49 protein-coding genes (2 of these 49 running past the window's edge) are annotated in these 57,671 nt (G+C 58.8%); 22 read left to right on the forward strand and 27 right to left on the reverse strand.

Going from position 1 to position 57,671, the window contains the following annotated elements:
• The 3 genes from QSJ80_RS04475 to QSJ80_RS04485 form a co-directional block, all read right to left on the reverse strand.
• On the reverse strand, window positions 1–788 hold the 5' portion of the coding sequence (locus tag QSJ80_RS04475; RefSeq protein WP_285763104.1) for an SPFH domain-containing protein. It extends 130 nt beyond the left edge of the window; 788 of the gene's 918 nt are visible here — the first part of the coding sequence; it begins with the start codon at window positions 786–788; its stop codon lies off the left edge, out of view.
• Between the two features lie 228 nt (window positions 789–1,016).
• Window positions 1,017–1,274: a hypothetical protein gene (locus tag QSJ80_RS04480; protein WP_285763105.1), complete on the reverse strand. Its 258-nt coding sequence runs from the start codon at window positions 1,272–1,274 to the stop codon at window positions 1,017–1,019.
• Between the two features lie 230 nt (window positions 1,275–1,504).
• Window positions 1,505–2,242, reverse strand: a complete 738-nt coding sequence (locus QSJ80_RS04485; RefSeq protein WP_285763107.1) for an O-antigen ligase family protein — start codon at window positions 2,240–2,242, stop codon at window positions 1,505–1,507.
• 502 nt (window positions 2,243–2,744) lie between these two features.
• Here QSJ80_RS04485 and galU point away from each other — a divergent pair.
• The 3 genes from galU (at window position 2,745) to QSJ80_RS04500 (ending at window position 6,001) form a co-directional block, all read left to right on the forward strand.
• The gene (gene galU, locus QSJ80_RS04490; RefSeq protein WP_285763108.1) at window positions 2,745–3,656 is read left to right on the forward strand and encodes a UTP--glucose-1-phosphate uridylyltransferase GalU; all 912 of its coding nucleotides are present in this window, start codon (window positions 2,745–2,747) and stop codon (window positions 3,654–3,656) included.
• A 205-nt stretch (window positions 3,657–3,861) separates the two neighbouring features.
• On the forward strand, window positions 3,862–5,325 hold the full coding sequence (locus QSJ80_RS04495; RefSeq protein WP_285763109.1) for a mannose-1-phosphate guanylyltransferase/mannose-6-phosphate isomerase: 1,464 nt from the start codon (window positions 3,862–3,864) through the stop codon (window positions 5,323–5,325).
• Between the two features lie 355 nt (window positions 5,326–5,680).
• On the forward strand, window positions 5,681–6,001 hold the full coding sequence (locus tag QSJ80_RS04500; RefSeq protein WP_285763110.1) for a hypothetical protein: 321 nt from the start codon (window positions 5,681–5,683) through the stop codon (window positions 5,999–6,001).
• Between the two features lie 42 nt (window positions 6,002–6,043).
• On the opposite strand, the gene QSJ80_RS04505 is transcribed toward QSJ80_RS04500, so the two are convergent.
• Both QSJ80_RS04505 and QSJ80_RS04510 read right to left on the reverse strand, forming a co-directional pair.
• Window positions 6,044–9,130, reverse strand: coding sequence for a hypothetical protein (locus QSJ80_RS04505; RefSeq protein ID WP_285763111.1), 3,087 nt, complete (start codon window positions 9,128–9,130; stop codon window positions 6,044–6,046).
• Between the two features lie 208 nt (window positions 9,131–9,338).
• Window positions 9,339–12,431, reverse strand: coding sequence for a hypothetical protein (locus tag QSJ80_RS04510; protein WP_285763112.1), 3,093 nt, complete (start codon window positions 12,429–12,431; stop codon window positions 9,339–9,341).
• Window positions 12,432–12,780: 349 nt separating this feature from the next.
• Between QSJ80_RS04510 and QSJ80_RS04515 the strand changes: the two genes are divergently transcribed.
• Complete coding sequence (locus QSJ80_RS04515; protein ID WP_285763114.1) at window positions 12,781–13,497, forward strand: YebC/PmpR family DNA-binding transcriptional regulator; 717 nt, start codon at window positions 12,781–12,783, stop codon at window positions 13,495–13,497.
• 58 nt (window positions 13,498–13,555) lie between these two features.
• Here QSJ80_RS04515 and QSJ80_RS04520 read toward each other — a convergent pair whose 3' ends face one another.
• Both QSJ80_RS04520 and QSJ80_RS04525 read right to left on the reverse strand, forming a co-directional pair.
• Complete coding sequence (locus QSJ80_RS04520) at window positions 13,556–14,890, reverse strand: type II toxin-antitoxin system HipA family toxin (protein ID WP_285763116.1); 1,335 nt, start codon at window positions 14,888–14,890, stop codon at window positions 13,556–13,558.
• Window positions 14,890–15,213 carry a helix-turn-helix transcriptional regulator gene (locus tag QSJ80_RS04525; protein WP_285763117.1) on the reverse strand — a complete coding sequence of 108 codons (324 nt, stop codon included), beginning with the start codon at window positions 15,211–15,213 and terminating at the stop codon, window positions 14,890–14,892. Before QSJ80_RS04525 ends, QSJ80_RS04520 begins: the two co-directional genes overlap by 1 nt.
• A 325-nt stretch (window positions 15,214–15,538) precedes the next feature.
• On the opposite strand from QSJ80_RS04525, the gene QSJ80_RS04530 reads away from it, so the two are divergent.
• Window positions 15,539–16,906 (forward strand): mechanosensitive ion channel family protein, encoded by a 1,368-nt coding sequence (locus tag QSJ80_RS04530; protein WP_285763118.1) that lies wholly within the window; start codon window positions 15,539–15,541, stop codon window positions 16,904–16,906.
• 409 nt (window positions 16,907–17,315) lie between these two features.
• Window positions 17,316–19,820 carry a TonB-dependent receptor gene (locus QSJ80_RS04535; RefSeq protein WP_285763119.1) on the forward strand — a complete coding sequence of 835 codons (2,505 nt, stop codon included), beginning with the start codon at window positions 17,316–17,318 and terminating at the stop codon, window positions 19,818–19,820.
• A 244-nt stretch (window positions 19,821–20,064) separates the two neighbouring features.
• Here the strand turns inward: QSJ80_RS04535 and QSJ80_RS04540 are convergent, their stop codons facing one another.
• Window positions 20,065–21,423, reverse strand: coding sequence for an MATE family efflux transporter (locus tag QSJ80_RS04540; RefSeq protein WP_285763120.1), 1,359 nt, complete (start codon window positions 21,421–21,423; stop codon window positions 20,065–20,067).
• A 125-nt stretch (window positions 21,424–21,548) separates the two neighbouring features.
• Between QSJ80_RS04540 and QSJ80_RS04545 the strand changes: the two genes are divergently transcribed.
• Together QSJ80_RS04545 and rhlB are read left to right on the forward strand one after the other, a co-directional pair.
• Window positions 21,549–22,172, forward strand: coding sequence for an HvfX family Cu-binding RiPP maturation protein (locus QSJ80_RS04545; protein WP_285763121.1), 624 nt, complete (start codon window positions 21,549–21,551; stop codon window positions 22,170–22,172).
• 68 nt (window positions 22,173–22,240) lie between these two features.
• A complete protein-coding gene (gene rhlB / locus QSJ80_RS04550; protein WP_434219166.1) occupies window positions 22,241–23,746 on the forward strand; it encodes an ATP-dependent RNA helicase RhlB in 1,506 nt (501 codons plus the stop codon).
• 118 nt (window positions 23,747–23,864) lie between these two features.
• Here rhlB and cysZ read toward each other — a convergent pair whose 3' ends face one another.
• The 4 genes from cysZ to gatC all read right to left on the reverse strand — a co-directional run bounded on the left by cysZ (window position 23,865) and on the right by gatC (window position 28,198).
• A complete protein-coding gene (gene cysZ / locus QSJ80_RS04555; RefSeq protein ID WP_285763122.1) occupies window positions 23,865–24,716 on the reverse strand; it encodes a sulfate transporter CysZ in 852 nt (283 codons plus the stop codon).
• 145 nt (window positions 24,717–24,861) lie between these two features.
• Window positions 24,862–26,325 carry an Asp-tRNA(Asn)/Glu-tRNA(Gln) amidotransferase subunit GatB gene (gatB, locus tag QSJ80_RS04560; protein ID WP_285763123.1) on the reverse strand — a complete coding sequence of 488 codons (1,464 nt, stop codon included), beginning with the start codon at window positions 26,323–26,325 and terminating at the stop codon, window positions 24,862–24,864.
• A 14-nt stretch (window positions 26,326–26,339) separates the two neighbouring features.
• A complete protein-coding gene (gene gatA / locus QSJ80_RS04565) occupies window positions 26,340–27,794 on the reverse strand; it encodes an Asp-tRNA(Asn)/Glu-tRNA(Gln) amidotransferase subunit GatA (RefSeq protein WP_285763124.1) in 1,455 nt (484 codons plus the stop codon).
• Window positions 27,795–27,910: 116 nt separating this feature from the next.
• The gene (gatC, locus tag QSJ80_RS04570) at window positions 27,911–28,198 is read right to left on the reverse strand and encodes an Asp-tRNA(Asn)/Glu-tRNA(Gln) amidotransferase subunit GatC (protein ID WP_285763125.1); all 288 of its coding nucleotides are present in this window, start codon (window positions 28,196–28,198) and stop codon (window positions 27,911–27,913) included.
• Window positions 28,199–28,572: 374 nt separating this feature from the next.
• On the opposite strand from gatC, the gene QSJ80_RS04575 reads away from it, so the two are divergent.
• The 7 genes from QSJ80_RS04575 (at window position 28,573) to QSJ80_RS04605 (ending at window position 38,697) form a co-directional block, all read left to right on the forward strand.
• Entirely contained in the window at window positions 28,573–29,607 is a 1,035-nt protein-coding gene (locus tag QSJ80_RS04575; RefSeq protein ID WP_285763127.1) for a rod shape-determining protein, read from the forward strand.
• 225 nt (window positions 29,608–29,832) lie between these two features.
• Window positions 29,833–30,705, forward strand: coding sequence for a rod shape-determining protein MreC (gene mreC, locus QSJ80_RS04580; RefSeq protein WP_285763651.1), 873 nt, complete (start codon window positions 29,833–29,835; stop codon window positions 30,703–30,705).
• The gene (gene mreD / locus QSJ80_RS04585) at window positions 30,692–31,171 is read left to right on the forward strand and encodes a rod shape-determining protein MreD (RefSeq protein ID WP_285763128.1); all 480 of its coding nucleotides are present in this window, start codon (window positions 30,692–30,694) and stop codon (window positions 31,169–31,171) included. The genes mreC and mreD overlap by 14 nt, the downstream gene beginning before the upstream one ends.
• Before the next feature lie 2 nt (window positions 31,172–31,173).
• On the forward strand, window positions 31,174–31,791 hold the full coding sequence (locus QSJ80_RS04590; RefSeq protein WP_285763130.1) for a Maf family protein: 618 nt from the start codon (window positions 31,174–31,176) through the stop codon (window positions 31,789–31,791).
• Between the two features lie 2 nt (window positions 31,792–31,793).
• Entirely contained in the window at window positions 31,794–33,287 is a 1,494-nt protein-coding gene (rng, locus tag QSJ80_RS04595) for a ribonuclease G (protein ID WP_285763132.1), read from the forward strand.
• A gap of 33 nt (window positions 33,288–33,320) precedes the next feature.
• Window positions 33,321–37,751, forward strand: coding sequence for a YhdP family phospholipid transporter (locus QSJ80_RS04600; protein WP_285763133.1), 4,431 nt, complete (start codon window positions 33,321–33,323; stop codon window positions 37,749–37,751).
• A gap of 100 nt (window positions 37,752–37,851) precedes the next feature.
• Complete coding sequence (locus QSJ80_RS04605) at window positions 37,852–38,697, forward strand: hypothetical protein (RefSeq protein ID WP_285763134.1); 846 nt, start codon at window positions 37,852–37,854, stop codon at window positions 38,695–38,697.
• A gap of 147 nt (window positions 38,698–38,844) precedes the next feature.
• Here the strand turns inward: QSJ80_RS04605 and yjgA are convergent, their stop codons facing one another.
• From yjgA to QSJ80_RS04670, 13 genes are all read right to left on the reverse strand, one after another.
• Window positions 38,845–39,369 carry a ribosome biogenesis factor YjgA gene (gene yjgA / locus QSJ80_RS04610; RefSeq protein WP_285763136.1) on the reverse strand — a complete coding sequence of 175 codons (525 nt, stop codon included), beginning with the start codon at window positions 39,367–39,369 and terminating at the stop codon, window positions 38,845–38,847.
• 80 nt (window positions 39,370–39,449) lie between these two features.
• Window positions 39,450–40,817, reverse strand: coding sequence for a magnesium transporter (gene mgtE, locus QSJ80_RS04615; protein WP_434219167.1), 1,368 nt, complete (start codon window positions 40,815–40,817; stop codon window positions 39,450–39,452).
• 82 nt (window positions 40,818–40,899) lie between these two features.
• Entirely contained in the window at window positions 40,900–41,169 is a 270-nt protein-coding gene (locus QSJ80_RS04620; RefSeq protein WP_285763137.1) for an HPr family phosphocarrier protein, read from the reverse strand.
• Between the two features lie 28 nt (window positions 41,170–41,197).
• A complete protein-coding gene (gene rapZ / locus QSJ80_RS04625) occupies window positions 41,198–42,067 on the reverse strand; it encodes an RNase adapter RapZ (RefSeq protein WP_285763138.1) in 870 nt (289 codons plus the stop codon).
• 107 nt (window positions 42,068–42,174) lie between these two features.
• Complete coding sequence (locus tag QSJ80_RS04630) at window positions 42,175–42,636, reverse strand: PTS sugar transporter subunit IIA (protein ID WP_285763139.1); 462 nt, start codon at window positions 42,634–42,636, stop codon at window positions 42,175–42,177.
• 54 nt (window positions 42,637–42,690) lie between these two features.
• Window positions 42,691–42,981 (reverse strand): ribosome hibernation-promoting factor, HPF/YfiA family, encoded by a 291-nt coding sequence (gene hpf / locus QSJ80_RS04635; protein WP_285763141.1) that lies wholly within the window; start codon window positions 42,979–42,981, stop codon window positions 42,691–42,693.
• Between the two features lie 222 nt (window positions 42,982–43,203).
• Window positions 43,204–44,691: an RNA polymerase factor sigma-54 gene (locus QSJ80_RS04640; protein ID WP_285763142.1), complete on the reverse strand. Its 1,488-nt coding sequence runs from the start codon at window positions 44,689–44,691 to the stop codon at window positions 43,204–43,206.
• 214 nt (window positions 44,692–44,905) lie between these two features.
• Window positions 44,906–45,631 (reverse strand): LPS export ABC transporter ATP-binding protein, encoded by a 726-nt coding sequence (gene lptB / locus QSJ80_RS04645; RefSeq protein WP_285763143.1) that lies wholly within the window; start codon window positions 45,629–45,631, stop codon window positions 44,906–44,908.
• Window positions 45,632–45,655: 24 nt separating this feature from the next.
• Window positions 45,656–46,219 carry a lipopolysaccharide transport periplasmic protein LptA gene (gene lptA, locus QSJ80_RS04650; RefSeq protein ID WP_285763144.1) on the reverse strand — a complete coding sequence of 188 codons (564 nt, stop codon included), beginning with the start codon at window positions 46,217–46,219 and terminating at the stop codon, window positions 45,656–45,658.
• A complete protein-coding gene (lptC, locus tag QSJ80_RS04655) occupies window positions 46,191–46,769 on the reverse strand; it encodes an LPS export ABC transporter periplasmic protein LptC (RefSeq protein ID WP_285763145.1) in 579 nt (192 codons plus the stop codon). The genes lptA and lptC overlap by 29 nt, the downstream gene beginning before the upstream one ends.
• 1 nt (window position 46,770) lies before the next feature.
• On the reverse strand, window positions 46,771–47,283 hold the full coding sequence (locus tag QSJ80_RS04660) for a KdsC family phosphatase (RefSeq protein ID WP_285763653.1): 513 nt from the start codon (window positions 47,281–47,283) through the stop codon (window positions 46,771–46,773).
• 47 nt (window positions 47,284–47,330) lie between these two features.
• Window positions 47,331–48,329 carry a KpsF/GutQ family sugar-phosphate isomerase gene (locus tag QSJ80_RS04665; protein ID WP_285763146.1) on the reverse strand — a complete coding sequence of 333 codons (999 nt, stop codon included), beginning with the start codon at window positions 48,327–48,329 and terminating at the stop codon, window positions 47,331–47,333.
• A gap of 23 nt (window positions 48,330–48,352) precedes the next feature.
• Complete coding sequence (locus tag QSJ80_RS04670) at window positions 48,353–49,312, reverse strand: calcium/sodium antiporter (protein WP_285763147.1); 960 nt, start codon at window positions 49,310–49,312, stop codon at window positions 48,353–48,355.
• 289 nt (window positions 49,313–49,601) lie between these two features.
• Between QSJ80_RS04670 and QSJ80_RS04675 the strand changes: the two genes are divergently transcribed.
• From QSJ80_RS04675 to hisD, 5 genes are all read left to right on the forward strand, one after another.
• A complete protein-coding gene (locus tag QSJ80_RS04675; protein ID WP_285763148.1) occupies window positions 49,602–50,324 on the forward strand; it encodes an MlaC/ttg2D family ABC transporter substrate-binding protein in 723 nt (240 codons plus the stop codon).
• Between the two features lie 157 nt (window positions 50,325–50,481).
• Window positions 50,482–50,718 carry a BolA family protein gene (locus tag QSJ80_RS04680; protein ID WP_285763149.1) on the forward strand — a complete coding sequence of 79 codons (237 nt, stop codon included), beginning with the start codon at window positions 50,482–50,484 and terminating at the stop codon, window positions 50,716–50,718.
• Window positions 50,719–50,786: 68 nt separating this feature from the next.
• Window positions 50,787–52,049, forward strand: coding sequence for a UDP-N-acetylglucosamine 1-carboxyvinyltransferase (gene murA, locus QSJ80_RS04685; RefSeq protein ID WP_285763151.1), 1,263 nt, complete (start codon window positions 50,787–50,789; stop codon window positions 52,047–52,049).
• A gap of 207 nt (window positions 52,050–52,256) precedes the next feature.
• On the forward strand, window positions 52,257–52,886 hold the full coding sequence (gene hisG, locus QSJ80_RS04690) for an ATP phosphoribosyltransferase (RefSeq protein WP_285763153.1): 630 nt from the start codon (window positions 52,257–52,259) through the stop codon (window positions 52,884–52,886).
• 52 nt (window positions 52,887–52,938) lie between these two features.
• Window positions 52,939–54,273 carry a histidinol dehydrogenase gene (gene hisD, locus QSJ80_RS04695; RefSeq protein ID WP_285763161.1) on the forward strand — a complete coding sequence of 445 codons (1,335 nt, stop codon included), beginning with the start codon at window positions 52,939–52,941 and terminating at the stop codon, window positions 54,271–54,273.
• Window positions 54,274–54,275: 2 nt separating this feature from the next.
• Here hisD and QSJ80_RS04700 read toward each other — a convergent pair whose 3' ends face one another.
• Window positions 54,276–55,373 carry a S1C family serine protease gene (locus QSJ80_RS04700; RefSeq protein WP_285763162.1) on the reverse strand — a complete coding sequence of 366 codons (1,098 nt, stop codon included), beginning with the start codon at window positions 55,371–55,373 and terminating at the stop codon, window positions 54,276–54,278.
• 203 nt (window positions 55,374–55,576) lie between these two features.
• Between QSJ80_RS04700 and sat the strand changes: the two genes are divergently transcribed.
• Complete coding sequence (sat, locus tag QSJ80_RS04705) at window positions 55,577–56,779, forward strand: sulfate adenylyltransferase (RefSeq protein ID WP_285763163.1); 1,203 nt, start codon at window positions 55,577–55,579, stop codon at window positions 56,777–56,779.
• A 115-nt stretch (window positions 56,780–56,894) separates the two neighbouring features.
• On the opposite strand, the gene QSJ80_RS04710 is transcribed toward sat, so the two are convergent.
• On the reverse strand, window positions 56,895–57,371 hold the full coding sequence (locus QSJ80_RS04710) for a Z-ring associated ZapG family protein (protein ID WP_285763164.1): 477 nt from the start codon (window positions 57,369–57,371) through the stop codon (window positions 56,895–56,897).
• A 162-nt stretch (window positions 57,372–57,533) separates the two neighbouring features.
• Here QSJ80_RS04710 and QSJ80_RS04715 point away from each other — a divergent pair, with 162 nt between their 5' ends.
• Window positions 57,534–57,671, forward strand: partial view of an alpha/beta hydrolase gene (locus tag QSJ80_RS04715; RefSeq protein ID WP_285763166.1) — the 5' portion only. Its footprint extends 558 nt past the window's final position; the window shows 138 of its 696 coding nt (coding positions 1–138); the start codon lies at window positions 57,534–57,536; its stop codon lies beyond the right edge, outside the window.

Below are 57,671 nucleotides of genomic sequence, written 5' to 3' on the forward strand. Positions count from 1 at the left end.
GCGCCAACGTACTTCTGCGCAACAAAGTAATTGATCGCCTGCGGATCACCTTCGGCAATCGCTTTGGAGACCACCGCCGTCGCCTTCGCTTCTGCCAGCGCTTCCCGCTCACGCGCTTCCGCTTCCAGGAACGCGGCCTGACGCTGACCCTCGGCCCGCAGGATCTCTGCCTGCTTCTCACCTTCGGCCACCTGAATGTCAGACTGGCGCTGGCCCTCGGCCGCGAGGATGGTCGCACGCTTGTCGCGCTCGGCCTTCATCTGACGTGCCATGGCGTCCACCAGATCCTGCGGCGGGGCGATATCACGGATCTCCACGCGGGTTACCTTCACGCCCCACGGGTTAGTGGCTTCGTCCACCTTCTTCAGCAGTTCGCCGTTGATGCGGTCGCGGTTGGACAGCATCTCATCCAGCGCCATGGAACCCAGCACCGCACGGATATTGGTCATCACCAGGTTCTGCATTGCGCGCGGCAGGTCGTTTACTTCATAGGAAGCGCGCACCGGGTCCAGCACCTGGAAGAAGCACACCGCATCGGTGGTCACCATGGCGTTATCGGAACTGATCACTTCCTGCGGCTGGATATCCAGCACCTGCTCCATCATGTTCTGCTTGCGGCCGATCTGGTCGATAAACGGCACGATAAAGTGCAGGCCCGGCTGCAGGGTGCGGGTGTACTTGCCGAAGCGCTCCACCGTCCAGTTAAAACCCTGATTCACGGACTTGATGCCCATGTAAATGATGACGGCGGCAAACAGTAGAAAGACAAGTACGGTTGCGTCGATCATGAAACTCTCCCCAAAATGATTTATGGGGTCAGAGCGTCAGCTCTGACCCCTTTTTTTTATTTATACGAGGGGTCAGAACTTTGGTTCTGACCCCATTAATCCTATGTCTGGGTTCTGAGCACTGGCTCTGACCCTTTTCATTCGTTAGCGGGAGATTTGGCGGGTTTCTGGCTGGAAAGTCAAGGTGCGGTCAGAGCGTTGGCTCTGACCGCACTTATTCCGATCAGGTCACTCTTCCTGGGAACTATCATCCCCCTCCTGCTTGCTGAGATCCTCTTCCTTTTCACTCCGCTCTTGCTTGGCTTTTTTTGCTTTTTCAGCGACGAGTTCCTTGAGTCTTTGCTGTGATTCAGAGGTGTGCCCTTTGAGAAGTGGGCGCTGCTTGGCGGCTTCTTCTTTCAGGTTTGGTGGGGCTTTATCGGCCTGAGCGTAAGTCGTAGCGCTAAAAGCAACTAAGAATATGAGAGCAATGGTTTTCTTGAGCACGGCAAGTTCCCTCCTTGGGTAGAGGGAAATATCTTAGGTTCTGTCGATGCCAGTGATCGTGCGCTGCCGCACATTTTTTGTACGGCGAAATAACATTTGCTATAGGGGGGGCTCAGGGGGTAGAGCTTTCGCTCTGATCCAATCTGTCACCGATTCTATTTATGGGGTCAGAACTTTGGTTCTGACCCCATAAATCTAACTACCCAAGCCAACCCCAAGCACAACATAAATTACACCGTCGTCGCCGGCGCCTGCAGGTGAAAATCCGTCAGCAGCATAATCAGCTCGGCCAATATCGCCATCGCCGCCGCAAACCCCATGCCCTGCAACAAACTGTTGCGCCGCGTGCGCAGCGCCACCAGTGCATGCCAGAGGCTCCACAGCACCAGCACACCAAGTAACAGCGTCATGGGCAGACCGAACTCAAGGGCAAACTGCAGGTAGTCATTGTGGGCAAAGTCGTAATAGCCAGTTACATCCGGGCCATTCACGCTCTGATAAGAAGAATAGAAAGTGCCATTACCGGTACCGGCCAGCGGGTGCTGCCTGATCAGCTCCTGGCCGTATTGCACCACTTCATCGCGGGTTTCCTGGGTGAGGGCGGTTTCCTCCAGCTGGGTCTTCACCTTCTCCAGCCCAAAACAGCTGCTCACAATCATCAGGTCAATCACCAGCAGGCTCGCCAGCAACACCGTCAGGCTGCGGCTCTTGTGCCGCATGATCAGCAGGCCCAGCAGGCCCAGCACACCCACAATCGTCAGGCTCGCAATCAGCAGGCCGATGCCAATGCACAGGCATGGCGCCAGGAAATTACCAAAGTGGTTCTTGTACACAAAACCGCCGGTGGCGATGCGCGAATTCGGCATGCCCAGTATCCAGCTCGTGTCGGAGCCAGACAGCGCCTGCGGCACCCCGTAAAACGCCTGGAAAGTACCGGCGATCACAATGGCGAGGGCAAGCGTTTTCACGCGCTGGGTCGAACCCAACAGTGTCAATGTCAGATTCAGGAAGGGCGCGATAACTGATCTCCCAGATACGCTCGCGCGAGCATGGCCCGGGTCAATGGGTAGGCTTGTGAAGGTAACGTCCGTGTTGACGCTTAGCCAGAATGCTACTGTGGTCGGCACCACTGCCCCGCAAAGCCGCGGCACGTTTCACGTCATTTTCCTGCCACGGAATTACACTGGATTACATACATACGAAACAATCGGCGCTGGCGCCTAAGTGGTCGCTAACATGCAGCGAAATTGCAGTTGCACGGGCGCCCGCTTTTCCATAAATTGTGATGCCAGTCACATGGAGCGGGTGGTCGTTCAAAACTTGATCCATGTGCGCACAAAACAGTCAGATTGACGCCGCGACTTTGGCACTAAGGGGTGCGCCAACATCGCGGTGTTTGTGTTTAGGGTTGGCCTGTCGCTTGCAGTGTTACTCCAGAGACGAAAAAAGCTCCAATAAGGAACTAATAAGATGAACAAGGTAAAGAAAGCCGTTATCCCGGTCGCGGGCCTGGGTACCCGCATGCTCCCCGCCACCAAGGCCATCCCCAAGGAAATGCTGCCCATCGTAGACAAGCCGTTGATCCAGTACGTGGTCAATGAAGCGGTCGCGGCCGGCATCAAGGAAATCGTACTGGTGACCCACGCCAGTAAGAACGCCATTGAAAACCACTTCGACACCTCCTATGAGCTGGAGTCCCAGCTGGACAAGCGCCAGAAGCGCCAGCTGCTGGATGAGGTGCGCGGCATTGTACCCAAGGATGTGACCGTGATCTCCGTACGCCAAGCCGAGGCCAAGGGCCTGGGCCACGCTATCAGCTGTGCGCGCCCGATTGTGGGAGATAACCCCTTTGCAGTTTTGCTGCCGGATGTCCTCATCGACCAATACGCTTCCAATCCGCAGGCTAACAACCTGGCGGCCATGGTGCGCAACTTCGAAGGTACGCAGCGCTCCCAGATCATGGTGGAAGCCGTGAAGTGGGCCGATGTCAGCAAATACGGCGTGGTGGACTGCCTGGGCGCAGACCTGCAAGTGGGCGACGTAGCCAAGATCGACGGCATGGTGGAAAAGCCGGAAGTGGACGCCGCCCCTTCTAATATGGCGGTAGTGGGCCGCTACGTACTGCCGGCGCAGATCTGGAACCTGCTGGAGCAGACCCAGCCGGGTGCCGGTGGCGAGATTCAGCTGACCGATGCCATCGATGCGCTGCTCAAGTCGCAGATTGTGGAAGCCTACCGCATTGTTGGCCACAGCCATGACTGCGGGAATAAGCTGGGTTATATGAAGGCGCAACTGGCGTATGCACTGAACCATAAAGAAATCGGTGCAGATCTGCAAAAGGTACTTGCCGGTTCTAAACTGGCTGAAACAGAGCTAGCGTAATTGCGTCATGATTCAGTCCGTCGTAGGCGGGATACATATTTGTGGAATACTTTTGACGGTGGGTAGGGCTTTGTTTTTTTAAGGCCCGATAATTCTAGCTGTATGCTTCACTAACGGTCCATGCTTCCGCTTTTTTTGTTGCGTCGCCTATGATGGCTTCTTTTGTTTGGTAAACCTCTAATTAATCTTAGTGGGTAATTCCCAGATGCTTCAACCCGTAATAATGGCCGGCGGATCCGGCTCGCGCCTGTGGCCACTGTCCCGCCAGTTGCACCCGAAACAGTTCCTCCCCCTTGCAGGAGAGCAATCCATGCTGCAGGAAACCTGCGCGCGTCTGGCGGGCATTGAGCATGCCGCACCGCTGCTGATTTGTGGTGAAGACCACCGCTTTACCGTGGCGGAGCAGCTGCGCCTGGGCGGCTTTGCTTCTGGTGGAATCCTGCTGGAGCCGGCTGGCCGTAATACCGCGCCGGCAGTGGCACTGGCTGCGATGCATGCAGTGAGCGCTGCAGCTCAGGGAGTAGACGGGCAGGACCTGCTGCTGATCTTGGCGGCGGACCACGTGATCAACGATGTGAAAGCGTTTCAAAAAGCAGTTGGAGCTGCCGCGCCGCTTGCTTCCGACGGCAAATTGGTAACCTTCGGCATTGTGCCGGCTGGCCCGGAAACCGGCTACGGTTATATCCGCCGCTCTTATGATGATGAGTTTGGTGGTGTGGCCTATGCAATTGCAGAGTTTGTCGAAAAGCCGAATCAGGAGCTGGCAGAGGAGTATTTGCGTACTGGCGGAGGATCCCTCAGCGGTGCGCCCAGCGCACACCCTGAATGGTACTGGAACAGCGGTATGTTCCTGATCAAGGCCAGCCGCTACTTGGATGAGCTGAAGTCGTTTCGCCCCGATATCTACGCAGCCTGTGAGCAGGCCATGGGTGGTGCCACCGTGGATGCAGATTTCATCCGTCCACAAAAAGATGCGTTCCTGGCTTGCCCGGACGATTCCATCGACTACGCCGTGATGGAAAAAACCCGGGATGCGGTGGTGGTACCCATGGATTGCGGCTGGAGCGACGTGGGCTCTTGGTCTGCACTGTGGGAAGTCTCCGAGCAGTGTGAGGACGGCAACCGCCTGGAAGGCGACGTGATCGCACACGATACCACCAATACCTATGTGCATGCCGGCAGCAAGCTGGTGGCCACCGTTGGCCTTGATGACATGGTGGTGGTGGATACCCCGGATGCCATTCTGGTGGCGAAGAAAGAGCGGGTGCAGGACGTCAAGAAAATCGTGGAGCAGCTCAAGCACGATGAGCGTCCGGAAGCGGTCAATCACCGCCAGGTGTATCGCCCCTGGGGTTCTTATGACTCCATCGATATGGGCGAGCGCTTCCAGGTCAAGCGTATTGTGGTCAATCCCGGTGCGCAGCTGAGCCTGCAGATGCACCATCACCGTGCGGAGCACTGGATTGTGGTATCCGGTACCGCCATGGTCACCTGTGGTGAAAAGGAATACATGGTGACGGAAAACCAGTCTACCTATATCCCGCTGGGTGAGGTGCACCGTCTCAAGAACCCGGGCAAGGTGCCTCTGGAGATGATTGAAGTGCAGTCTGGCTCTTACTTAGGCGAAGACGATATTGTGCGCTTCGAGGATATGTATTCGCGCGATTGAAAGTCTGGGGATGCAGTTGCTCCGTATCGAGAGGCTTTGGAGCTGCTTCGCAGGCCAGTCTATCAATATTGGTTTTTGAATATTTGGCTTCCCGCCTATTAAAATGGACTATCGCGCCATTAATAACGTATGGTTGCGTAGCGTTGTGTAATTAACGTCTCCTCAGTTGGTTCCTTAGTAATAGGCAGTGCATTTTTGTGCGCATGTCGGTGCATTTTTGTGGACTAGTTCAAACTCTCCACGTGGGCTGGCAAAATGGGCCTCGCCCACCTGCAGGTGCTGCGGGTAGAGAACCACATGAAGGCCTGGCAAACCCTAGGCGAAGTACGCTCCCCCCCGCGACCTGCGCGATGCGATGCAAGCCATCGAACGCGCCAACCGTCTGCATCCGGATAACCCCTACCAGCTCACCCTGCAGGGACGCCTGCACGAGTGGCGTGCCATCGACAACCCCTTCGGTGCGGAAGCGGATAATCGTGAAGCGCTGAAAATCTACAAGCAGGCCATCGCGCTACGCCCAATGTGGCCGGAAACCAGGGCGGATGCGATTCGCCTCAAGGTGACGCTCGGTGAGCGGGATGCTGAGCTGGAGCATATGGTTGCGCAGGCGAAGAAGGCGGGGCCGTATAACGCTGCCGTTCAGTCCGCGATTGAACTGACGGGGTCAGAGCGCTAGCTCTGACCCCATATGTCCCGCTCTGACCCCTTACATCGCCCGCTAGCGGGTGCTATGCATACCCTGAGAGGTGCTGTAGCTCAGCTCGGTGTAGCCGTCATCTTCTACATCAATAAAGGAGAGCCCGCCCTTTGCTATGATGCCAAGAACTTCCGGAGAGCGAGAGATTTCCTTTCCTGTTATTGGGTCTAGGGTGTATAGCGTAGAGTGAGTATGGTAGCGGAGGTCCTCTGAGCGCGTTGCTACTACCAGGTTTTTGTTGTGGCTCCCGTAACCTTCTACAGCAAGCGCGGAAACTTCTCCCGGTGCTTCGTAGTGGGAGATCATCTCAAGGTCTTCGTTGAATACAAGAATCCAATAGCCGATGGCCGCTTCTGTCGCAACGGCTATTTCGAGGCTTCCATCACCATCCACATCGTCAACAACCATATCCAGGATGAGCATGCCCGGGAAATACTGCGCTTCATCGCCGACATCCGGAGAGTCGGCAAGGTCTGCGATTACCACGCTGCGTAGTACCTCTGCACCCGTGTCTCCCTGGCTGAGGGTGCGGATATCAAGCCGGGAGGCGACGATGTATTCGAGGCCCTCATTGTCTTCCACGTCCTGGATCGAAAAGCCCATCGGGAACACTTCTGTATCAAAACCACCGAGGATAGTTTGGTTAAACGCATCGAAGGCATATAGCTGGCCAGACTCAGAAATGACGGCAAAGTCCAGATAGGTGTCGTCATTTATAAACCCGTGGGCCATGGCTGCACCGTTGCTTGGTAAAGCCGGTGCCGGCCAGATAATCGAGTCTGTAACCAGGCTATAGCTACCAATGGTTTCCCCAAGGAAATAGAAGAACTCACTGAATCCGTCCTGATCGATGTCTGCGACTCTGGTGCCAATTTGTATCCCGCGCCCCTCATCGAGTGTGCCATTCCAGGAAATTGCCCCCGTGTTGGGGTCTAATTGCACGCCTCTGTAGGGGCCTAAGGGGCTGAGTTGATCCGTGGCTTCGGTAAAGAAAAGCAACCTTTTCGTGCCATCCCCGGTAATAACCTGTTCGCCACCCGAGAATGTGGCGTTTTCCTTGATCGCTAATGGGGTTTCCCATTCTTGCATCGCTGGGTCAGCAAAGCTCACCACATAAAACTTCTCGCCCCAGCCTGCCGACCAGGCAATCTCAACCTCTCCATCGTTGTCGATGTCCGCAAATAGAGGATTGGCGCGCTCCCGTCCGGTGGCAAACTCGCTCCAGTTGACAATGAGTTCACTGCCTAAGTCTGTTGAGAGTGAAATGGACTTTAAGCTCATGTCCCAGTCCGAAAGTGCGAGGATTTCTTTGCCGGCACCCGTGTCCAGGTCTTCGATGGTAAAGTCGTCAATGTAAAGCACATCGTCCGCTACGATAAGGCTCTTTTCGGTCGGGCTGAATACTCGCAGGCGGTAGTCATTGACCGCGACCAGTTCGTCTACACCATCGGCGTCCAGGTCACCGGCTTCTAATAGCTCTCCGAACCCCGCTCCGTAGGCCCACAGGTTCCTGTATTCACCATCTGCATAGCCATAGAGATAGCCGCCACTCAATGCGATCTCCGGTGAAGGATCGTTGTCGAATTGCCCGATTGCTAGTGAATTGCCGAGCTTCAGGCTCGGGGAGCGCCATTCCGTTTCAAGTGTAGTGGCATCGAGGATGGCGAGATGTTTCTCGTCAAATGCATTATGCCCGTAGACAAGTGCGGCAAATTCAATTTTACCATCGCCGTCGAAGTCGCCGGACCCTATTGCGTCGACCGCTTTGCCATCCATTACGACGCGTCTGGAGATTTCCCGGGTCTCCGCATCAATAACGATCAACTCGCCCTTGGAGGTGTCTCTGTATCGGCCGGTACCGATAATGAAGTCGACCTGGGTGTTATCACTGTTGGATGCTGTGTGGAGCGAGAGAATCCAGTCTCCATTTTGTGTGAGGCCGAAAGGATACAGCCAGGATTGTTCATAGTCAGTGCCGTTGTAGACAAGCGTATACAGGCGTTGTTTGCCATCGCTAGCAAGAATCTCGTTTTCGCCATCAAGATTGAAGTCCCCGGCTATCATCATGTCGGGGTGATCTTGCGTGGGCGTAACTACCCCTGTTCGGCTAATTGGGGGCCTGCGTTGTTGATCAACTACACGGATGGTACCTGATACGGCTTCGGAAGCACCCGCCTGATCAACCGCCAGTGCCCAGGAGAAACCTGTTTCCCGGCGAAAAAGAGGGCTGCGGGGGTGCCAGGTAACGACGCCGCTGTTGTCGATGGTCATGCCGTTTGGACGAGCCAAGAATCGGTACTCGAACGGGTCATTATCGGGATCGTTTACATCTACCGAAAAACTGGCGGTGGTACCAAACGCGAGAGAGTCAGGCGCCCCGGAAACAGTAACTTCGGGTGGGGTGTCAGCTATGGTGACTGAAAGTGAAGCTGTCGCGTCATCAGTACCGTCAGATGCGATGACCGTAACGGTGACGTTATCGTCTTTCTCGAAATGCTCCGGTCCGAGCCTGTCAGTATCTGCGCCGGGAACAGGGGATTCATTGACACTCCATGAATAGCGCGTATCCAGGGCGTCTCCGTCGTTGTCGGCAACCGTTGCCGTTACCGTGATCTGGTCTGCCGTCTTTGGTGTGGAGGGTGAAAATATCAGCTCGGCAATCGTCGGCGCAGAGTTGGCAATCGTTACGGAAAGTGAGGCGCTTGTCTGGTCGGTGCCATCAGAAGCAGTGACCGTAACAGTGACATTATCGCCTTTCTTGAAATACTCCGGTCCGAGGCTGTCAGTATCTGCACCGGAAACAGGGATGTCATTGACGCTCCATGAATAACGCGTATCCAGAGAGTCTCCGTCACTGTCGGCAACAGTGGCTGTTACCGCGATCTGGTCTGTGGTTTTCGGCGTGGCTGGAGAAAATGACAGCCCGGAAACCGTCGGTGCAGAATTTGATGAGGCGTTGCTGTTCGCGGTCTTGTCTGAGGATCCGCTGCCGCCCCCGCCACCACAAGCAGCGAGTGCGAGAGTCAGGGGCAGAATGAAAAAACGTGGGAGGTTGAGATTTCGGGTCGAGCTCAAATATGGGACGAAGGCAGGTGATCTTTCATGCATGGTTTGACTTCCACTGTCAGTTTATTTTTTTCTTACAGGATGTTGTCAATTGGGTAAATACACGACAACCAGCCAAGGTGAAAAATAAGACAAATGCCCAAATTTGGCGCAGTAATCGACAATCTTGTTCATGAAAACAATGAGTGGCAGGGCGGATAGATGGTTGGGTCAGAGCGTCAGCTCTGACCCCTTATATTTCGCCAGACTTTTAGCGTGTAGTGTGCATGCCTTGAATCGTGCTATAGCTGAATTCGATATAGCCATCATTTGCCACGTCAACAAAGAACAGGTTGCCTCTTTCGATGGTGCCAAGAAGTTCTGGTGACCGGGTAACTTCATTGCCTGTGATTGGGTCGAGTGTGTACAAGGTCGAGTCAGCATAGTACCCGATGTCATCGTCGTTAAGTGCAACTACAAGATTGCGATTTTTGTCTCCGTAATTTTGAACCGCCAGTGTGGTTAACTCGCCTTCGACCGGATAATAGGAAAGCAGCTCCAGTTCTGAATTAAAAGCTAGAATCCAGTAGTCAAAGACTATTTCGGCGGCTACGAATATTTCTTGACGTCCATCCGCGTCGATATCTCCGATCGCCAAGTCGACAATGTCCATGTCTGTGAAGTCAGGTTGCGTACCGACTTGGGCGGGAGAGGTGGCTAGACTCGCAATTTCCATGCTGCGCAGTAATTTTCCTTCGTTTCCAGCCTCACCGCTCAGAACTCGAATTTCACTTTGGGACGCGACGATAAATTCCTTGCCCGCAGTGTCGTCCACGTCCTGCACCGAAAAACCTAGCGGGAACATTTCCGTATCAAATTGATCCAAAACAGTCTGATTTAAGGCATCTAGGGTGTAAACCAGACCGGTTTCGGTAATCACAGAAAAGTCGATATAGTCATCTTCATTTATGTAGCCGCGATCAAGTAGTTTACCGTCGCTTAATAGCGCGGGGGGCTTCCAAGAAATGGAGTCTGACGCGAGGCTATAGCTCCCTAGTGATTTTCCGAGGAAATATAAGAATTCACTGCTTCCGTCCAAATCGATATCGGCAACCTTAGCATTTACCGTCAGAAGGCGGCCTTCCTCAATAGGATTGCTCCAGGAAATTGACCCCGTCGCTGGATCTAGCTGGAATGCGCGATGAGCGCCGAATGGCCCAAGCTGGTCTGTGGACTCGGCAAAAAACAATAGTCGCTTGCTATTATCGTTTCTGGTTATTTGCTCCCCACCGGTAAAGATACCATCGTAGGTAGTAGTCATCGCGGTTTCCCACTCCAATACTGAAGGGGTTGCGAGACTTGCGACATAGAACTTCTCGCCCCATCCTGAAGCCCAGGCAACTTCTTGCTCTCCATCACTGTCAAGGTCGTCGAGTAGAAGATTGCTGCGTTCTCCGCCAGCTGCATCTTCACTCCAGTTGACGAGCAGTGCGTGCTCCGGTTGAGTGACGAGTGAAATAGACTGAAATGTGGTATCCCAATCAGAAATCAGTAAAATTTCTTCACCTGAGCCGGGCTCAAGATCCTTGATTATGAAGTCAGCGGTGTAGCGCGTTTCGTCAGCAATAAGAAGGCTCTTTGTTTTAGGACTCAATATACGCAGTTGGTTTCTTGGAGAAAGGGCTACCAGTTCGTCCACCCCATCGCCATCCAGATCGCCAGCCTCTAGTTGGTTGCCAAATCCAGCTCCGAAAGCCCAAAGGTTCCGGTATTCCCCTTCGAAGAATTCATAGATGTATCCCCCCGAAAGCGCGATCTCTGGGTCTGCATCATTGTCGAATTGCCCTATTGCGATTGATTGGCCTAAGCCCAATTTCGGCGATCGCCACTCCGTGGTAAGTGTTTTGGAGTCGAGAATTGCCAGGTGCAGACCTTGTTCTTGACTATCCTCCTCGACAAGTATTGCCAGTTCAATCTCGCCGTCGTTATCCAGGTCGGCAGAATCAATGGCAATGACAGACTTTCCATCTACTTCAGTCCGTTGAGATACTTCTCTTGTCTTTTCGTTGATAGCAATTAGCTCGCCTTCGGATCCGGATGTCCAGTACCCGGTTCCGACAAAGAATTTGCTGGGGGAGCCATCCTGATAACGTACGGCATGGATGGAGAGAATAGTATTAACGTCTCTTGTAATAGAGAACGGGTGCATCCAGTTTTGTTCATAAGCACTACCGTTGAAAGCCAATGTGAAAAGGCGTTGCTTGCCATCACTAGCCAGGATTTCAGTGCTTCCATCACCATCAAAATCTCCGGCAATCATCATGTCGGGGTATTCTTGCCGTGGCGTAACAACGCCGCTTCGGCTGAGTGGAGGGTTTCGCAGCTCATCCACTACACGTATTGTGCCGGATAGGGGAATTGAAAAGTCATTCTGGGTAACTTCGATCTCCCAGTGAAAATCTGTTTCCTTTTTGAACAATGGGCTGCGGGGGTGCCATGTAACGAGTCCGCGGTTATCGATGGTCATGCCGTTTGGTCGAGCCAAGAATCGGTACTCGAACGGGTCATTATCGGGATCGTTTACATCTACCGAAAAACTGGCGGTGGTACCAAACGCGAGAGAGTCAGGCGCCCCGGAAACAGTAACTTCGGGTGGGGTGTCAGCTATGGTGACTGAGAGTGAAGCTGTCGCGTCATCAGTACCGTCAGATGCGATGACCGTAACGGTGACGTTATCGTCTTTCTCGAAATGCTCCGGTCCGAGCCTGTCAGTATCTGCGCCGGGAACAGGGGATTCATTGACACTCCATGAATAGCGCGTATCCAGGGCGTCTCCGTCGCTGTCGACAACCGTTGCCGTTACCGTGATCTGGTCCGCCGTCTTCGGTGTGGAGGGTGAAAATATCAGCTCGGCAATCGTCGGCGCAGAGTTGGCAATCGTTACGGAAAGTGAGGCGCTTGTCTGTTCGGTGCCGTCAGAAGCAGTGACCGTAACAGTGACGTTATCGCCTTTCTTGAAATACTCCGGTCCGAGGCTGTCAGTATCTGCACCGGAAACAGGGATGTCATTGACGCTCCATGAATAACGCGTATCCAGAGAGTCTCCGTCACTGTCGGCAACAGTGGCTGTTACCGCGATCTGGTCTGTGGTTTTCGGCGTGGCTGGAGAAAATGACAGCCCCGAAACCGTCGGTGCAGAATTGGCCGGCGCGCTGCTATTCGCGGTCTTGTCTGAGGATCCGCTGCCGCCCCCGCCACCGCAAGCCGTTAGCGCAAGTGTGAGAGCGAGTGTCAGATAGTGCTGAAAGTACAGGGTTGGGCGCTGGCTCCCGCAGGGGGCCGTGGTTGGGGACTGTTTAGGCATGGCATGACTTCCGTTGTCAGTTCATTCTTCTAGTTCTTCAGATATTGTCAATTGTTTAAATATGCGACAAGCGGTCCGGAGGGAAACTATGAAAAAGGCCCATGTTTGACGCGTAAACCTACATTTTGGCAAGAGTGGTCAGAGCCAACTGAAGGGGGCAGAGTGAAAACACTGACCCCACATAAAAAGACTGCTCGGGTCAGAGCCAAGGCTCTGACCCCTCAAATCCGGAGACCCTCGGGGTCAGAGCTTGCGCTCTGACCCCATCAATTGCTCTGACCCCATTTATCCCGATTCAGTGGTAAAATCCGCCCCAAAATTCTGACCAATTGATCACAGAGAGTTACTCATGGGCCGCGCCTTCCAAAACCGCAAAGAATCAATGGCGAAGACGTCGAACGCGAACGCCAGACTGTACAGTCGCTATAGCCGTGAAATCTATGTTTGCGCCAAATCTGGCGGTATCGACCCGGACGGCAACCTGGCGTTACGCAGCCTGATGGAGCGCGCCAAGCGCGACCAAGTACCGACGCATGTGATTGAAAAGGCGATTGATAAAGCCAAGGGCGGCGCAGGCGAAGACTTCAAACCGGCGCGCTACGAGGGTTTTGGTCCGGGCAACTGCATGGTGATTGTGGACTGTCTTACCGACAACCCGAATCGCACGTTCGGTGATGTACGCCTGGCCTTCACCAAGACCAAGTGCAAAATCGGCGCCCAGGGCAGTGTGGTGCATATGTTCGATCACCTGGCGATCTTCGTATTCGCTGGCGATGACGAGGAAGCGGTCCTGGAAGCGCTGATGATGGCGGACGTGGATGTCACCGACATCGAGTGCGAAGACGGAAAGATCACCGTGTTTGCCCCGCACAATGAATACTTCAAGGCCAAGCAGGCGCTGCTGGATGGTCTGGGTGAAATCGAGTTTGAGGTCGACGAGATGCAGTGGCTGCCGCAGACCGAGACCGAGATTTCCGAAGACGACAAGCCCATGTTCGACAAGTTCATGGCGATGCTGGATGACCTCGACGACGTGCAGAACGTTTATCACAACGCGGTGGTTTGATAGCTAGACTTATGGGGTCAGAGTGAACACTCTGACCCCTTTAAATCGATTTATGGGGTCAGAGCTTTCGCTCTGACCCCAGGCATCCAAAAAGCCGCAGGTTATCTTCTATCTCTTCCGCGAGAGAGGCGGGCACCCCATGCTCCACCGCGAGGGCGGGCCACCGTGCAACGCTCGTTGTGACCTCTTCAATAATCCCATCAATTTTTTTGCGGCTGAAAAGCGGACTCAGCTTTTCCAGTGCATAGAAATCTTCTCTGACAAAGTCATCGCGCTTGCCGTTGAGAGTCATCCAGTGGCTGTTGACCCATTTACTGCCGGGGCGATAGCTGTAGGCCAGGTCGTAGGCGGGGGAGAGCGTCCATTTTCCGCCTTGCAGCAGGAAAGCAAAATTCTTCGAGTGATCGTCGTGGTTACGCGCCACGATATTAAACACCATGCGCCGGAACAGTTGTTCTGCCTCTCTAGCCGATAGTTTCAAGCGTCGTGCAACGCTGAACAGTTCGGCATAGGAAAAGCTGCCGGGCGCCTTGTAATCCACGTGTGCAATGCCGTTCAGCATCAGGGTGTGGATCTTGTCGTTACCGCGTCGGTCGAATCGCTGCGTAATGAAATGACGACGGTTGCCTTCCTCGAGTAAGTGGCTCGGCATCATGTCGATACCGCAATTACAGGCCATCAGGTAATAGACGTACTCCATGGCACCGTAACCAAGCGGATCTCCGAAGGTCTGTTTGTTCTTGTTGTATTCGCTGACTCCGTCGAACTTCATCAGGTAATGGGTAAAGCCCTCGGGTGTTTTGGTCTGGCCAGAGCGGACTTTGCTGAAATCTTCATTGAAAGCCAGCACGGCCTTGGGGCGCGCACCGCCGGCACTGGTGCCCACCGAAAGCAGGGCCAGCATAGCCTCGCGATCTTCCTGCCCGTTCTGGTTGAGAGAGACATTGAAGTCCGCGCGGTTATCCAGCACTTCCTGGGCGATGCCCACCAGGCTGTAGATCTCTACCTGCTGCGAGGCATTAAGGCTTTTGAGTTTGGTTGCCGGATGGTACTCCAGTGCGCCCATGCCGCGCGTGCCGGTGTACTGCAGTCTCTGCAGCGGGCTGATACTTTCCGGTTGCTTGCCCTGTGCGGCCACCCAGGCGTTGAGTACGGCATTACCGAAATCGTCGGGCAGGGAGTCCGCCACCAGTCCCGGCAGGCCCTTGAAGGTGCTGAAATTCAGCTCCGGGAATGAATAGATGTTGCGTGCAAGCGGCATGGTGAGTGGCGCCAGCTCGATGCCGCGCTTGATGAAAGCCGGATCGTATTCGAATGCGCCCACGCCGGTATCGCGATCGAAGCTGACTGCACCCAGGGCCTCACCCTGATAGGTAATGTTGAGGGCTTCCATCACCATTCCGGGTTCTCCTCGTCGGATTTCTGTTGTCGACGTGAAGCGCGTTGCCGGCTTTTACCCTGATGTTTTGCCAGCTCGATAGGGGAGATGGTTTGCCTCGGTAGGAAGAGATCGAGCTGGGTGGTCAGGCCCAATGCCGCCATGATTGCGACGAAGATTTCCAGTTGCACCTTACCCTTTTCCGCATTGATCACCTGCTTGCGGGTGGTGCCAGCCATCTCTGCAACCTGTACCTGGGTCAGGTCACGATTGAGGCGGGCCTGTTTGAGGCGTTCGCCGAGTTCGGCGGCCAGTGCGGTAGCATCTATAGGTTCCATTTTAAAGTCCCGTTTTGGGGTCGTTAATGGCAATATATTGGCTTGGGTACCAAAATTAGCACTCTAATTAGCGGTTGGCAATTTTAGCCCTTTAAGATCCGAAAAACGGAACTTTATCGTCATCTTAGCCGCCTAAGTGCCGAAAATGGGATGTTGTTTGGGTGCTTGGGGTCAGGGCTTGCGCTCGATTTGTGGGGTCAGAGTGAGCACTCTGATCCCCTAAGTCGGACCCCAAAAGTCACTGCTAGATTTATCTAGGGGTCAGAGCCTCGGCTCTGACCCCATTCATCTATCCGCTCTGACCCCATCAATCCAGAGGGTATACATGCGCCACCCAGTCCGGCTTTTCCTCAGCGCCCTGGCGCTTGCGTTTCTATCCTCCCTGCTCATTGCGCAGGAAGTGCCTGAGCCGGGTGCAGAAGAGCCGGATCCGGCAGTCATTGCCGAGGCAGTGAGACAGGTACTGGCGGCGGGTATCGACTCCTTTGACCCAAAGCCGGAAGAAGCACAGACCACGGGCAATCCCCAGGTGAAGCTGGAGATCCTGCGTTACATGCTGGACCCGCTTCCCGTTGGTTCGCTGGGCAATGAGCTGGAAGCGTGGCGCCTGCTGGTACAGCAAGAGGCCACCCGGGTGTCCGAGGCGCAGCGCACGTTGATTGAGTATCAGGCGACCATGCCGAAGGCTGGTGAAAGCAAGGCGCCGGACCCAAAAGAAGAGGCGCTGATTGCTGCCAGCGCCAAAGCGCATGAAGCGCGTGCGGAAATGTTCGATCGGCTGCGGGTGGTGCTGGAGGAGTTTCGCAAGAAGGGCGGTGACCCTCAGGTGGCGGAGGAATATGCCACTTATATTTCCGCGGTGCGCGGCATCAATATGGACTGGAGCGAGCCGCAAACGGTGGTGCGCAAATTGCGTGCCTGGCTTTCTGCAGAGGAGGGCGGCAAGCGCTTGCTGCGGAATATCTTGTTCATGGCCGGCACGGTGGCTTTTTGCTGGCTGATTGGCTGGTTAGTGAGTCGGTTGGTCACCGGGGTACTGCGTCGCAGCGAAAAACATTCGGTATTGCTGCAGCGTTTTCTGAAATCCTGGATTCAGGGCTTTGCGATCCTGATTGGCGTGTTGTGGGGACTGACCTCATTCGGCTTCAGCCTTACGCCCATGCTGGCATTATTGGGCGCAGCCGGCTTTATTCTGGCGTTTGCCCTGCAGGACTCCCTTGGAAACCTTGCCAGCGGCCTCATGATTATGGTGCAGCGCCCATTCGATGTTGGAGACGAAGTAGAGGCGGCAGGTGTATCCGGTACCGTCGAGAAAGTCTCTCTTTTTGGTACTTACCTGTCCACTGAAGAAAACAAACAGGTCCTGATTCCGAACAGCAAGATCTGGGAAGACGTAGTGGTGAATGCCACAGGAACGCCGACGCGGCGCCTCTCGATCAAGCTCCACGTGAACGCCTCAAACCATTCACTGGATGAGGCCGAGGAAGCGCTTTTGGCACAGATGCGGAAACACCCGGATGTACTCGAGGATCCGCCGCCGGAGGTGGGACTTCAGGAAGTCAGTGCCGGCGAAATGGTTCTGGTCTGCTGGCCCTGGGTGAGGACGGCCAAGAAGGATCAGGTGCGCCGTGAGCTGGTAGCGAGTATTGCGCGTAAACTGAGCCTGGAGCGCGGGGCGACTAAATCGGAATAGATGGCTGGGGTCAGAGCCAAGGCTCTGACCCCTTAAGTCGGATGCATGGGGTCAGAGTGAACACTCTGACCCCTTGGGTTAAGTCGGATAAGTGGGGTCAGAGCGCTAGCTCTGACCCCATCCATCGAATCAATAGCCGGTCCAATTTGGTGCGTGCTGTCAGATCTGACAGTTCGCATTGCACTCCTGGCGGGCAAAGCGATAGTATTCTGCAAACCCCCTGCACATAATCGCCACTTCTTTCGTGTAACCCCTCTTTTCTATCGCTTGAGCCGATAGGAACTCACTTTCTCCTGCCGACTCCTTCGATATCTTTCCACTCAGCAACAGATTCGTAGAGTGCGTTTCCGGTGATCTCGATGTTGTAGCCGTTGCGTAAGGAAAACCAAAAAAATAGGAGCAGGGCCTTATGGTACCGTTTAAAAAATCACAGCTAAGCCTGTTAATCGCAGCGGCATTGCTGCCAGCCTCGGTTGCGTTCGCACAGGACACATCTGAACTGGATTGTTCCGCCGATGCTAAAGCGAAAGATGCCGCGCTTGCGCAGCAGTGCGCCGAAGAGGCGGGCACCGTCGAAGAAATCTATGTGACTGCCACCAAGCGTGCATCTGCAGCGTCTGACCTGCCGATGAATATCACTGCGATTTCCGGTGAAGACCTGCGCGAGCAGAACATCACCAACGTCAAGCAGCTGATCCAGGATAGTGTTGAGATCAGTGCGCCGGACAGCGGTGCACGTTTTGCGGACTCCGTTACCGTGAGGGGCCTGAACGTATCCCCGGTCAGCGCCAACAACCTGGAGCAGTTCGTCAAGAGCACGCTGGCGTACTACATCGATGAAACCCCGTTGCCGAAGCTGGGCTTCCGCATCAAGGATATCAACCGCGTTGAGAAGCTGCTTGGTCCGCAGGGTACCCTGTACGGTGCCGGTAGCCTCGGTGGTACCATCCGCTATATCACCAACGAGCCGAACCTGGAAGAAGCCGAATTCCGCGTAAATACCTCCCTCTATCAGGTAGACGGTGGTGGCCTGAGTAATGACACAGATTTCGTGGTAAACCTGCCTGTAACGGATACCTTTGCTATCCGCGCCTCTGCAGCCTACCTGGATGAAGCCGGTTACATTGATCGTGCTGCCAACGCGCCATGGCGTACGGGTGACGATGCTTACATCAGCGATCCGAACCCGAACAAAAATATCTACAAGGATGACAACTGGCAGGAAGCCACTACTGCCAAGATTGCCGCTCTGTGGGCGCCGACCGACAACCTTGAGATCAAGCTGACCCATATGTACCAGGACCAGCTGGCGCACGGTACGCGCGGTGCGAGCAGGTTGCCGACCTCGGTAACAGACGCAGGTAAAGATTGTGCAACTGAATTCTGCTACAGCAATCTGGATTTTGGTGATTTCAAAACTCCGTTCGCATACGATGACCGCACCCTGATTTCTCCGCACGAAGAGTATGCCGATAAGGAGTTCTCCCTGGACGTGCTGGATATCAGCGCCGATCTGGGCTTTGCAACCCTGACCTCCAGTACTTCCAAGTTTGAAGATACCAGCGTGGGTGAGGCTGACTACACCAGTCAGGGATATGCGTATTACTGGTGGGCAGGCTTCGGTGCTGGCGATACCAATGTCACTGCGCATATCACTTTCGATAACGCCTACGAAGGTTTCAGCCATGAAACCCGTCTGGTGTCCGCACCGAACGACAAGTACGAGTGGATTGTGGGCTTCTACACCACCGAGCAGGACAGTTCTGTTGCGTTCCGCGAAATCATCCCGACCATTGATCAGGAGCTCTCCTGGAAGCGTGTTGCTAGCGTGACCGATGTGGGTTACGAGGAAGACTACAGCGGTACCTACTCTGAAGATGCCGTCTTCGGTGAGTTCTCCTACAACGTGACCGACAAGCTGACTGTGACTGCCGGTGTGCGCGTTTTCCAGTATGAGGATGAGCGCAACACCATCCTGTTGGACCACACCTACGCGCTGCCGGATCAGGACCTGCGCACCAAGGGTGGTGAGGACAACAAGAGCTTCTTCAAGTTGAATGCCTCCTACGATGTTACTGACGATGTACTGGCATATGCGACCCTCTCCCAGGGCTTCCGCCGCGGTGGCCGGAACAACTTCCGTGATTACAACGGTTATGAAGTTGCAGAGGACTCTCTTTCTTTTGAGCCGGACTCCATCGACAACTTCGAACTGGGCCTGAAGGGTTACTTCCTGGATCAGCAGTTGTACGTGCAGACCAACGTTTACCAGATGAGCTGGAACGATCCGCAGACCTATCGTTCCCAGGCGGTTGAATTCGGTTTCCCGATTAACGGAACCGAAAATGGCCCGGATGCAGAGACCAAGGGTTGGGAATTGTCCAGCCGTTACAAGCTGAACGACAACTGGTCCCTGACATATTCCACCGCGACTACAGAAGGCCGCTTCACTGATACGCTCACTCACTGTATGTACAAGAATACAGGTGGAGATACTGGCGACTTTAACGCATGCAGAACATGGACTGAGGGAGATTTGCTGGGTGGTTCTCCGAAGTGGAAGCACAATCTCGGCGTAAGCTATAGCGGTGAGATTGCGGGCTACCCGGTTTGGGGCTCCCTGCGTGGTCGTTATGTAGCTGAGACCAATACAGATCGTGAAGATACCGTATATGAATCGGTTGATACCGGTGACGTCAGCTACGTATACGTGCCATGGGTTCGCCCTTCCTACACCCTGTTCCACGCGAACGCCGGTATGCGCTTTGGTGATGTTGTTGCAGGACTGTGGGTAAGCAACCTGCTGAACGATGATCCGATTGTATCCAGCCAGTCCGGTGGTTACCTCGGTCGTCGTATCTTCAATGCGACGCCGCGCACTGTGGGCCTGAGCCTGTCTTACGACTTCCAGTAAATTTTGAGATGGGTGGGGTCAGAGCCAAGGCTCTGACCCCTTAAGCCTTAGTTCGATTTGTGGGGTCAGAGCTTGCGCTCTGACCCCTTTTCATTTCCGCGATTTATGGGGTCAGAACCTAAGTTCTGACCCCTTCCATCATCCCGGGGTCAGAGCCTTTGCTCTGACCCCAGTTATCATCAGTCCGACCTTTGGGGTCAGAGTGTTCACTCTGACCCCAGCCATCGACCTTTGGGGTCAGAGCCTAAGCTCTGACCCCAACAATCCTCTCCTTCTGCGTCGTCCGCCAAAGCCGGTAATTCAGCAACAGCGCCGCGGTCATCAGCCCCGCATTGATTCCCACCCAGTAACCGTACACGCCCCAGTAGTTTTCACCCAGCCAGCGCGCGATCGGAAAGCCCACCAGCCAGTAGGAAAACAGCTGGATGAACATCGGCGTGCGCGTGTCCTTGTAGCCGCGCAGTGCACCCCAGGCCATGGCCTGTGCCACATCGGCCAGCTGGAACGCCGCGCAAAGGAGCAGCAGCGAAGTCGCTACGGCAAACACTTCCTTATCGCTGGTGTAAGCCAGCACAAACCAGTCCCTGGCCACAATGATGATAATCGCAGTCATCACGGCGTAGGCGATGCCGGTGGTCACCCCGGTCCAGCAGCTGAAGCTGGCGGCTTTCGGCTTGCCCTCGCCGAGTCGCTGGGCACAGCGGATGCTCACCGCCTGGGCCAGTGCCAGTGCCACCATATAGAAAGTCGAACCGATACTGATCGCAACCTGGTGGCTGGCCACGGCGGCGGTGCCGTGGGAGGCGAGCATAAAGGCCATGCTGGCAAAGAACACCACTTCGCCGGTGCTGCCCACACAGACGGGCAGGCCGATGGAGAGGTGGTGCTTCAGTGTGGGCCAGTCCGGCTTCGGCAGTCTGAAGGTCAGTTCGAATGGCCGGTAGGCCGGGTCTGTCTTGATATGCCACCAGAAGGCAATGGCGCTGAACCAGCAGGCGATGCTGGTGGCCCAGCCGCAACCGGCGCCGCCGAGCGCGGGGATTGGTCCCGCACCGAATACCAGCAGGATATCCAGCGGCACGTTGAGGATCGCCATGGCGATATAGATACGCATGGTCGGGCGTACGCGGGCCATGCCCTCACAATAGCCGCGCAGTGCTGCGCTCACCGCAAACGGCATGGCGCCGGTGGAGAGCGCCAGCAGGTAGCCGGTGGTGACGTCACGCACTTCCGGCTCGGCATTGATCCACGCAGTCCACACCGGGCTCGCCAGCAGGACTGCGACCCCGAACAGGCCCATTACGGTGGCAATCCACAGGCTCTGGCTCAGTTGCCAGCCGGTTTCGTCCAGCTTTCGTGCACCCCTGAGGCGGGCGACGATGGGGGATGTGGCCGCCAGCAGGCCCATAATGATCACGGTCAGGGTTACCCAGGCGCCGGAGCCGATGGCGAGGCCCGCCAGGTCCGTGGCGCTGGCACGCCCGGCGACGATGGTGTCGGTCACACCCATACTGACAATCGCGATATTGCTCACCACCAACGGACCGCCGAGTGACACCAGTCGACGTATTTCGTTGATGATTTTCTTGCGGGCGTGTGCCATTGCCTGTCAGGTGCCTGTTCCGTGGGAGTGCGCCACCTGTTTAACCTAAGACCGCCTGAACTATATTGCCAGTACCCGGTCTGATGGCGCAGGAATGCATGCACATGTAAAAGAGGGAGCGGATTATGGCTACTGGGATTGAGGGGTTCAATCGGGTCTATCACGGATTTCTGGATTTTATGCGCCGCCTGGACTGGCTGGCGCCGCTGGCACTGCGCCTGTTTGTTGGCCCGATCATGATTCTCGCGGGCTGGAACAAGATCACCGGCATCGAAAATGTGGCGGCCTGGTTTGGCAATCCGGACTGGGGCCTGGGCTTGCCCATGCCGACGCTGATGGCCTGGCTGGCAGCGCTGACCGAGTTCATCGGCGGCATAATGCTCGTTATTGGCCTTGGTGTGCGGCTTGCGGCTATCCCGCTGATGATCACCATGGCGGTGGCGGCGGTGGCCGCACACTGGGACAACGGCTGGAGTGCGCTGCCGGACAAGACCCTGATGATGCCCTGGGAGTGGCGCCCCGACCTGATCGAGCAGGGGCTGGAGCGCAAGGAGCGTATTGTGTCGATCCTCAAGGAGCACGGTAACTACAGCTGGCTTACGGAAGCGGGCGCAGTGACCATCCTCAAGAATGGTATCGAGTTCGCCGCCACCTACTTTGTGATGCTGCTGGCCCTGTTCTATCTTGGCGCAGGACGCTTCTTCAGTGTCGATTACTGGCTCGCACGCCGCTACGGACGGGCGGAATAGGGGGATTCCGGCGCCGCGTGTTATACTCGTTGGTTATTCATTAATTGATTAACCGGCTGGTAAATACCTTGTTAGGAAAGCTGTTTGGGCGCAAAGAAAAGGCGCCTGCAACCCCCAAAAAGTCCGGCGCGGACGCCAAAGCCGCCCGCGGCGACAACAATGCCCGCAAGGCGCGTCGCGGCAAGCCTGACTCCGGCGCCGGCCACACCGGTGAACGCGGCGGCGAGAAGGCGCCGCGCAAGCGCAATCGCAGCCCGCGCAAGCCGAAGGTGGCCGAGACCTGGGACCTGTCCCAGTTCAAGGTGCCGGAAGTGGCGGATAAGACCCGTTTTCACGACCTGGACCTGCCGCTGGACCTGATGCACGCTATTGCCGACCTCGGCTTTGAATACTGCTCTCCCATCCAGGCCCGCTCTCTGCCGCACACCCTCAACGGCCATGACATGGTCGGCAAGGCCCAGACCGGCACCGGCAAGACAGCGGCCTTCCTGGTTACCATTATCGACGACCTGCTCAAAAACCCGTTCGATGGGGAGCGCTATGCCGGTGAGGCGCGCTCGCTGATCATCGCACCCACGCGTGAGCTGGTGATGCAGATTGCCGATGATGCCAAGTTGTTGTGCAAGTACACCGACCTGAAGATCCACACCCTGGTGGGTGGCATGGACTACGGCAAGCAGCAGCGTGCGCTGCAGACCGAGCTGGTGGATATCCTGGTGGCAACGCCTGGACGCCTGCTGGACTTCTGCGGTAACCGCGACGTGCACCTGGACCAGACCGAGTTCCTGGTGATCGACGAAGCCGACCGCATGCTGGATATGGGCTTTATCCCGCAGGTGCGCCGCATCGTGCGCCAGACCCCGCGCAAGACCCATCGCCAGACCATGTTCTTCTCGGCAACCTTTACCCCGGAAGTGGATTCACTGGTCGAACAGTGGACTGACGACCCGGTGAAAGTGGAGATCGAGCCGGAGCGCGTGGCCACCGATACCGTCGAACAGCATATCTACCTGTCCTCCAGTGATGAGAAATACGCGCTGCTGTACAACATCCTGCAGAGCGAGGAAGTGGAAAGCCTGATCGTGTTCGCCAACCGCCGCGACCAGTGTCGCCGCCTGCACGAAGACCTGATGGCACACGGCTTTGCTGCCGGCCTGCTGTCCGGCGAAATCGCGCAGAATAAGCGTGTGCGCACACTGGAGGACTTCAAGTCCGGCAAGCTGAAAGTGCTGGTGGCCACCGATGTGGCCGGCCGCGGCATCCATATCAGCGGCATCAGCCATGTGGTCAACTTTACCTTGCCGGAAGAGCCGGAAGACTATGTACACCGTATCGGCCGTACCGGCCGTGCGGGCAGCAAGGGTACTTCCATCAGCTTCGCCTGTGAGGACGATGCGTTCCGCCTGCAGCCTATCCAGGAATTGCTGGGTGAGAAAGTGAAGTGCGAGCAGCCGCCGGTGGAGTTGCTGGCGGAGCCGCCGAAGGTGACTGTGAAGCGTGCGCCGCGGGATCGTGGTGGCGACCGTGGTGGTCGATCTGGTGGTGGGCGTCGGCCGCAGGGCAGGCGTAGATGATAACTGGGGTCAGGGCCAACGGCTCTGACCCCCGGAATCAACGCATGGGGTCAGAGCGAAAGCTCTGACCCCTTTAATCGATGCAAGGGGTCAGAGTCATTGACTCTGACCCCATAAATCAACCGTTGGGGTCAGAGCTTTGGCTCTGACCCCTTTGATTTGGTCTGCCTTCTCGCAGATGCTCAATCCAGTAAGCCGTGGCGCCCGCCACCGCCGCCGGCATCACGAAAATATTCACCAGCGGAATCATCTTCGCCAGCATCACCGAACTGCCAAAGCCGAGCGTTGAGACATGCTTACGCTTGAGGTCGCGCTTGACCACGTCAAACGGCTGCTGGTGGTTGTCTAGCGGGTAGTCCACATACTGGATCGCCATCGACCAGGCGCCCCATAAAAAGACCAGTACCGGTACCGCCAAATTAATGAGCGGGATAAAGCCCAGCAGCAGTGACACGATAAAGATCAGCAGGCCCCAGCGGATAAAGTACCAGAGCTTCTGCAGCTCCCGGCCGAGGGTGCGGAACACCATGCTGGGGATGGACTCCGCCGGCGGCGGCTCGCCGGTCAGCAGCTCTTCCACTTTCTCCGCGAGAAAGCCGTTGAACGGCGCCGCGATCAGGTTGGAGATGATGCCGAAGCTGTAGCCGTAGGCCAGCAGGAACACGAAGATGGCCGCGAGGATAATGATCCACGCGAGCCACTCGAATGCCGATGCCGCCCAGGATCCACCCTTGGCCAGCCAGGCTTTCCACCACACCATGCCCTCGGTATCCACCGGGGTGCTTGAAAGCAGACTGCTGAAATAATCCGCCAGGCCGCCGATCTGGGAGATCAGAATGGCGGTCAGGATGACAAACAGCACCAGGTTGATCAGCAGCGGCATGATGATAAACGGCCGCAGTTCCTTCCGGGTCAGCAGGTTGGCGCCGCGCATCAGGGCGTGGGCGCCGATCATTGGATCCGATTGCATTGATATCCCCCGTTTTGATGCAAGAGGGCGGTGTGTTCGCTTGAGGTTTCGAAACCGTCGCGCACATGGACGTGCGCGTCGGAGCTACATGGATGTATTTATGCGTTTTCGAAACCCAAGCTAACACGGCGCCCGTATTACTAGGTCAGAGCAGTGCGTCCAGTTTCTTCTTCAGGATCTCGTTGATCACTTTCGGATTGGCCTGGCCCTTCGATGCTTTCATGATCTGGCCAACAAAGAAGCCCATCATCTTCGGGCGCTTGTCCGGGTCGGCGCTGCGATAGTTTTCCACCTGCGCCGCGCTGGCCGCAATCACGTCATCCACCATCTTCTCGATGGCGCCGGTGTCGGAAACCTGCTTCAGGCCCTTGGCCTCGATCACGGCATCCGCATCGCCTTCACCCTTGGCCATGGCCTCGAACACCTGTTTGGCGATCTTGCCGGAGATAGTGCCATCCTGGATCCGCTGGATCAGGCCGGCCAGGTGGCCCGGGCTGACCGGGCTCTGCTCGATACTGAGTTCCTCTCGGTTGAGCAGCGCCGCCAGTTCGCCGGTCATCCAGTTGGCCGCGAGCTTGGGCTCATTGCAGCCTTTCACCACGGCTTCGTAGTAATCCGCGCTTGCGCGCTCCTGGGTGAGCAGTTCCGCATCGTAACGGGACAGGCCGTAGTCTTTCTCGAAGCGCTCGCGCTTGGCGTCCGGCAGTTCCGGCAGGTTTTTGCGGATCTCCTCGATAAAGCTGTCTTCCAGCACCACCGGCAGCAGGTCCGGGCACGGGAAGTAGCGATAGTCGTTGGCCACTTCCTTGCTGCGCATGGAGCGGGTCTCGTTTTTGTCGGAGTCATACAGGCGCGTTTCCTGCGCGACCTTGCCGCCGTCCTCGAGGATGTCGATCTGGCGCTCGGCCTCGACCTTGATGGCGCGCTCGACAAAGCGGAACGAGTTGATGTTCTTGATCTCGGCGCGGGTGCCGAGTTTTTCCTCGCCCTTGAGGCGCACGGACACGTTGGCATCGCAGCGCATGGAGCCCTGCGACATATCGCCATCGGAAATGCCCAGGTAGGTGACGATGCTGTGGATTTTTTTCAGGTAGGCCACGGCCTCGGCAGCGCTGCGCATATCCGGCTCGGTCACGATCTCGATCAACGGCGTACCGGCGCGGTTGAGGTCGATGCCGCTCATGCCATGGCTCTTCGATGAAAAGAGATCGTGCAGTGATTTGCCGGCGTCCTCCTCCAGGTGCGCGTGGTGCAGGCGCACGGACTTGGTGCTGCCATCCGGAAGGCTGATTTCCACCGTGCCGGCGCCAACGATGGGCGCTTCCAGCTGGGTGGTCTGGTAGCCCTTGGGCAGGTCCGGGTAGAAATAGTTTTTGCGTTCGAATACGGAGCGTTTGCCGATTTCGGCATTCATGGCCAGGCCGAACTTCACCGCGGAGCGGAAGGCCTCCAGGTTCGGTGTCGGCAGGGTGCCCGGCATGGCCAGGTCGATGGCGCAGGCCTGGGTATTGGCCGGCGCACCGAACGCAGTGCTGGCGCCGGAAAAAATCTTGGATTTGGTGGCGAGCTGTACGTGGATTTCCAGCCCGATAACGATTTCCCATTCCATTTATCGCGCCCTCCTCAAGCTGCCATGCCCGGCACAGCTGTGTGCCAGTCGGTGTGTTGCTGGAACTGGTGCGCAATGTTGAGCATGCGCGCCTCGTCCAAATAGTTGCCGATGATCTGCAGGCCCACCGGCTTGCCATCCACCATGCCGCACGGCAATGACATGCCGGGCAGGCCGGCGAGGTTGGCGGAAATCGTGTAGATGTCTTCCAGATACATGGCCACCGGGTCCTTGCTCTTTGCTCCGAGCGCGAACGCGGGGCTGGTGGCGGTGGGACCCATGATCACGTCGACGTTTTTGTACGCCTCGACAAAATCGTTCTTGATCAGGCGGCGCACCTGCTGTGCCTTGTTGTAGTAGGCATCGTAATAACCCGCGGATAGCGCGTAGGTGCCGACGAGGATGCGGCGCTGCACTTCCTCACCAAAGCCTTCGCCGCGCGAGCGCATATAGAGGTCGCGCAGGTCGGCGGGGTTCTCGCAGCGGTGGCCGTAGCGCACGCCGTCAAAACGGGACAGGTTGGCCGACGCTTCGGACGGGGCAATCACGTAATAGGCCGGTACCGCCAGGTGGGTGTGCGGCAGGCTGATTTCCACCAGGGTCGCGCCCAGCTTTTCGTACTCGGCCAGGGCTGCGCGCACGCAGGCTTCGGTCTGCGGGTCCAGGCCCTCGCTGAAGTATTCCTTCGGGATACCGATGCGCAGGCCGCGCAGGGATTCATGCAGGTTGCGGGTGAAATCCTCGGCAGGCTTGTCCAGGCAGGTGGAGTCGCGCCCGTCCGGGCCGGCCATCACATTCAAAAGCAGCGCTGCGTCTTCGGCGGTGCGCGCCATGGCGCCGCCCTGATCGAGGCTTGAGGCAAACGCGATCATGCCCCAGCGCGATACGCGCCCGTAGGTGGGCTTGATGCCGGTGATGCCGCACAGGGAGGCCGGCTGGCGAATGGAGCCGCCGGTATCGGTGGCGGTAGCGCCCGGTGCCAGCAGCGCCGCAACCGCGGCCGCGGAGCCGCCGGAAGAGCCGCCCGGCACGCAGTTGGTGTCCCACGGGTTTTTGGTGGGACCGTAAAAACTGGATTCGTTGGAGGAGCCCATCGCGAACTCGTCCATATTGGTCTTGCCGAGCATGACGCTGCCGGCCGCATTGAAACCGTCGATAACCTTCGCGTTATAGGGCGGTGCGAAGTTGTCCAGCATCTTTGAGCCGCAGCTGGTGCGCACACCCTCGGTGCAAAAGATGTCTTTGTGTGCCACCGGGATGCCGCACAGAGCCGGAGCGTCGCCGGCGGCTATGCGGGTATCGGCGGCCTGGGCTGCTGCCAGTGCGGCCTCTTCGGTCACGGTAATAAAACTGTTGAGCTGCGGATCCAGCGCCTGGATGCGCTTGAGGAAATGCTGCGTCAGTTCGACGCTGGAAAACTCCCGGTTCCTGAGCCCGGAAACCATGTCGGCGATTGTCAGCTGGTGCATGGGTGGTCCTGGTCAATCCTTGCTATGCCGCTGGCGCGGCTTGTTATTGGGGTCAGAGCCATAGCTCTGACCCCATGAATCCAACATTTGGGGTCAGAGCTATTGCTCTGACCCCTTCAATCGATGACCTTGGGCACCAGATACAGCCCATCCTCGACCTGCGGGGCAATATTCTGGAATGCTTCGCGCTGGTTCTGTTCGGTGACGTCGTCGGCGCGCAGGCGCTGGACTTCGTCGAGGGGGTGGGCGAGGGGGGCGATACCGGCGGTGTCGACAAGCTGCAGCTGGTCCACCAGCTCCAGTACATTGCCGAGTCTTTCGGTCACGTCTTGCAGGGTTTCGTCAGAAATGGCGATCCGCGCCAGTTCCGCCAATTTGGTCACTTCCGATGAGTCCACGGACATAATGCTTCAGGCTCCGCTGTTTCCTTTAGATGGCTGGGGTCAGAGTTTTGACTCTGACCCCTCGATACTGGGGTCAGAGCTATTGCTCTGACCCCAACTATTCACTGCCCCTATAATTCCTTTTTGTGGTTTGCCGGTCAGTATGCCGGATGGCGCTGGCGCGTGCGTTCCAGCTGTGAGTGTTCACTCACTTGGCAGCTGAGGCGGGCAGGCCACTTGCAAACCGATAAGGAGCGCAAAGTTATCACATTTACGCCTTGCCCTAAATCCCCGCCATTGTTAGAGTTTCCCGATTCTCGCGGCCGCAGGCTGGTCGCGCGCGTGCGGCGCTTCCTGCGCCTGCCGAGGTAACAAAAATAAGGTAGCGAGTTTCCATGTTTAAACGTTTGCGCGGCATGTTTTCCAGCGATATCTCTATCGACCTGGGAACGGCGAACACCCTGATCTACGTCCGTGACCGCGGTATCGTCCTGGATGAGCCCTCCGTGGTGGCCATCCGTCACTACAACGGCCAGAAGCTGGTAGAGGCCGTGGGTGTTGAAGCCAAGCGCATGCTGGGCCGTACCCCGGGCAATATCACTGCCATCCGCCCGTTGAAGGACGGCGTCATTGCCGACTTCCAGGTGACCGAGAAGATGCTGCAGCACTTTATCAAGAAGGTGCACGAGAACGGCTGGATGCGCCCGAGCCCGCGTGTGCTGGTGTGTGTGCCCTGCCAGTCCACCGAGGTGGAGCGCCGCGCCATCCGTGAATCCGCGCTGGGCGCCGGTGCCCGCGAGGTATGGCTGATCGAGGAGCCGATGGCGGCCGCGATCGGTGCCGGCCTCAAGGTCGAGGAAGCCAGTGGTTCCATGGTGGTGGATATCGGTGGCGGTACCACCGAGATTGCCGTGATCTCCCTGAACGGCGTGGTCTACTCGGATTCCGTGCGCATTGGTGGTGACCGTTTCGACGAGGCCATCGTCAACTACGTGCGCCGCAACTACGGCAGTGTGATCGGCGACGCTACCGCCGAGCGCATCAAGGAAGAGATTGGCTGTGCCTACGCTGGCAGCGAAGTACGCGAGATCGACGTGCGTGGTCGCAACCTGGCGGAAGGCGTACCGCGCAGCTTTACCCTGAATTCCGACGAGATCCTGGAAGCCCTGCAGGAGCCGCTGACCGGTATCGTGCAGGCCGTGAAGAGCGCGCTGGAGCAGTCCCCGCCGGAACTGGCTTCCGACATCGCCGAGCGCGGCATGGTGCTGACCGGTGGTGGTGCGCTGCTGCGTGACCTGGACCGCCTGTTGATGGAAGAGACCGGCCTGCCGGTGATCGTTGCCGACGACCCGCTGACCTGTGTTGCCCGCGGCGGTGGTAAGGCACTCGATATGATGGATAAGAGCCGTCTGTATCTCGTATCCCAGTAAATCTATTTTACTCGCTGTGGCGGCGTTTAATTTGACCTTAAAATGCTCATTTACTCCCGGTAAACTCCGCTTTTTCGGCCAAATTTGCCTAGCCACAGCTTCGCCAATAACGATTTACTAAATTTGTTTTGTTGTCTTTAGCTAAAGCAAAGGCAACGCATAAAAATAAAAGTACCCGCTGCGACCAGTCACGGCGGGTTTCGTTGACTTAATGGGGGTGCACCCATTAAACCGCTATTTACACGTGGTCCCTCCCAGGAATCCCGCATGCTGTTGCTGGGAGCCCTCGCTATCGCCCTGATTGTTGTTGGTCGCTATACCAACTGGCTGGCGCCGGTGCGCGATTTCGCCACGGGGCTTGCCGCACCGTTTCACTGGATCGCCGAAGCTCCTGGCCGGGTTGCGGACTGGGCCGAGGGCGCCGTGGTGTCCCGCGCTGAGCTGGAAGAAGAGAACGATCGCCTCAAGCACCAATTGCTGCTGCTGCAGCACCGTGCCCAGCTGCTGGCCGCCGTGAAAGCGGAAAATACCAAGCTCAAGGAGCTGATGAACGCGCGCGAGCTGGTGGATGACCGGGTGGTGGTCACCGAGGTGATCGGCGTGTCGCCGGATCCGCAGGAGCATGTGCTGGTGCTGGACAAGGGGCGCGAGGATGGCCTGGTGCCGGGCACCCCGATCCTGGATGCGCACGGCCTGCTGGGGCAGGTGATCGAGGCCAGCGCCGGCAGTAGCCGCGTACTGCTGATCACAGATTCTTCCCACGCACTGCCGGTACAGGTGCAGCGTAACAATGTGCGCGCAGTGGCCGAGGGTACCGGCAACCTGTACCTGTTGCAGCTGCGCCATGTTTCCAATACCAGTGATGTCCGCGAAGGCGACGTGCTGCTGAGCTCCGGCCTCGGTGGTCGCTTCCCCGCTGGCTACCCGGTGGGGCAGGTGATTGCGATTCACCGCGACCCGGGCCAGCCGTTTGCCGATATCGACATCCGCCCGCGTGCACAGATGAGCCGCAGCCGCTTTGTGCTTGCCGTTACGGGCAAGGCCGGCGACGACGCACTTGAGGATGAACTGAACGGAGCCGACGGTGGAGCCCCATAGCCGCTGGTTTATCGCCGCCACTTTCCTTGCGGGGCTGCTGCTGGCGGTGGCGCCGCTCGCCCATAACTGGCAGTGGTTCCGGCCCGCCTTTATTTCCCTGTTGGTAATTTTCTGGGTCACGCGCATGCCTACGGTATTTGGTGTGGGATTCGCGTGGTTGGCGGGGCTGATCCAGGACCTGGTTACCGGTGCCGCCATCGGCAGCCACGCCCTTTCCCTGGCGGCCATCGCCTATCTGTGCCTGCTGTTTTACCGGCGTATGCGCGCCTACAGCGCGGGCCAGCAGGTGTTGCTGGTGTTTGTGCTGGTGGGTATCCAGCAGCTGGTCAGCGTTTGGGTGCATGAATTTGCCGGCAAGCCGGCACAGGGATTGGTATTTCTCTGGCCGGCAGCCACCAGCGCGCTGCTGTGGCCGGTGGTATCCGGTCTCCTGCACCGTTATTTCACCCAGTTGCAGGTGCGCTAGCCATGTCCGCGAACCCGAAAACACTGGTCCTCGCCTCCGGCTCGCCGCGCCGCGCGGAGCTGCTGCTTCAAGTGGGGGTGGATTTTGATGTGGTGCTGCCCCGGGTGGAGGAAGTCCACCGCGAGGGGGAGTCGCCGCAGGACTACGTGCAGCGCCTGGCGCTGGAGAAAGCCCGCTGTGTGCAGTCGCGACTGGCCGACTGCACCAGCTGGGTGCTGGCAGCAGATACAATTGGCGTGTGTGCCAACCGCATACTGGAAAAGCCGCTCGACAAGGCGGACTATGAAAGCATGATGCGCGCCATGTCGGGCAAGGAACACCTGGTCCTGACCGGTGTGGCGCTGGTGGGGCCCGACCTGGCGGATGTTCAGCAGGAGTTCAGCCGCGCGGTGGAGACTGTAGTGACCTTTCGGGCGCTGCAGGATGCCCATATCGATGCCTACTGGCGCACCGGCGAACCGCAGGACAAGGCCGGCGGCTACGGTATCCAGGGCATGGGTGCCATGCTGGTCGCGGGAATCCGCGGCAGCTACAGCAACGTGGTCGGGCTGCCACTGGAAACCGTGGCCGAACTGTTTGATGAAGTGGGCCTGAACTACTGGCAGGACCCAGCGGAGTAACAATGGCTGTCAACGAAGAGATCCTGATCAACGTCGCCCCGATGGAGACCCGCGTCGCGCTGGTGGAAAACGGTGTGCTGCAGGAAGTTTATCTCGAGCGCACCCAGCGGCGCGGCATCGTCGGTAATATTTTCAAGGGCAAGGTAGTGCGCGTGCTGCCGGGCATGCAGGCCGCATTTGTAGATATTGGCCTTGAGAAGGCGGGCTTTATCCACGCGTCTGACATTGCGCCGCTGGATGACTCCGGCATGGAGGACCGCAACGGCGAGGTGGCGGATATCCGTGAGCTGGTGCGTGAGGGGCAGTCGCTGGTGGTGCAGGTGGTGAAAGACCCCATCGGCACCAAGGGCGCGCGCCTGACCACGCACCTGTCCGTTTCCGCGCGCTACCTGGTTTACATGCCTTATACCCGCCACATTGGTGTTTCCAACCGCATCGAGGAAGAAGTCGAGCGCGAGCGCCTCAAGCAGCTGGTGGAAGAGTCCAGCGCAAAACTGGCAGAAAGCGGCCAGACCGGCAGCGGTGGCTTTATCCTGCGCACCGTGGCCGAGGGCGTGAGCGAGGACGAGTTGCTGCTGGATATCCCGTTCCTGTACAGGCTCTGGAACGAAATGGAAGAGCGCATCAAGTCGCGCCCGGTGCCGAGTGTGATCTACGAGGATTTGCCGCTCTTTATGCGTACCATGCGCGACCTGGCGCGGCCGCATACGGAAAAGGTACGCATCGATTCGCGCGAAGCCTATGCGCGTGTGGCCAAGTTTGCCAACAAGTTTGCGCCGGAGATTGCCAACCGTATCGAGCATTATCCGGGCGAGCGGCCGCTGTTCGACCTGTACAGCGTGGAAGATGAAATCGAGAAGGCGCTGGACAACAAGGTCACCCTGAAATCCGGTGGTTACCTGATTGTCGAGCAGACCGAGGCCATGAGCACCATCGACGTCAATACCGGTGCGTTTGTGGGCCATCGCAACCTTGAGGAAACCATCTTCAAGACCAACCTCGAGGCCGCCACCACCATTGCGCGGCAACTGCGCCTGCGCAACCTCGGCGGCATCATCATCATCGACTTTATCGACATGCAGGACGAGGAGCACCAGCGCCAGGTGCTACGCACCCTGGAAAAGGCGATGGAGCGGGACAACGCCAAGACCTGTATTACTGGCGTGTCCGAGCTGGGGCTGGTGGAGATGACCCGCAAGCGCACGCGCGAGTCCCTCGGCCAGCTGATGTGCGAGCCGTGCTCCGTCTGTCACGGCCGCGGCACGCTGAAGTCTGCGGAAACTGTCTGCTACGAGATTTTCCGCGAGATCATCCGCGAGGCCCGCGCCTATGACAGTGAAAAGTTCATGGTGCTGGCGAGCCAGATGGTGATCGAGCGCCTGCTCGACGAGGAGTCGGCCAACGTTGCTGACCTGGAAGAGTTTGTCGGCCGCCCGATCCAGTTTCAGGTGGAGCCCATTTATACGCAGGAACAATATGACATCATCCTCGTATAAGCAGATCGACCGCACGCCGGGGACCGCAGCCTGATGGCGGCGGTGCGCTGGCTCGCGCGCAAGATCTGGTTGGTTGCCATTATCGTGGTAATTGGCCTGGCGCTGCTGGTCCAGATTGGACGGGTGGCGTCGCCCCATATCGGTCGCCTGCAGCCGGAGATCACCGGCTGGCTGTCCGACCGCCTCGGTGCCGAGGTGCAGGTGGATTCCCTTGCACTGGACTGGCAGGCGCTGAATATTGCCCTGCGTGTGGGCGGGTTGCGTGCCGGCAAGGACGGCGACCTGGCCATGGATGCGGGCCTGTTCCATTTTGACCTGCTGGCTTCCCTGCGTGCGCGTGAGCTGACCTGGCGTGAGGTGGAAGTTCGCGGCCTGCGTGTAACCCTTGAGCAACATGAATCCGGCCAGTGGTGGATCCAGGGGATCCCGTTCGAGCCGGATTCTGATGCAGCCCGCAAGCGCCGCGAGGCGCGTGAGGGCAAGCTGCCGGTGGGCGACCCGCTGCGTATCTTTTCTGTCGGGCCGCGGGTCAATATCGAACATGCCGAAATCGGCCTCGTCTTCAACGATGACGTTTCCAGCAGTATTTCCATTCCCGAGATCCGCGTCGAGAATGCGCGCGGTTTCCATCGCCTGACCGCCCGCGCTTATGTCGGGGATTCCGCTAACGACCCCTACGGCGATTTTTTTGCCGATCCCTTTGGCGACCCGGCCAAGGGCGATACTGCCCGCACCGAATCTTTCCGCATGTTGCTGGAAGGGCGGGGCGAGCCGCGTGACCCGGAAAGCTTCGAACTGGCTGGCTACCTGGAGCTGAAGGATTTCGCGGTAGAGGAAGATGTTGTCAGCGCACTCGGCAAGGTGCTAGGGGTCAAGCCGCGCTATCATTGGGCGGGGCCCAAGACCGCGGAAGGCAGGCTGTGGCTGGAGCGCGGCAGTGACCAGGGCTACAGCCTGCGCGGCGAATTGCAGATGAAGGGGCCCGACCCGGCTGGTTCAGGGATTGCGGATAACAAAGAAACCGCTGGTGCGCAGGCAGAAACTGAAGACACGGAAGAGGTGACTTCGTTGCTGGCGCCGCTGCGCGGCTTCAAATCCAATGTCACCGGTAGCTGGCAGCCTGGCAGCTGGCGGGTGGTGTTACAGGACATGGCAGTAGACTGGCAGGGCACCGAGTTGCCGCCGTTCAGTCTGCAGGCCGCGTCCGGCGATGAGGGCCTGACACTGTCCATGGATCAGCTCGATCTTGCGGGCTGGACCCAGGTAGCGCGTGAGCTGGCACTGTTGCCGGAGAAGCATCAGCAGACCATTGATACGCTGGCGCCCTCGGGCAAGCTGCGCGATCTCTACTTTGGTCTCGACTCCGGTGAATTCAGCATCCGCGCGCGTCTCGACAAGGTCAACGCCAGCGCCTGGAAAGGTGCACCTTCTATCAAGGGGGCCGATGGCTTCCTGACCGTCAATCGCAGGGGCGGCGCGGTGCTGCTGGACAGTGCCGGTGAGTTTGAGCTGGGTTTCCCGAAACTGTACGAGGAGCCGTTCCGCCTCTCCGCAATCAGTGGCGCCATTGGCTGGCAGGTTGACCGCGACGCAAACCAGGTACTGGTCTACTCCGGGCCACTGGATCTCGAGGGTGAACTGGGTGAGATACGCGGTCAGTTCCTTGCTGATGGGCCGTTTGTCGCAGAGTCCGCGCCCACGGACCTGACCCTGTCGATGAGCCTGAAAAACTCGCCGCTTTCCAACCAGCGCCTGCTGGTGCCTTACACCGCACCGAAGAATCTGCGCGACTGGCTGGCGGCAGCGCTCAAAGGCGAGTCTGTGGGTACGGCCGAACGCGCCAGCTTTGTTTACCGCGGCAACAACTGGCCGAAGCCGTTGCGTGCGAGCAAGAAGTTGGGCCTTGCGCCCGAGCGCCAGACAGTGCAGCTGCGCATCGCCACGAAAGAGGCGCGTCTCAAGTACCACCCGGACTGGCCGGCGGTGGAAGATATGGCGGCTACCATCCTGGTGGACGATGCCGATGTGCAGGTGCAGGCGCCCTCCGCGAAAATCGCCGGCCTGCAGGCGGGCCCGTTACTGGTGGCAACCGCACCAGCACCCGGTGGCACCGGTTCCATGCTGGGTGTGCGCGCGTCGCTCAAGGGCGATGCCGGACGGGGGCTCGAGGTTATTCGCAAGTCACCGCTGCGCACGCAGTTTGGTGATGCTTTCGATACATGGAAGCTCGCGGGCGAGATCAGCGGCGACCTGACCCTGTCGCAGCCGCTCGGCGGCGCGGACCTGACGCCGCGCCAGAATATCAAACTGAACCTGGACAAGGCGGCCCTGGAAATCCCGCACCTGCGCCTGCCGTTTGAAAAGCTGGCCGGCAAGCTGGTGTATGAAACTGCGACCGGCCTGAGCGGCAGTGAGTTTGCCGGGCAGCTGTGGGGCAAGCCCGTCAGCGCCAGGATTCGACAGCCTGGCGAGGGCAAGCAGAAGGGCACCCTGATACTGTTACAGGGGCGCACCGATGGCGAGGTCCTCAAGGCATGGAGTGGTCGCCCGGAATTTGACTGGTTCCAGGGCGAGATGGTTTACACCGCGAATCTGAGCCTGCCTTCGAAAGACAGCGGCCTCGGTTACAACGCCCTGTTCGAGCTGGAAACCGAACTGGAGGGCGTGGAAGTCACACTGCCGGCGCCGTTCAGGAAAGCCGCGAACGAATCGCGCAACCTGCGCCTGCGTTTGCCCATGGGCGCCGAGGGAAATCTCTACGACCTGCGCTATGGTGAGCTGGCACACGCGCGTTTCTGGCAAGCGGGGCAAAAGCTGGACCGGGCCGCGATCCACGTTGGCGGTGCCGCCCAATTGCCGGACGAGCCAGCAATCACCATCGACGGTGCACTGCCCGAGCTGGCATTCGCCGAGTGGCGGCAAGCCCTGTCCATCTACGAGGCCGAGCCTTTGCCGGCAGGTGCAGTAGAGGACGCGGCTGCAGATAAGGCGGCTGACGACGCTGGCACCGTGCTGCCCATCGACCTGAATATCCGCACCGCTTCGCTGCAGCTGGGCGCGCTGGAAATACCCCGGATTGCATTGTCCGGGCGCGGCCACGAAGGCCTGTGGGCCATCCTGTTCAAAAGTGAGATGGCTACCGGCAACCTGACCTACACGGCCGCTGCAGAGACACCCCTGGACCTGAAGCTCGATCACCTGAACCTGCCCGAATTTAATACAGCGCTCAGCGCCGACGCGGAAGGTGAAGCTGATGAGAATAAAAGTCAGCAAATTGCCGATGCGTTACTGAATGATGCCACTCCGGAGGTTGTACAAGAGGAAGCCCAGGAGAGCGACCAAGAGGCAGCTCAGGATGAAACCCGGGCGGGCATACAGGAATCTGTCGCAGTGGCTGTAGAAGAACCGGCTGTGGAAACAGCATCTGCGGCGACGCCGGGCCCCTGGAGCCAGCTGGACTTTGCCGATCTGGTGGCGGTGGATTTCCGCATCAACAAGCTGCGGCTTGGTGAGCGCGAGCTCGGTTTCTGGACCGGGGAACTGCGTCCCGAGGCAGAGCGCTTATTGATCAACAATATCAGCGGCATGATCACGGGTGTTGAAATTACCGGTTTTGCTCCGGCAGAAGAAAATCGCGGTGCGCAGCTTGTCTGGTCACGCGAAGCCGGTAAGGAGCAGACCACTTTTGTCGGCCAATTGCGCGCTGCCAATTTCGCCGATGTACTCAGGGCCTGGGACCAGCCGGGATTGCTGGAAAGCGAAAGTGCCCGATTCAATACTGCGCTCAGCTGGGCGGGTGCACCGATTGAAATGCGCAGCGAAACGCTGGAAGGGGAGCTTGCCGTCAATATCCAGAGCGGCCGCTTCCTGCGCTCTACCGGCAATGCCAGCTCAGCGTTGCTGCGCCTGCTGGCACTGTTCAACTTTGACAGCTGGGCGCGTCGCCTGCGCCTGGACTTTTCCGATCTGGTCCAGAGCGGCATGGCCTTCGACAGTGTCCGCGGTGAGATGCATTTCCGCGGCGGAGACGAGATCCTGCTGGCGGTGCCGCTGCAGGTTAAGGGGCCGTCCAGCGAGCTGCAGATGGCCGGCACCCTGGATATGGTGCGCGAGCAGCTGGACCTGACTCTGGTGGCCACCCTGCCGGTGGGCAGTAACCTCGCACTGGTGGCAGCGGTCGCCGGCGGCCTGCCGGCTGCGGCGGGCGTGTACCTGATCAGCAAGGTGTTCAAGAAGCAGGTCGATAAGGTGGCGAGTGTCAGTTACCGCATCGACGGGGACTGGGATGACCCGACCATTCGCTTCGACAAGCTGTTCGACGACGAAGGAGCCAGGCGCGAAGCCGCGCGACAGGGCCCGCGCGAGCCGGATTCGCTCCCGGAAGCCCCCAGGCAATCGGAAGCTGACGGGCGTGTTGAATCTGATGAGTCCGATAAGTCAGAAAGGGAGCCACCTAAGTCCTGAATTGGGTCCAGAGTGGTTGCATTTTTCGAATAAATCTTCGATATTGCCTGTTCCATAACGAATAAAAATCGCGCCACGCAGTGCGGGGGGATTCAGGGAAATGTCAGGGGCCGTATCCATGGTTGGGGCACACTTTAACCGTCACACCGTTTTCAAGCTGTTCAAGTACGCAATCTATTTGCTGCTTTCCTACAACGTATACGGCTTTTTTGTCGACGAGCACGCTGCGGCGCTGCAGCTCTACCCGGAAGGGGTACCGGCAGGTGAGCTGATCACCAAGTACCGTTCCACCATCGATACCCTGGCCTGGGTTGTACTGCTGCTGGTTTTCGAACTGGAAACCTATGTGCTGTCCGACGAGCGTATTACCGGCTGGGTCAAGGCGGCCCTGAACACCGTGTCCGCAATCTGCTACGCCTTTATCGTGTATGCGTTCCTCGGTTATGTCGGTGAACTGCGTTACCTGTCCGACCTTGCACCGCTGGCAGGCTCTGCCTGTGACCTGGTGGCGCAAGGTGGCTGGAGTGTATTCGAGGGGCTGGACGAGTACAGTGCCCTGACCGCGCAGAATTGCGGCCAATTCGCCGAGGGTGCGCTGCGTATCCAGGGTGAAGAGGCGATCGGAACCGCCGAGGTGTTCCGGGATGCGCAGCTGCTGGCCTGGGTGGATGTGATCAATGCGGGCGTGTGGCTGCTGATCGTTGCGATCCTGGCGTTTGAGGTATGGTCACAGCTGGCCCACCACCGCCCGGAACTGGACAAGCGCTTCGGTCACCCGGTCAAGGCAATCCTTTACCTGACCCTGCTGGGCTGCGCGGTTTACTGGGGCTTCGAGGGCAGCTTTCTGGATTTCTGGGATGCGTTCCTGTGGCTGGTGGCCTTCTTCTTCATCGAGATGAATATCTTTGAGTGGCAGGAAGAGTCCAAGGAAGCGCTGGTCGATTGATCCCTGATCGCGCCGCTGCCACGGAAGTTCATTTCAAAAACGCATGAATACATCCCTGTAGCTCCTGCGCGCCGTCCATGGCGCGCAAGGTTTTGAAATGAACTGTCCGTAGCGCCGGCTGATATCTAGGTAGCTTCAGGCGTTTTTTTAAGATTCTTCTTCCATCAACAGGTCGCGGATAAACCGGAACAGCTTGCGCTGCGCCGCCGGCGGCTTCTCCTGCGAAATCTCCTTCTGTGACTCGCGCAACAACTGGCGCAACTGCTGCCGGTCAGCCTGTGGGTATTCGTCCAGGAATTGCCCAAGCGCGTTGCTGTCGTTCAGCAGCTTCTCGCGCCACGCCTCGGCGCTGTGATCCCAGCGCACATATTTGCGGTCCTTGTCCTTGATCTTCTCCAGTGCGGCGTGAATCTCCTCGCTGTCCTCGGAGCGCATCAGCTTGCCGATAAACTGCATCTGGCGGCGCTTGGCCTCGCGCGACTTGATCCGGTTCCAGGTAGCCAGCGCCTCTTCCAGTTGTGCGCTTTTCGGGATGGTGGCCAGCTGCTGCTTGTTCAGCTGCGCCAGCTCCGCACCCAGCTCCTGCAGGGCGGTCATTTCTTTCTTGACCTGGGTCTTGCTCTTGGGCTCGTCCTCGTCGAACTCGCCGTAATCGTCGGGAAAATCGATCATGTCTGATTCTTTGTTTAAGCGTATTTCGGGTAACGGTTCAGGAAAATGGGGTCGGCGGCCGCAGCTCCATAAAAAATGGATTACATATAAAAATAGGTCGCGAGGCCGAGAAAGGACAGGAAGCCCACCACATCCGTGACGGTGGTGAGGGCAACACCGCCGGCCAGGGCCGGGTCTATACGCATCGCTTTCAGGAATACCGGCAGCACCGCGCCGGCAAAGGCGGCGGTCAACAGGTTGATGATCATGGCGGCGGCGATGATAAAGGCGATGGTAATGTCATTGAACCACCAGGCCACGATGGCGCCGATCACGGTTGCCCAGATTAGCGAATTCAGCATCGACGAGCCCAGCTCGCGACTCAGCAGCCAGCTCAGGTTGTTGCGCCCGATCTGGCCGAGTGCCATGCCGCGGATCACCACGGTCAGGGTCTGGCTGCCCGCCACGCCACCCATGCTGGCGACGATCGGCATCAGTACCGCGAGTGCCACCACCTTGTCGATGGTTTCCTGGAACTGGCCGATGACAAACGAGGCCAGCAGGGCGGTCATCAGGTTGATACCCAGCCACACCGCGCGGCGTGGCGCGGCGCGCATTACCGGCGCGAAGGTATCCTCTTCCTCGTCGAGGCCGGCCAGGCTCATCAGTGAGTGATCCGCGTCCTCGCGGATGACGTCCACCACGTCATCGATGGTGATACGGCCGAGCAGGTGGCCACCGGCATCCACCACCGGGGCGGAAACCCAGTCGTACTTGGCAAACAGGCGCGCGACGTCGGTGTCCGACATGTCCGCCGGAATCGGTTCAATATCCGTCTGCATCAGCTCCCGCACCGTTGCGCCAGGGTTGCCCGTAAGCAGGCGCTTGATCGGCAGCAGGCCGATGAACTCGTCCTTGCGGTTGACCACCGTGAGCGCATCGAGTGAATCCGGCAGGTCTTCGTGCCGGCGCAGGTAACGCAATACGGTATCCAAGGTGAGGTTGGGGCGCACCGAAATCACATCGGTGTTCATCAGGCCGCCGGCGGTGTCCTCGTCGTAGGCAAGGACGCCTTCGACCCGCGCACGGTCCGTGTCCGACATGGCAGACAGTACTTCCGCCATGACCCGATCGGGCAGCTGCTGCAGGATGTCGGCCACGTCATCCGGATCCAGGCCCTCAACCAGCGACACCATGGTCTCGGTGTCCATGCCTTCGAGGATCTGCGCCTGTACCTCGTCCGAGAGCTCCTGCAGAACCTCGCCATCGACGTCTTCGTCGATCAGGCTCCACAGTACGCGACGGATATGGGGCGGCGAGGACTCAACCAGGTGCGCGATGCTCTGCGGGCTGAGCGTGCGCAGCATGTGGTGGACCTGCTGGCTGGTGCCGCTGTCCAGCGCCGTTACCAGCTGCCTGAGCTGGGTCTGGGTACGGGAGCTGTTTTCAGCCTGGGACGAGTGCGGCACGATGGTCCTCTCTGGAGGGGGCGTTAAAAGGATAGCCGCAAATTATACCGGCCCCGGCGCAAAATGCATTGCACAGTCGCGCCTAGCACTCCTCGCCGAAGCGATCCTCCACCAACGCTTGCAGTGCTTCCAGTGCATCATCGGCATCGTCGCCCTCGGCCTGGATCTTGATTTCCGTACCCTTGCCGGCCGCCAGCAGCATAAGGGACATCACGCTCTTGGCATCCACCGTCTTGCCATCGCAGAGGATATTGATCTGCGCACCGTAGCGCCCGGCAAGCTTCGCCATTTTGGCGGCGGCGCGGGCGTGCAGGCCGAGCTTGTTGCAGATGGTGAGGCTGGTACTTGGCATGGTTGTGACTGCTGGAGTTGGGGGCTTCCTAGTGTTCGGCCTGTTCGCGGTGCTTCACCTGCACATCCGGGAACTGATCCTTGAAAAATTCCGCCAGTCGCTCGGCGACAAATACCGAGCGGTGGCGTCCACCGGTGCAGCCAATGCCGATGCAGGTATAGCTGCGGTTACTGTTCTGGTAGCGCGGCAGCCAGCGTTTCAGGTAGGTGGCGATATCGTCGAGCATTTCCGTGGTTTCCGGCTGCGCCAGCAGGAATTCGGCCACCTCGGAATCGGCGCCGGTCTTGCTGCGCAGTTCGGGCATCCAGTAGGGGTTGGGCAGGCAGCGGCAGTCAAACACCAGGTCCGCATCCAGCGGCACGCCGTGCTTGAAACCGAAAGACTGGAACAGTACTGCCATGCCGGGGGCCTCGTGGCCGACAACACGGTTTTTGATTTGCTCGCGCAGCTGGTGCAGGCTCAGGCCGCTGGTATCGATCACCAGGTCCGCCAGTGCGGCAATGGGTGCCAGCAGGTCCTTTTCCCGTTCCAGCGCTTCGCTCAGGTGGGTGTTTTCGTCCGTGAGGGGGTGTTTGCGCCGGGTCTCGCTGAAGCGGCGGATCAGGGTGGGCGCGCGCGCATCCAGGTAGATGACGTCACACTGCACACCGGACCCACGCAGTTTTTCAATGACTTCGGGGGCCTGCTTCAGGTCCGACCAGGGGTTGCGTACATCGATGCCCAGTGCGAGGCGGGCATTGCCGGAGCCTTCATTGGCGCTTCGTGCCACCTTGCCAACCAGTTCTGGCAGCAGGCTCGCTGGCAGGTTGTCGATACAGTTAAAGCCGACGTCCTCGAGCAGCTGCAATGCCGAGCTTTTTCCGGAACCGGACCGACCGCTAATGATCACGAGCCGCATGGCGACTGCCCCCTTGTGCACCCTGATAATAAATGTCCGGGTTCAAGCCCGGTTTCTATGTGTTCACTGTACCAAAAAGGCGCGGCGTATCGGAATTAAATCGCGATTCAAGCAGCCTGGCTCTGCGGCTGCAGAGCGCTAAGTAACTGTTCGCTGGTGTGGGCGGCGCGCAGCTTGGCGCGTACTTCCTCGGACTGCAGGCGCTCGGCAATTTCAGCCAGCAGGTTCAGGTGGGCCTGGTCTTCGCCTTCGGGCACAGCCAGCAGGAATACGATATCCACCGGGCGCCGGTCGATCGCGCCGAAGTCTGCCGGGGTTTCAGTGGTGCAGAGGGCGGCAATCACTTTTTCACTGCCGGGTATACGGCAGTGCGGGATGGCGACACCTTCGCCAATACCGGTCGAGCCGAGCTTTTCCCGAGCGACCAGGTGCTGGAACAGGTCGTCGGCATCCAGGTCTGGATGGATTTCGGTGACGGCCTGCGCTAGGTTCTGGAGAATTCTTTTTTTACTGCTGCCCGCCAGGCCGGGGAGGCACAGGCGGGCATCGACGACGTCATTCAGTGACATTGGTTAGTGATGGTTACTGATAATTGTTGGTTGTACGTTTAAAGTCGCGTGCGGCTAGCGATGGGCCGAGCGCTTTTCCTTGTATTTGAGCAGTTGCCTGTCCAGCTTGTCCGTCAGCGAGTCGATCGCGGCATACAGATTCTCCGACTCGGAATTGGCGAAGAAGTCCTGGCCCGTGACATGGACGGTGGCTTCAGCTTTCTGGATTAACTTGTCGACGGAGAGTATGACATTGGTACTCGTGATGCGGTCGTGGTGGCGGCTGAGTTTTTCAAGTTTTTGATTGCAGTAGTCGCGAATGGCCGGGGTGACGTCTACGTGGTGACCGCTAATGCTGATTTGCATCGATAGCTCCTCTCTGGACGAATGTTCCGATTTGAACGATGTTCCCAAGGCGGATGCCGGCTGTACCGATGGCGCGCCGGGCGCGCCGCGAGAAACCCGTTTATAGGTAGAGGATACACTCAATTGCCGCCGCATGGTCGGCAAAGCGGAGGAATTTGCCGCTGATCCCGGCGGCCTTCCTTGACTCCCTGTTCATTTGACCTTTTCCCGCGGATGTCGCCGTCAGACCAGGCGCTTGCGCTCGCTGGAAGAGGGGATATTCATGGATTCACGGTACTTGGCGACCGTGCGCCGCGCGACCTTGATGCCTTTTCCGTCCAGCATCTGCGTGATCTTGTTGTCGCTGAGCGGCTTGCGCGGCGTTTCCGCTTCAATCAGCTTGCGGATCATGGCGCGGATCGCCGTTGAGGAGGCATCCTCGCCGGTGTCGGTGCCGACGTGGCTGGAGAAAAAATACTTGAGTTCGAAAATACCCTGCGGGGTCATCATGTACTTCTGCGTAGTCACGCGTGAGATGGTCGACTCGTGCATGCCGATGGCCTCCGCCACATCCGCCAACACCATCGGTTTCATCGACTCGGGGCCGTGCTCGAAAAACTCGCGCTGTTTCTCGATGATGCTGCTCGCCACCTTGAGCAGGGTTTCATTGCGACTCTGCAGGCTTTTCAGGAACCAGCGCGCCTCCTGCAGGTTGTCGCGCAGGTAGTTATTGTCACTGGAGTTGTCGGCGCGCCGGATCAGTGAGGCGTATTCATTGTTAATGCGCAGGCGCGGCGTTGTCTCCGGGTTCAGTTCCACCACCCAGCGATCCTCGTGCCGGCTGACGATTACGTCCGGCACCACATACTGTGCTTCCTCCTGCTCGATGGCATCGCCGGGGCGCGGATTGAGGGTCTGGATCAGCTTCAGTACTTCACCCAGCTCCGGTTCCTTGAGCCGCATGCGCCGCATCAGGGTGCGGAAATCACGGTTGCCGAGCAGGGCCATGTGGCGGCCGATGATCGTGCGCGCCTCCTGCAGCCAGGGGGTGCCGGCGGGTAGCTGGCGCAATTGCAGCATCAGGCACTCGGCCAGGTCGCAGGCCCCGACGCCAGCGGGGTCGAACTGCTGGATGGTAGTGAGTACGGCATGCGCCTCGTCTTCCTCGACATCGTCCATACCCTCGATGATTTCTGCCAGTGGCATGCACAGCAGGCCGGACGGGGCGATGGCATCGATGATCGCGGTGCCAATGGCCTTGTCTGCGTCCGAGAGGGCGGTGAGGTTCAATTGCCAGGCGAGATGTTGCTGCAGGCTTTCCGGTGCGCTGTTGAAATGTTCAAAGCCGAGGCTGTCGTCGGCGGGCGCGCTGGGGGCGGAACTGCTGGGGCTGCTGCTATAGACATCGTCCCACTGCGTGTCCACCGGCAGCTCATTGGGGATGTCCTGGTTCCAGTCATCCGCTGTCGACTGGTCTTCTACGTCTTTGCGCGAATCGCTGTTCTGGTCCGGGGACGCAGGCTCCTGTGTTGAGAGCTCGCGGGGAGAGGGTTCTTCCTGCTCAGCGATGCCGCTGTCGGCCTCGCTTTCGAGCATGGGGTTCGAGTCGAGGGCCTGCTGGATTTCCTGCTGCAGGTCGAGCGTGGACAACTGCAGGAGGCGAATTGCCTGCTGCAACTGCGGCGTCATCGTGAGATGCGTGCCCAGTTTTAGTTGTAAGGACTGCTTCATACAGCGAACAACACCCTGCCACCCGAATGCGTTGGAAAAAGTTCGTGACGCCGGGCGCGGATCTGGGCCGATATTGTTGTTGTTTTGCTGGCCGCAAGCGGTACGCCTGTTTGAGTGGCGCCAGAGCGACCTTGGCAGACTACTCTGGCGTGGCGGGATTTACAAGCAATAATTGTGCCTGTTCTGTACCTCGACTGTGCCTGTGCTATCGCAGTCAGATGGTGAACTCTTCGCCCAGATAGACTTCGCGCACCTGCGCGTTGGCGACGATTTCTGCCGGGGAACCGGACGCGATAATGCGTCCCTCGCTGACGATAAATGCGGTCTCGCAGATGCTCAGGGTCTCGCGCACATTGTGGTCCGTAATCAGTACGCCGATACCGCGCTGGCTCAGGTGGCTGACGATGTGTTTGATATCGTTCACGGAAATGGGGTCGACACCGGCGAAGGGTTCGTCCAGCAGCACGAAGGCCGGGTCCGTCGCGAGCGCGCGCGCAATCTCGACGCGGCGGCGCTCGCCTCCGGAAAGCGCCATGCCAAGGCTGTCGCGGATATGCTGGATGTGGAATTCGTCCAGCAGGTTTTCAAGGATCTGGTTGCGCTGTGCGCGGTCGAGGTCCTTGCGGGTTTCCAGGATGGCCATGATATTGTCTGCCACCGACAGGCGCCGGAACACGGAGGCTTCCTGCGGCAGGTAGCCGATTCCCTTGCGCGCGCGGCCGTGCATGGACAGGTGGGTGATGTCGTCCTCATCGATGGCGACGTTACCGGCATCGGCGCGCACCAGCCCGGCGATCATATAGAAGCAGGTGGTCTTGCCGGCACCGTTGGGGCCGAGTAGTCCGACAATCTGCCCGCTGCTGACTTGAAGGGATACGTCCTTGACGACTTTGCGCTTCTTGTACTGCTTGGCGAGGTTCAGCGCTTTAAGGGTTGGCATACAATCCGGTCCGGAAAACAGGCCTTACTGGCCTTTCTTCTTGCTGTTATTGTTTTTCTGGTTGGCGGGTTTTTCCGGTTGCCAGATCATTTCGACGCCGCTCTGCTCGCCCTTCTGATTGCCCTGGGCCTTCATCTGCTCGCCGCTCATGTCGTATTCGATTTTTTCCGCTGCAAGGGTATTGCCGTCGCGATCCACAAACGCCTCGCCACTGAGGTTCAGCATGTCGGAGCGGATGGTGAACTCGATGCGACGTGCATGCGCCTTCACCAGTCCCTCGCTGGCACTGACCTTCTGCTCGAAACGTGCCGGTTTGCCGATGGCCACCACGCGTGACAGTTCGCCTTTTTCATTGCCGTACACTTCAACCCGGTCGGCACTGATCTTCAGGGAGCCCTGGGAGATTTCCACATTGCCGCTGTACACGGACAGGTTCTTGCTGCGATCCGCCTCGAGGTGTTCGGACTTGACCTTGATGGGCTGGTCGCGATCACCAGGCAGGGCCTGCAGGGCGGGTGCCGCCAGCGCCAGCAGCAGGCTGGCAGTCAGGCCGAGCGACTTATTCAGGGGTGCCTTGGCGGGTCTCATAGGTACTCTCGACTTCCGAAAGGAGCTCCAGATGGTTCTTGTTGAGGTCTGCCTTCATGCCCTTGCCGGTAATCTGGCTGCCCAGGTTGCTAATGGTAACAGTTTTGTTGGTATGGGCGTATTTGTCATGCGGCTTCATCTGCAGCTCGGAAGTGCTGAGTTTTGACTCGGCCCCCGCACCGCTGCGCTCGATCACGACATTGCCGCGGAATACCACGTTGGAGCCATTATTGGTGGCGCGCCCGGTCCTGGCGGTTACCTGCCAGCGCGGCTCGCTCTCCTCGAAGAAGATGATTTCAGGGTTGACCAGATCGGCGCGGTCCCGGCGCGTGTACTGGAAGTAGGTCAGCTTGTCGCTGTTGAACTGGTAAGCGAGCAGGCCGTTTTTATCGAAGTGTGAAGTCTGGGCGCCGCGAATCACCAGGTCTGCAGCCTGGTTCTGCTGCTTGCGTGACGGGCGCTTTCCCCCTAGCTGATCAGGTGGGCTGTCGGCAATCCACAGTCCCAGCGCCACCAGTAACGCAACAGCGAGCGGTATCCAGGTGCGCACTTCAGTGTTCCTGGTTGATGTAGGGCGTCAGTGCCGCGGCAAATGTGCCCTGTGCCTGCATGATCTGGTCGCAGACCTCGCGCACGGCGCCGTTGCCGCCGTCTTTTTCCGTGCACCAGACAGCGAATTGCTTCAGCGGCGAGGCGGCATTCGGCACGGTAATCGGGCAGCCTATGCGGGTCATTACCTGCAGGTCCGGATAGTCGTCGCCGACGTAGGCAATCTCCTCCGCTGCGTAGTCGCGCCCCGCCAGTAATTCCTGCAGGGCGGTATATTTGTCTTCGCGGCCCTGGATCAGCAGTTCGATGCCGAGGTCGCTGGCACGCTTTTCCACGACGGCGCTGGTGCGGCCGGTGATGATGCCGACCTCGACGCCGGATTGCATCAGCATCTTGATGCCGTGTCCGTCCAGGGTGTTGAACGTCTTCAGTTCGTTGCCGCTGTTGTCAAAATAGAGTTTGCCGTCCGTGAGTACGCCGTCCACGTCGAGGAGCAGGCAGCGCACCTTGCGCATTTTCTCGGACACTTTTTCAGGCACTTGAGTTCCCATAACCTTCCTTATCAGATTACGCCGGCACGCAGTATGTCGTGCATGTGCAGCAGGCCGGTGGGGCGGCCCTCGTTATCGGCAATCACCAGCGCGGTGATGCGGTTATCTTCCATGATGCGCAGCGCTTCCGCGGCGAGGGTATCGCCCGACACGGTCTTGGGTTTGCGGCTCATCACCTCGCCCATGGTGGCCTTGTCGATCTGCAGTTTCTGGTCGAGTATGCGGCGCAGGTCACCATCGGTGAACACGCCCAGCAGGTGGCCGTCGTCGTCGGTGATGGTGGTCATGCCGAACCCCTTGCTGGTCATTTCCAGCAGCGCCTGGCTCAGCGGTGTGTGCGCATCTACGCGGGGCACTTCGCCACCACCGTGCATGATGTCTTCCACCTTCAGCAGCAGGCGCCGGCCCAGCGCACCGCCCGGATGCGAGAAGGCGAAGTCTTCCGCGGTAAAACCGCGTGATTCCAGCAGGCTCACCGCGAGCGCATCCCCCATCACCAGGGTAACGGTGGTGGAGGAGGTGGGCGCGAGGTTGAGCGGGCAGGCTTCCGAGCGAATGGAGATATCCAGGTTCACATCCGCCGCCTGCGCCAGCGGCGATTCGGCATTGCCGGTCATGCTGATCAGGGGGTTGCCGAGGCGCTTGAGCAGCGGCAGCAGGGTGACCACCTCCGCGGAGGAGCCGGAATTGGAAATGGCGATCACCAGGTCGTGGCGGGTAATCATGCCGAAGTCACCGTGGCTGGCCTCGCCCGGGTGCACGAAAAAGCTCGGAGTGCCGGTACTGGCGAGGGTGGCCGCAATCTTGTTGCCGATATGGCCGGACTTGCCCATGCCGGTGACGATCACGCGCCCCTCGCAGGCGAGAATGATCTCGCAGGCATCGGCGAAACGGCCGTCGATGCGCTCCTGCAGCCGGATGATTTCTTCCGACTCCATGCTGACGGTGCGTTTACCGGCCTGCAGCAGTAAATCCCGGTCGACCTTGTCTGTCTTTTGGGGGTTGGTCATCGCGAAAGCGTCCTGCGCGGTGTCTAGAAAAGTGTCCAATAATAGGCGATATAGCAGAGCAGCAGGAAGATGCCGATCCAGCGACCGATGGTGGCACGCTCATGCCCCTGCATAAAGCGGATCAGGATAGCCAGTGCCAGCGCGGCGGTGATGCCCAGCATGGCGAGGTAATCCCGGTTGAACACTGCGGTGTCCATGGTGGTAGTGGCAATCAGCCCCGGTACGGACATCACCGCAAGGATATTGAATATATTGGAGCCGATAATATTGCCCAGCGCCATATCGTGGTGGCCTTTCAATGCGCTGGCAATAGAGGCGGCGAGCTCCGGCAGGCTGGTGCCGACGGCGATCACGGTCAGGCCGATGATCAGCGGGCTGACCCCCGCCGCTTCCGCAATGCTGCGCGCACCCCAGACCAGGATTTCCGAGCTGACTAGCAGCGCCGCGAGACCCACGAAGAACCAGGCAATGGCGCGCGGTACTGTGTAATCGGGGATTTCCGCGTCCTCGAGTTCGTCGTCCGGGTGGCCCTTCTTGAATTTGACCGTGACCCACAAAAGCGGCACCAGCAGTCCTGCCAGTACCAGTCCCTCTACAAAGGTGAGCTTGGCGTCGTACAGCACAAAACCGGCCAGCAGGGTGATCACCAGCAGAACAGGAATTTCCTGCTTGAGCAGATGCTTCTGTACCGGCAGCGGAGAGATCAGCGCGGTGGCCGCGAGTACCAGGCCGATGTTGGCCAGGTTGGAGCCGATGGCGTTGCCCACAGCCAGCTCTCCCGCGCCTTTGAGGCTGGCACTGATGGCGACCATTACCTCCGGCGCCGAGGTGCCGAGCGAGACGATGGTGAGGCCAATAACAAGCTTGGACAGGCCGAAGTTGTAGGCCAGTGCTGCACTGCCGGCAACGAATCGATCTGCGCTCCAGACCAGCCCTCCGAAGCCTACCAGGATTGCCAGTGCCGCTAGCCAAACTTCAGACATGCTAACCTCTTTAGTTGGGATTGTTTGGTTCAGTGTGTCTCCAGGCTGGCGCTGAAAGCTCCGTCGCCGCGAGGGCAATTGGGCTATAAGTCTGGCGCATGGAGAGGGAACTTGCGTGTCCGGCGGGGCCGGGCGCGCGACATGGTATCGCCTGACAGCCGCGGTGTCAGCTTCAGCTTGCGTTCAGTTGCGGGGCATAAACTGGTCGGGTATTGCGGTGAAGCGTGGCATTGGCGCGATTTATATTGGCTGCTGTCATTGAAAAACAGGCATTGAGGCGCAATATTGCGTGCCTGCAAACAAGATTCTGGAGAACAATGTGCGTGGTTTCTTTAATCGCTCGCTGCTGGTGAGCCGCCCGGTCAACGCGGGTCAATTTTTCGGTTTTCGCAAAATGCGCGGCGCGGGCCGTGCACTGGCGGGCGTTCTCGCGCTGTTTCTGGCCGGCACCGCGGTGGCGGCTTCCGACCCGTATCGCGAGGTAGAGGTGGTCACCGACCGCATGCTGGTGGCCATCAAGAAGAACTCCGGTTACCTGAATTCCAATCCGCAGCGCTATTACAGCTCGATCGATGCGGTGTTGGAGCCGATCGTGGATTTCAATTACATCGCCCGCGGTGTAATGGGTAACTACGCCAAGCAGGCCAATGCACAGCAGCGCGCCGCGTTCGTCAAGGTGTTCCGCAAGGACCTGGTGGCGACCTTTGCCCGCGGTGTGGTCGATTTTGGCAATATGAAAGTCAAGGTGGTGAACCCGGGCAAGACGCCTGACGGTGCACGCAGGGTCAATGTGATCCAGGAAGTACGCAGTTCAGAGGGCCTGACCAAGGTTTCCTATACCATGGCGCGCAACAAGTCCGGTGACTGGAAGCTGATCAATGTGGTGCTGAACGGCGTCAACCTGGGCAAGACTTTCCGCAGTCAGTTCTCCCAGGCGATGAAACAGAAGGGCGATATCGGCAAGGTGATCAAGGAATGGTCGGCTGCAGAGAAGGTCGCCGAGCAGGTCTGATCCGCAGGCTGAATGCCCGGGGCGCGGGCCGGCCCGAGGTTGAGTCGCGCGTCTCATTTCCTACCATTTACGCAGCCCCGCCATTCCCGGCGGGCTGCGCATACCCCGTATTTCCAGTACACTTGCCGCCGGTCAGATTTTCCAGCCGGAGCAATGCATGCAAGTAGAAGAGATCAAGGCAATGGTCGAGAGCCATATTGCCGGTAGTAATGTTGAAGTCAGCATCGACGGCAGCCACATTCAGTTGGTGGTCGTAAGTGACCAGTTCGAGGGCCTCAGCAGGCTGAAAAAGCAGCAGCTCGTGTATGGCGCACTGGCCGACAAGATTGCCGACGGCACCCTGCATGCGGTGAATATGCAGACCCTCACACCTGAAGAGGCTGCCGCCCGCTAGGCAGCCTCATTTCCGATCCCCAGGGATCGCCGGGCCGGAGCGCCCGGGAGCAGTATTGGATGAATTGAATGGACAAGCTGATTATTGAAGGCCCCAGTCCGGTAGACGGGACCCTGAACATCTCCGGGGCCAAGAACTCCGCCCTGCCGATCCTTGCGGCAGCGCTTCTCGCGGACGGTCCTGTCCATATCCGCAACCTCCCGCACCTGAATGACATCACTACCATGATTGCGCTGCTGCGCTGCATGGGGACCGATATCACCATCGATGAGAAACTGGGTGTCGAAATCGACCCCCGCTCCGTCAATGAGCTGACTGCGCCCTATGAGATGGTGAAAACCATGCGCGCGTCCATCCTGGTGCTGGGACCGTTGCTGGCACGTCACGGCGTGGCCAATGTTTCCTTCCCCGGTGGCTGCGCCATCGGCAGCCGCCCGGTGGATATCCACCTGAAAGGCCTTGAAGCCATGGGCGCGACCATCAACGTAGAGGACGGCTTTATCAAGGCGCGCTCCTCCGGCCGTCTCAAGGGTGCCACCATCGTGATGGAAAAAGTCACCGTGGGCGGTACCGAGAACCTGCTGATGGCCGCGGCGCTGGCAGAGGGCAAGACGGTGCTGCAGAACGCGGCGATGGAGCCGGAAATCGTCGACCTTGCAGATTTCCTGATTGCCATGGGCGCGGATATCCAGGGTGCGGGCACTGGTACCATTACCGTGCACGGTGTACCGAAACTCGGTTCCTGTACCTACGACGTGATGCCGGACCGGATCGAGACCGGTACTTTCCTGGCTGCGGCGGCAGCGGCACGCGGCCGTGTGCGCCTGAACCGTACCCGCGCGGATATCCTCGAATCGGTGCTGGTCAAGTTTGAAGAAGCCGGCGCGCATCTTTCCATCGGCCCCGACTGGATCGAACTGGACATGAAGGGCAACCGTCCGAAGGCGGTCAGCTTCCGCACCGCGCCTTACCCGGCATTCCCGACCGATATGCAGTCGCAGTTAATGGCGATGAATGCGGTGGCGGAAGGCCAGGCGACGGTGACCGAGACCATCTTCGAAAACCGCCTGATCCAGGTACACGAGCTCAACCGTATGGGCGCGGATATCAAGCTCGAGGGCAATACCGCGATCGTGACCGGTGTCGAGCGCCTGACAGGCGCGCCGGTGATGGCTTCCGACCTGCGTGCGTCCGCGAGCCTGGTTATTGCCGGTATGGTTGCGGAGGGCACCACCGTGGTGGACCGCATCTACCATATTGACCGCGGTTACGAGTGTATCGAGGAAAAGCTACAGCAGCTGGGCGCCCATATCCGGCGCGTGCCGGGTTGATTTTATACGCAAGCTGCATGTGGGCTACGCATTCGGAGCGGTATTTCAAAAATTTTGAAGCGCAGGCCGGGCGTCAGGGCGCCTCTTTCGAAACCGTCGCGGCATGGACGCCGCGAACGGAGCTACAGGGATGTATTCATGCGTTTTCGAAAGAGGTGACCTGATGCCGGCCGCCAGAAAATTCGATAACAGGATTTACGAAAGCAAATGGATCAACGCATCACCATTGCCTTGACCAAGGGGCGGATTCTAAAGGAAACCCTGCCGCTGTTGGCGGCGGCGGGCATCGAGCCGGCGGAGGATATTGCCTCCAGCCGCAAGCTGGTATTCCAGACCAATGACCCGGGTGTGCAGCTGTTGCTGCTGCGCGGCTCCGACGTGCCTACCTATGTGCAGTATGGCTCTGCAGACCTGGGGGTGGCGGGCAAGGATAACCTGCTGGAGCACAGCGGCGACGGTATCTACGAGCCGCTGGATCTGGGCATCGCGCGCTGCAGACTCATGACCGCCGGCATCAAGGGGCAAACCCTGCCGGAAGGGCGTATTCGTGTGGCCACCAAGTTCGTTCAGTCCGCCAAGCGTTATTACGCGAACCTGGGTCGCCAGGTCGACATTATCAAACTGTACGGTGCTATGGAGCTGGCGCCGCTGATGGGGCTGGCGGATGAGATTGTCGATATCGTGGATACCGGCAACACCCTCAAGGCCAACGGCCTGGAGGCGCGTGACCTGATTGCGGACATCAGCTCCCGCTTGATCGTCAACAAGGCCGCGCTCAAAATGAAGCACGAGCCGATCAACCGCCTGCTGGAAAAGCTGCGCGCTGCGGTCTCCTGAATACAGTAATCCCGGTTTCTATTTTGCTTGCACTGGCGAGGATGGCATCGCTATGAGTTCTGTTGTTTCACCAATCAAGTTGCGTCGCCTGAATGCGGGCGATGCCGGTTTTTCTGCCGAGCTGGATGCGCTGCTGGCCTGGGAGGCCGTGGCCAATACCGGCGTTGAAAGCACGGTTGCGGAAATCATTCATGCGGTGCGCAGTGAAGGCGACAAGGCGTTGCTGCATTACACCAACAAGTTTGACCGTCGTTCGCTGGATAGCGCAGCTGCACTGGAAATTTCCCGCGCGGAAATCGAGGCGGCACTGGAACAAATCTCCACAGCGGAACGCGAGGCACTCAAGGCGGCGGCCGGGCGTATTCGCGCCTACCACGATCACCAGCGCGCGGAATCCTGGCAGTACTGCGAACAGGACGGTACCGTGCTGGGCCAGAAAGTGACGCCGATGGAGCGCGTCGGTGTCTATGTGCCCGGTGGCAAGGCCAGCTATCCGTCATCCGTTCTGATGAATGTGGTTCCGGCAAAAGTGGCCGGCGTTTCTGAGATCGTGATGGTGGTGCCGGCCCCGGACGGTGAACTCAATCCTATGGTGCTGGCGGCAGCGGCAATTGCCGGTGCAGATCGCGTATTTACCGTGGGTGGCGCCCAGGCCGTGGCGGCACTGGCCTACGGTACTGAAACCATCCCGGGCGTGGACAAGATCGTCGGCCCCGGCAATATCTATGTGGCGGCGGCCAAGCGTGCAGTGTTTGGCAAGGTCGCCATCGACATGATTGCCGGTCCCTCGGAAATCCTGGTGGTCTGTGATGGGAAAACCGATCCGGACTGGATTGCCATGGACCTGTTCTCGCAGGCCGAACACGACGAGCAGGCGCAGGCCATCCTGGTCAGTCCGGATGCTGCTTTCCTCGATGCGGTAGCGGCGTCTATCGAAAAACTTCTGCCGCAGATGTCGCGCCGCGACATTATCGCGGAATCCCTGGCCGGGCGCGGCGCTCTGATAGAGGTTGCGTCAATGGATGCGGCCATTGAGCTGGTCAATCGCATCGCACCGGAGCACCTGGAGTTGTCGGTGGCGGAGCCGGAGCAGTACCTGGATGCTATCCGGCATGCCGGCGCGATCTTTATGGGCCGTCATACCGCGGAGGCGCTGGGCGATTATTGCGCGGGGCCAAACCATGTCCTGCCCACCAGCGGCACCGCCCGTTTTGCGTCGCCACTGGGGGTGTACGATTTCCAGAAGCGCAGCTCCATCATCAACTGTTCGCCACAGGGCGCGTCGCAACTGGGCGAGGTAGCGTCCGTGCTGGCGCGCGGCGAATCCCTGGAGGCACACGCGCGCTCTGCGGAATACCGGATCAATAAGCCGGGCAAGGGCGGCTAGCGCTATTCGTTCGCGGGGCGCACGCCGGCAGTGGCCGTAATCGTTGCCCGCTGCCCGCGACGGATAATGTGAATCTGCACCTCGTCACCAGGGCGCATGGCCGCCAGTGAGCTCACGCCACTGAGGCTGGTGATTACATCGCCCGGCTGCAATCCGGCCGAATGGGCCGGCCCCTGGTTCTGTACCGCAATCACCACCACACCCCGCAGGGTGTTGACCTTCAGCGAGCGCGCCAGCTCAGGCGTCAGCGGTTGCACTTCAACCCCCAGCCAGCCGGGTTCTGCCTGCCCGTACTCGATGATGTTCGCCATCACCTGGATGGCCAGGTCGGCCGGAATGGCGTAGCCGATGCCGCCGCCGTAGCTGGACTGGTCGTGTACGGAAGTGTTGATACCGAGCAGGCGCCCGTGCGCATCCACCAGTGCGCCGCCGGAGTTGCCCGGATTGATGGCAGCGTCGGTCTGGATATAGTCGCTGAAGGCTTCCATGGAGGGGCTGCCGGCAATCGAGCGCCCGGTGGCGCTGATAATTCCCTGGGTTACCGACTGGCCCACGCCAAACGGGTTGCCAATGGCCAGCACCACATCGCCCACTCGCGCGGCGTCGGGGGTGCCCAGCTCTATGGCAGTGAGGTCCTGCATGTCGACCTTGAGTACGGCCAGGTCGAAGTCTTCATCGGTGCCAACCAGCTGCGCCTGTGCCTCGCGGCCGTCGGCCAGCAGCACGGTGATCTGGCTGGCGCCGGCAATGACGTGGTTGTTGGTCAGTATGTAACCATCTTCTTTCACCACCACACCGGATCCCAGCGTGGACTGGATACGTTCCTGCGGTATGTTGCGGCCCCGCAGCAGGCGCCGGTAAATCGGGTTGTCCAGCAGTGGGTGCTTTTGGCGCTTCAATACCTTTTTTGTATAGATATTGACCACAGCCGGGCCTGCGAGGCTAACCGCGTCGGCGTAGGAAACCGGGCCGCGCCAGTCGTTGCCTTTGGCGGGTTCGATATTCGCGTTGCGCAGCTGCGGGAAGAACACCAGCAATATCGCGGCGATCAGTAGTCCGACGAGGGCGGGGCCGGCCCACTCGGCCAGAAAACGTTTCATTGGCGGCTCTTCTCCCGGGGTATTGCGTCCGGCGCGTTTGGCGACGCGCACAGAATACGTATAATACGGCACCTCACCGGTAGTCGTCTTGCACCGATTTTTCAGAGCGCTCAAGCCTTTCCCGGGGCACGCCTCTTTGCCTTTCGATGGTAGTCGAGCCGGATTGACCAGATTTATTAGAAAAAGACGGAGTTTCCCCGAATATGTCCCTTGTTAAGCCCCACGGCAGTGCCGAGCTGCAGCCGCGCTTTGTCTACGACAGCGAGCGCCACCATCAACTGACCCGGGAAGCAGAGTCCCTGCCGTCCATCGTGGTCTCCTCTGCGGCTGCCGCCAACGCTGTGATGCTGGGCGCGGGCTACTTCAACCCGCTCAAGGGCTACATGAACCTGGCGGACGCGCTGAGCGTTTCCGAGTCGCTGCATACCACCGATGGCCTGTTCTGGCCGGTGCCGGTACTGAACCTGCTGAAGGACACCAGTGCCATCGAGGGTGCCTCCCGCATCGCACTGCGCGACCCGAATGTCGAGGGCAACCCGGTGCTGGCCATCATGGATGTTGCCGCCATCGAGGAAGTGAGCGAAGAGCAGCTGGACAAGATGGCCGAGCAGATTTTCGGCACCCTGGACGGCGCGCACCCGGGCGTGGCGACCTTCAAGGCTGCCGGTAACAAGGTGGTGTCCGGTGAGATTGAGGTACTGAACTTCAGCTACTTCCAGGCGGACTTCCCGGATACCTTCCGCACTGCGGTTGAAATCCGTAACGAGTTTATGGAGCGTGGCTGGAACAAGGTTGTTGCTTTCCAGACCCGCAACCCGATGCATCGTGCACACGAAGAGCTGTGCAAGATGGCGCTGGACGGCGTGAATGCCGACGGTGTACTGATTCACATGCTGCTGGGCCAACTGAAACCAGGTGATATCCCGGCACCGGTGCGCGACGCTTCTATCCGCAAGATGGTGGAGCTGTACTTCCCGGCCAACACCGTGATGGTGACCGGTTACGGTTTTGACATGCTATATGCCGGCCCGCGTGAGGCAGTGCTGCACGCGGTATTCCGCCAGAACTGCGGCTGTAGCCACCTGATCGTTGGTCGCGACCACGCTGGTGTTGGCGACTACTACGGTGCCTTCGATGCGCAGACCATCTTTGATGACAAGGTGCCGGCCGACGCGCTGGAGATCGAGATCTTCCGTGCCGACCACACTGCCTACTCCAAGAAGCTGGGCAAGGTTGTGATGATGCGCGATGTGCCGGATCACACCAAAGACGACTTCATCCTGCTGTCGGGTACCAAGGTACGCGAGATGCTGGGGCAGGGCATTGCGCCGCCACCGGAGTTCTCCCGTCCGGAAGTGGCGCAGATCCTGATGGATTACTACCAGGAGCTGGATGCTGCCAAGTAATTGGTTTTATTGAGCTGGGCAGCCAGCTACTAAAAAGCCCCGGACTCGAAAGAGTGCGGGGCTTTTTCTTTGGCCGCTCCAGTCGGCTCGGGCCTGCCGGGAGTTTGCGTTTGAATCAGGTCCGGCCGGCCGCGGCGCCCTCGGTATGGGGTGGCTGCGGGGCGCGCTCTTCTTCCATGCCGAAGTCTTCCGCCAGGGTGCCCTTGGCGCCCGGCTCTTTCGGGGCCCAGTCGCGGGGCGGCTGGATATCGGCATCCTGGGCGATCTGTGCCGGGGATTCGCCCGCCTCCAGCATGGAGCGGCCGATGTCCTGGCTGGACAGGCGCAGTGCGCTGTTGGCCAGGTATTCGTGAACTTCGCGGTAGCTGTCGGTCAGGTTGCGCACCAGCTCGGAAGTCTGCTGGAAGTGTTCGTTGACCTGCAGCTGGAAGTCTTCCAGCTTGCTGTCCGCGTCCTTGAGACGCTCTTCCAGTTCCTCCGCGCGTGCGCGGTCGCCGCCGTCGCTGCTGTTGCGCAGCGCAAAGATTGCAATTGCCGCACCTGCGGCCACGCCGATCAGCACGGCGATGATTAAAGCGGTAGTCGAGTACACATGTTCCTCCTGGTTTGCCGCTGTAACCACGGGTTTCCGTTCCCGTGTATTACGCCCGCCCATTCAGACTGGGTTTGTCTTAGACCGGGTTTGTCGTCCGGGATTCCGGTGACTTTGCGTTATTATACGCGATTCTGGAAACCCGCAGTGCAGTAAGCAAACATGACTGATCCAAATCATGCCACCGAGCAAGCTTCCAAGCCGTTCGTACAGGCTGAGCATAAAGAATTCATCCCTGGTCCGGTGGGCAAACTGGAACTGGTGGCCACCGCGCCCAAGGCTGACGGCCAATTCGCCGGT

The sequence above is a fragment of the Biformimicrobium ophioploci genome (assembly GCF_030270605.1).
GTDB classification, from domain to species: domain Bacteria; phylum Pseudomonadota; class Gammaproteobacteria; order Pseudomonadales; family Cellvibrionaceae; genus Biformimicrobium; species Biformimicrobium ophioploci.

Coding starts and splice junctions, on each gene's coding strand:
- lptB (WP_285763143.1), bottom strand. CDS start 45,631: ATGCCAACCCTTAAAGCGCTGAACCTCGCCAAGCAGTACAAGAAGCGC.
- yjgA (WP_285763136.1), bottom strand. CDS start 39,369: ATGATCGATTTTCCCGACGATTACGGCGAGTTCGACGAGGACGAGCCC.
- sat (WP_285763163.1), top strand. CDS start 55,577: ATGTCCCTTGTTAAGCCCCACGGCAGTGCCGAGCTGCAGCCGCGCTTT.
- QSJ80_RS04535 (WP_285763119.1), top strand. CDS start 17,316: ATGGTACCGTTTAAAAAATCACAGCTAAGCCTGTTAATCGCAGCGGCA.
- QSJ80_RS04605 (WP_285763134.1), top strand. CDS start 37,852: ATGTCAGGGGCCGTATCCATGGTTGGGGCACACTTTAACCGTCACACC.
- QSJ80_RS04540 (WP_285763120.1), bottom strand. CDS start 21,423: ATGGCACACGCCCGCAAGAAAATCATCAACGAAATACGTCGACTGGTG.
- gatC (WP_285763125.1), bottom strand. CDS start 28,198: ATGTCCGTGGACTCATCGGAAGTGACCAAATTGGCGGAACTGGCGCGG.
- rng (WP_285763132.1), top strand. CDS start 31,794: ATGGCTGTCAACGAAGAGATCCTGATCAACGTCGCCCCGATGGAGACC.
- cysZ (WP_285763122.1), bottom strand. CDS start 24,716: ATGCAATCGGATCCAATGATCGGCGCCCACGCCCTGATGCGCGGCGCC.
- QSJ80_RS04700 (WP_285763162.1), bottom strand. CDS start 55,373: ATGAAACGTTTTCTGGCCGAGTGGGCCGGCCCCGCCCTCGTCGGACTA.
- QSJ80_RS04525 (WP_285763117.1), bottom strand. CDS start 15,213: ATGGAACCTATAGATGCTACCGCACTGGCCGCCGAACTCGGCGAACGC.
- QSJ80_RS04500 (WP_285763110.1), top strand. CDS start 5,681: ATGCAAGCCATCGAACGCGCCAACCGTCTGCATCCGGATAACCCCTAC.
- galU (WP_285763108.1), top strand. CDS start 2,745: ATGAACAAGGTAAAGAAAGCCGTTATCCCGGTCGCGGGCCTGGGTACC.
- QSJ80_RS04505 (WP_285763111.1), bottom strand. CDS start 9,130: ATGCATGAAAGATCACCTGCCTTCGTCCCATATTTGAGCTCGACCCGA.
- QSJ80_RS04495 (WP_285763109.1), top strand. CDS start 3,862: ATGCTTCAACCCGTAATAATGGCCGGCGGATCCGGCTCGCGCCTGTGG.
- rapZ (WP_285763138.1), bottom strand. CDS start 42,067: ATGCGGCTCGTGATCATTAGCGGTCGGTCCGGTTCCGGAAAAAGCTCG.
- gatB (WP_285763123.1), bottom strand. CDS start 26,325: ATGGAATGGGAAATCGTTATCGGGCTGGAAATCCACGTACAGCTCGCC.
- QSJ80_RS04515 (WP_285763114.1), top strand. CDS start 12,781: ATGGGCCGCGCCTTCCAAAACCGCAAAGAATCAATGGCGAAGACGTCG.
- QSJ80_RS04520 (WP_285763116.1), bottom strand. CDS start 14,890: ATGGAAGCCCTCAACATTACCTATCAGGGTGAGGCCCTGGGTGCAGTC.
- gatA (WP_285763124.1), bottom strand. CDS start 27,794: ATGCACCAGCTGACAATCGCCGACATGGTTTCCGGGCTCAGGAACCGG.
- QSJ80_RS04545 (WP_285763121.1), top strand. CDS start 21,549: ATGGCTACTGGGATTGAGGGGTTCAATCGGGTCTATCACGGATTTCTG.
- hpf (WP_285763141.1), bottom strand. CDS start 42,981: ATGCAAATCAGCATTAGCGGTCACCACGTAGACGTCACCCCGGCCATT.
- QSJ80_RS04575 (WP_285763127.1), top strand. CDS start 28,573: ATGTTTAAACGTTTGCGCGGCATGTTTTCCAGCGATATCTCTATCGAC.
- murA (WP_285763151.1), top strand. CDS start 50,787: ATGGACAAGCTGATTATTGAAGGCCCCAGTCCGGTAGACGGGACCCTG.
- hisD (WP_285763161.1), top strand. CDS start 52,939: ATGAGTTCTGTTGTTTCACCAATCAAGTTGCGTCGCCTGAATGCGGGC.
- QSJ80_RS04680 (WP_285763149.1), top strand. CDS start 50,482: ATGCAAGTAGAAGAGATCAAGGCAATGGTCGAGAGCCATATTGCCGGT.
- lptA (WP_285763144.1), bottom strand. CDS start 46,219: ATGAGACCCGCCAAGGCACCCCTGAATAAGTCGCTCGGCCTGACTGCC.
- QSJ80_RS04665 (WP_285763146.1), bottom strand. CDS start 48,329: ATGACCAACCCCCAAAAGACAGACAAGGTCGACCGGGATTTACTGCTG.
- QSJ80_RS04670 (WP_285763147.1), bottom strand. CDS start 49,312: ATGTCTGAAGTTTGGCTAGCGGCACTGGCAATCCTGGTAGGCTTCGGA.
- QSJ80_RS04630 (WP_285763139.1), bottom strand. CDS start 42,636: ATGTCACTGAATGACGTCGTCGATGCCCGCCTGTGCCTCCCCGGCCTG.
- QSJ80_RS04590 (WP_285763130.1), top strand. CDS start 31,174: ATGTCCGCGAACCCGAAAACACTGGTCCTCGCCTCCGGCTCGCCGCGC.
- QSJ80_RS04600 (WP_285763133.1), top strand. CDS start 33,321: ATGGCGGCGGTGCGCTGGCTCGCGCGCAAGATCTGGTTGGTTGCCATT.
- QSJ80_RS04510 (WP_285763112.1), bottom strand. CDS start 12,431: ATGCCTAAACAGTCCCCAACCACGGCCCCCTGCGGGAGCCAGCGCCCA.
- QSJ80_RS04640 (WP_285763142.1), bottom strand. CDS start 44,691: ATGAAGCAGTCCTTACAACTAAAACTGGGCACGCATCTCACGATGACG.
- QSJ80_RS04620 (WP_285763137.1), bottom strand. CDS start 41,169: ATGCCAAGTACCAGCCTCACCATCTGCAACAAGCTCGGCCTGCACGCC.
- QSJ80_RS04530 (WP_285763118.1), top strand. CDS start 15,539: ATGCGCCACCCAGTCCGGCTTTTCCTCAGCGCCCTGGCGCTTGCGTTT.
- hisG (WP_285763153.1), top strand. CDS start 52,257: ATGGATCAACGCATCACCATTGCCTTGACCAAGGGGCGGATTCTAAAG.
- QSJ80_RS04660 (WP_285763653.1), bottom strand. CDS start 47,283: ATGCGCAAGGTGCGCTGCCTGCTCCTCGACGTGGACGGCGTACTCACG.